At 66.1% G+C, this 56,601-nt stretch carries 56 protein-coding genes (2 of these 56 only partly in view); 13 read left to right on the forward strand and 43 right to left on the reverse strand.

Annotation, left to right across the window (positions count from 1 at the left end):
* From J2S45_RS06100 to hrcA, 30 genes are all read right to left on the reverse strand, one after another.
* Positions 1-362 carry the 5' portion of an SGNH/GDSL hydrolase family protein gene (locus J2S45_RS06100; RefSeq protein WP_307634834.1) on the reverse strand. It extends 484 nt beyond the left edge of the window, so the window shows 362 of its 846 coding nt (coding positions 1-362); it begins with the start codon at positions 360-362; its stop codon lies off the left edge, out of view.
* The gene (locus tag J2S45_RS06105) at positions 323-1,414 is read right to left on the reverse strand and encodes an NADH:flavin oxidoreductase/NADH oxidase (RefSeq protein WP_307634835.1); all 1,092 of its coding nucleotides are present in this window, start codon (positions 1,412-1,414) and stop codon (positions 323-325) included. The genes J2S45_RS06100 and J2S45_RS06105 overlap by 40 nt, the downstream gene beginning before the upstream one ends.
* Positions 1,414-3,072 carry an NAD(P)-binding protein gene (locus J2S45_RS06110; RefSeq protein WP_307634836.1) on the reverse strand — a complete coding sequence of 553 codons (1,659 nt, stop codon included), beginning with the start codon at positions 3,070-3,072 and terminating at the stop codon, positions 1,414-1,416. Before J2S45_RS06110 ends, J2S45_RS06105 begins: the two co-directional genes overlap by 1 nt.
* Positions 3,069-4,151 (reverse strand): thiamine pyrophosphate-dependent enzyme, encoded by a 1,083-nt coding sequence (locus tag J2S45_RS06115; protein WP_296930293.1) that lies wholly within the window; start codon positions 4,149-4,151, stop codon positions 3,069-3,071. Before J2S45_RS06115 ends, J2S45_RS06110 begins: the two co-directional genes overlap by 4 nt.
* Positions 4,138-5,406 (reverse strand): transketolase C-terminal domain-containing protein, encoded by a 1,269-nt coding sequence (locus tag J2S45_RS06120; protein WP_307634837.1) that lies wholly within the window; start codon positions 5,404-5,406, stop codon positions 4,138-4,140. Before J2S45_RS06120 ends, J2S45_RS06115 begins: the two co-directional genes overlap by 14 nt.
* Entirely contained in the window at positions 5,399-5,977 is a 579-nt protein-coding gene (locus J2S45_RS06125) for a 2-oxoacid:acceptor oxidoreductase family protein (protein ID WP_296930299.1), read from the reverse strand. The genes J2S45_RS06120 and J2S45_RS06125 overlap by 8 nt, the downstream gene beginning before the upstream one ends.
* 121 nt (positions 5,978-6,098) lie before the next feature.
* Entirely contained in the window at positions 6,099-6,968 is an 870-nt protein-coding gene (locus J2S45_RS06130) for a TrmH family RNA methyltransferase (RefSeq protein ID WP_307634838.1), read from the reverse strand.
* Positions 6,969-7,523: a dTDP-4-dehydrorhamnose 3,5-epimerase family protein gene (locus J2S45_RS06135; protein WP_296930304.1), complete on the reverse strand. Its 555-nt coding sequence runs from the start codon at positions 7,521-7,523 to the stop codon at positions 6,969-6,971. It abuts the gene before it with no gap.
* Between the two features lie 93 nt (positions 7,524-7,616).
* On the reverse strand, positions 7,617-8,000 hold the full coding sequence (gene rplT / locus J2S45_RS06140; protein WP_270975401.1) for a 50S ribosomal protein L20: 384 nt from the start codon (positions 7,998-8,000) through the stop codon (positions 7,617-7,619).
* A 10-nt stretch (positions 8,001-8,010) separates the two neighbouring features.
* Positions 8,011-8,205 (reverse strand): 50S ribosomal protein L35, encoded by a 195-nt coding sequence (gene rpmI, locus J2S45_RS06145; RefSeq protein WP_270975399.1) that lies wholly within the window; start codon positions 8,203-8,205, stop codon positions 8,011-8,013.
* Between the two features lie 19 nt (positions 8,206-8,224).
* Complete coding sequence (gene infC, locus J2S45_RS06150; protein WP_296930309.1) at positions 8,225-8,887, reverse strand: translation initiation factor IF-3; 663 nt, start codon at positions 8,885-8,887, stop codon at positions 8,225-8,227.
* Positions 8,888-9,083: 196 nt separating this feature from the next.
* Positions 9,084-9,809, reverse strand: coding sequence for an SseB family protein (locus J2S45_RS06155; protein ID WP_307634839.1), 726 nt, complete (start codon positions 9,807-9,809; stop codon positions 9,084-9,086).
* Entirely contained in the window at positions 9,810-10,541 is a 732-nt protein-coding gene (gene priA / locus J2S45_RS06160) for a bifunctional 1-(5-phosphoribosyl)-5-((5-phosphoribosylamino)methylideneamino)imidazole-4-carboxamide isomerase/phosphoribosylanthranilate isomerase PriA (protein WP_307634840.1), read from the reverse strand.
* A complete protein-coding gene (hisH, locus tag J2S45_RS06165) occupies positions 10,534-11,169 on the reverse strand; it encodes an imidazole glycerol phosphate synthase subunit HisH (RefSeq protein WP_270975392.1) in 636 nt (211 codons plus the stop codon). Before hisH ends, priA begins: the two co-directional genes overlap by 8 nt.
* A complete protein-coding gene (locus J2S45_RS06170; RefSeq protein ID WP_296930319.1) occupies positions 11,166-11,732 on the reverse strand; it encodes a hypothetical protein in 567 nt (188 codons plus the stop codon). The genes hisH and J2S45_RS06170 overlap by 4 nt, the downstream gene beginning before the upstream one ends.
* Positions 11,729-12,328, reverse strand: coding sequence for an imidazoleglycerol-phosphate dehydratase HisB (gene hisB, locus J2S45_RS06175; RefSeq protein ID WP_307634841.1), 600 nt, complete (start codon positions 12,326-12,328; stop codon positions 11,729-11,731). The genes J2S45_RS06170 and hisB overlap by 4 nt, the downstream gene beginning before the upstream one ends.
* Positions 12,325-13,422, reverse strand: a complete 1,098-nt coding sequence (locus J2S45_RS06180; RefSeq protein WP_307634842.1) for a histidinol-phosphate transaminase — start codon at positions 13,420-13,422, stop codon at positions 12,325-12,327. The genes hisB and J2S45_RS06180 overlap by 4 nt, the downstream gene beginning before the upstream one ends.
* Positions 13,419-14,744: a histidinol dehydrogenase gene (gene hisD / locus J2S45_RS06185; protein ID WP_270975385.1), complete on the reverse strand. Its 1,326-nt coding sequence runs from the start codon at positions 14,742-14,744 to the stop codon at positions 13,419-13,421. Before hisD ends, J2S45_RS06180 begins: the two co-directional genes overlap by 4 nt.
* 77 nt (positions 14,745-14,821) lie before the next feature.
* Positions 14,822-15,541, reverse strand: coding sequence for a polyprenyl diphosphate synthase (gene uppS / locus J2S45_RS06190; protein WP_307634843.1), 720 nt, complete (start codon positions 15,539-15,541; stop codon positions 14,822-14,824).
* Positions 15,534-16,274 (reverse strand): DNA repair protein RecO, encoded by a 741-nt coding sequence (gene recO, locus J2S45_RS06195; RefSeq protein WP_307634844.1) that lies wholly within the window; start codon positions 16,272-16,274, stop codon positions 15,534-15,536. Before recO ends, uppS begins: the two co-directional genes overlap by 8 nt.
* Before the next feature lie 31 nt (positions 16,275-16,305).
* Positions 16,306-18,075 (reverse strand): 2-isopropylmalate synthase, encoded by a 1,770-nt coding sequence (leuA, locus tag J2S45_RS06200; RefSeq protein ID WP_307634845.1) that lies wholly within the window; start codon positions 18,073-18,075, stop codon positions 16,306-16,308.
* A gap of 173 nt (positions 18,076-18,248) precedes the next feature.
* The gene (locus J2S45_RS06205) at positions 18,249-19,016 is read right to left on the reverse strand and encodes a PP2C family protein-serine/threonine phosphatase (protein WP_307634846.1); all 768 of its coding nucleotides are present in this window, start codon (positions 19,014-19,016) and stop codon (positions 18,249-18,251) included.
* A gap of 52 nt (positions 19,017-19,068) precedes the next feature.
* Entirely contained in the window at positions 19,069-20,559 is a 1,491-nt protein-coding gene (locus tag J2S45_RS06210) for a G protein-coupled receptor family protein (protein WP_307634847.1), read from the reverse strand.
* Complete coding sequence (gene era, locus J2S45_RS06215) at positions 20,556-21,464, reverse strand: GTPase Era (RefSeq protein ID WP_307634848.1); 909 nt, start codon at positions 21,462-21,464, stop codon at positions 20,556-20,558. Before era ends, J2S45_RS06210 begins: the two co-directional genes overlap by 4 nt.
* Positions 21,457-22,710: a hemolysin family protein gene (locus J2S45_RS06220; protein ID WP_296930348.1), complete on the reverse strand. Its 1,254-nt coding sequence runs from the start codon at positions 22,708-22,710 to the stop codon at positions 21,457-21,459. The genes era and J2S45_RS06220 overlap by 8 nt, the downstream gene beginning before the upstream one ends.
* Positions 22,703-23,215, reverse strand: a complete 513-nt coding sequence (gene ybeY / locus J2S45_RS06225) for an rRNA maturation RNase YbeY (RefSeq protein ID WP_270975375.1) — start codon at positions 23,213-23,215, stop codon at positions 22,703-22,705. Before ybeY ends, J2S45_RS06220 begins: the two co-directional genes overlap by 8 nt.
* 5 nt (positions 23,216-23,220) lie before the next feature.
* Positions 23,221-24,174: a PhoH family protein gene (locus J2S45_RS06230; RefSeq protein ID WP_296930353.1), complete on the reverse strand. Its 954-nt coding sequence runs from the start codon at positions 24,172-24,174 to the stop codon at positions 23,221-23,223.
* 10 nt (positions 24,175-24,184) lie between these two features.
* A complete protein-coding gene (locus J2S45_RS06235) occupies positions 24,185-24,904 on the reverse strand; it encodes a 16S rRNA (uracil(1498)-N(3))-methyltransferase (protein ID WP_307634849.1) in 720 nt (239 codons plus the stop codon).
* Positions 24,901-26,016, reverse strand: a complete 1,116-nt coding sequence (gene dnaJ, locus J2S45_RS06240; protein WP_307634850.1) for a molecular chaperone DnaJ — start codon at positions 26,014-26,016, stop codon at positions 24,901-24,903. The genes J2S45_RS06235 and dnaJ overlap by 4 nt, the downstream gene beginning before the upstream one ends.
* A gap of 10 nt (positions 26,017-26,026) precedes the next feature.
* Positions 26,027-27,058, reverse strand: coding sequence for a heat-inducible transcriptional repressor HrcA (gene hrcA / locus J2S45_RS06245; RefSeq protein WP_307634851.1), 1,032 nt, complete (start codon positions 27,056-27,058; stop codon positions 26,027-26,029).
* Positions 27,059-27,139: 81 nt separating this feature from the next.
* Between hrcA and J2S45_RS06250 the strand changes: the two genes are divergently transcribed.
* Entirely contained in the window at positions 27,140-27,994 is an 855-nt protein-coding gene (locus J2S45_RS06250) for a DUF3097 family protein (protein WP_307634852.1), read from the forward strand.
* Here the strand turns inward: J2S45_RS06250 and J2S45_RS06255 are convergent.
* The 4 genes from J2S45_RS06255 to lepA are packed head-to-tail and all read right to left on the reverse strand — an operon-like array spanning position 27,966 to position 32,385.
* Positions 27,966-28,577 (reverse strand): hypothetical protein, encoded by a 612-nt coding sequence (locus J2S45_RS06255; RefSeq protein ID WP_307634853.1) that lies wholly within the window; start codon positions 28,575-28,577, stop codon positions 27,966-27,968. The genes J2S45_RS06250 and J2S45_RS06255 overlap by 29 nt on opposite strands.
* Entirely contained in the window at positions 28,574-29,740 is a 1,167-nt protein-coding gene (gene hemW / locus J2S45_RS06260) for a radical SAM family heme chaperone HemW (protein WP_307634854.1), read from the reverse strand. Before hemW ends, J2S45_RS06255 begins: the two co-directional genes overlap by 4 nt.
* Complete coding sequence (trmB, locus tag J2S45_RS06265; protein ID WP_307634855.1) at positions 29,733-30,524, reverse strand: tRNA (guanosine(46)-N7)-methyltransferase TrmB; 792 nt, start codon at positions 30,522-30,524, stop codon at positions 29,733-29,735. The genes hemW and trmB overlap by 8 nt, the downstream gene beginning before the upstream one ends.
* 1 nt (position 30,525) lies before the next feature.
* Positions 30,526-32,385 (reverse strand): translation elongation factor 4, encoded by a 1,860-nt coding sequence (lepA, locus tag J2S45_RS06270; RefSeq protein ID WP_296930376.1) that lies wholly within the window; start codon positions 32,383-32,385, stop codon positions 30,526-30,528.
* Between the two features lie 102 nt (positions 32,386-32,487).
* Between lepA and J2S45_RS06275 the strand changes: the two genes are divergently transcribed.
* The 7 genes from J2S45_RS06275 (at position 32,488) to J2S45_RS06305 (ending at position 37,343) form a co-directional block, all read left to right on the forward strand.
* Positions 32,488-33,108 carry an HAD-IA family hydrolase gene (locus J2S45_RS06275; RefSeq protein ID WP_307634856.1) on the forward strand — a complete coding sequence of 207 codons (621 nt, stop codon included), beginning with the start codon at positions 32,488-32,490 and terminating at the stop codon, positions 33,106-33,108.
* Positions 33,109-33,121: 13 nt separating this feature from the next.
* Entirely contained in the window at positions 33,122-33,757 is a 636-nt protein-coding gene (locus tag J2S45_RS06280) for a hypothetical protein (RefSeq protein ID WP_296930382.1), read from the forward strand.
* Between the two features lie 95 nt (positions 33,758-33,852).
* Entirely contained in the window at positions 33,853-34,341 is a 489-nt protein-coding gene (locus J2S45_RS06285) for a PH domain-containing protein (protein ID WP_307634857.1), read from the forward strand.
* Between the two features lie 11 nt (positions 34,342-34,352).
* Positions 34,353-34,958, forward strand: coding sequence for a type II toxin-antitoxin system PemK/MazF family toxin (locus tag J2S45_RS06290; protein WP_307635433.1), 606 nt, complete (start codon positions 34,353-34,355; stop codon positions 34,956-34,958).
* Positions 34,959-35,040: 82 nt separating this feature from the next.
* The gene (locus J2S45_RS06295; protein WP_270975358.1) at positions 35,041-35,250 is read left to right on the forward strand and encodes a CsbD family protein; all 210 of its coding nucleotides are present in this window, start codon (positions 35,041-35,043) and stop codon (positions 35,248-35,250) included.
* Positions 35,251-35,506: 256 nt separating this feature from the next.
* On the forward strand, positions 35,507-35,773 hold the full coding sequence (gene rpsT, locus J2S45_RS06300) for a 30S ribosomal protein S20 (protein ID WP_270975357.1): 267 nt from the start codon (positions 35,507-35,509) through the stop codon (positions 35,771-35,773).
* Between the two features lie 463 nt (positions 35,774-36,236).
* Positions 36,237-37,343 (forward strand): IS1249 family transposase, encoded by a 1,107-nt coding sequence (locus J2S45_RS06305; protein ID WP_307634858.1) that lies wholly within the window; start codon positions 36,237-36,239, stop codon positions 37,341-37,343.
* Between the two features lie 496 nt (positions 37,344-37,839).
* On the opposite strand, the gene pntB is transcribed toward J2S45_RS06305, so the two are convergent.
* The 5 genes from pntB to J2S45_RS06330 all read right to left on the reverse strand — a co-directional run bounded on the left by pntB (position 37,840) and on the right by J2S45_RS06330 (position 44,898).
* On the reverse strand, positions 37,840-39,282 hold the full coding sequence (pntB, locus tag J2S45_RS06310) for a Re/Si-specific NAD(P)(+) transhydrogenase subunit beta (protein ID WP_300048100.1): 1,443 nt from the start codon (positions 39,280-39,282) through the stop codon (positions 37,840-37,842).
* A gap of 2 nt (positions 39,283-39,284) precedes the next feature.
* On the reverse strand, positions 39,285-40,820 hold the full coding sequence (locus J2S45_RS06315; RefSeq protein ID WP_307634859.1) for a Re/Si-specific NAD(P)(+) transhydrogenase subunit alpha: 1,536 nt from the start codon (positions 40,818-40,820) through the stop codon (positions 39,285-39,287).
* A gap of 99 nt (positions 40,821-40,919) precedes the next feature.
* A complete protein-coding gene (gene holA / locus J2S45_RS06320; RefSeq protein WP_307634860.1) occupies positions 40,920-41,864 on the reverse strand; it encodes a DNA polymerase III subunit delta in 945 nt (314 codons plus the stop codon).
* 8 nt (positions 41,865-41,872) lie between these two features.
* Positions 41,873-44,026: a ComEC/Rec2 family competence protein gene (locus J2S45_RS06325; protein ID WP_307634861.1), complete on the reverse strand. Its 2,154-nt coding sequence runs from the start codon at positions 44,024-44,026 to the stop codon at positions 41,873-41,875.
* Complete coding sequence (locus J2S45_RS06330) at positions 44,026-44,898, reverse strand: helix-hairpin-helix domain-containing protein (protein WP_307634862.1); 873 nt, start codon at positions 44,896-44,898, stop codon at positions 44,026-44,028. Before J2S45_RS06330 ends, J2S45_RS06325 begins: the two co-directional genes overlap by 1 nt.
* Positions 44,899-45,027: 129 nt before the next feature.
* Here J2S45_RS06330 and J2S45_RS06335 point away from each other — a divergent pair, with 129 nt between their 5' ends.
* Positions 45,028-46,905: a helicase HerA-like domain-containing protein gene (locus J2S45_RS06335; protein ID WP_307634863.1), complete on the forward strand. Its 1,878-nt coding sequence runs from the start codon at positions 45,028-45,030 to the stop codon at positions 46,903-46,905.
* Between the two features lie 39 nt (positions 46,906-46,944).
* Here the strand turns inward: J2S45_RS06335 and J2S45_RS06340 are convergent, their stop codons facing one another.
* Together J2S45_RS06340 and leuS are read right to left on the reverse strand one after the other, a co-directional pair.
* Positions 46,945-47,904 (reverse strand): aldose 1-epimerase, encoded by a 960-nt coding sequence (locus J2S45_RS06340; RefSeq protein WP_270975346.1) that lies wholly within the window; start codon positions 47,902-47,904, stop codon positions 46,945-46,947.
* Between the two features lie 86 nt (positions 47,905-47,990).
* Positions 47,991-50,858, reverse strand: a complete 2,868-nt coding sequence (leuS, locus tag J2S45_RS06345) for a leucine--tRNA ligase (protein WP_307634864.1) — start codon at positions 50,856-50,858, stop codon at positions 47,991-47,993.
* Positions 50,859-50,961: 103 nt separating this feature from the next.
* On the opposite strand from leuS, the gene J2S45_RS06350 reads away from it, so the two are divergent.
* Together J2S45_RS06350 and J2S45_RS06355 are read left to right on the forward strand one after the other, a co-directional pair.
* Positions 50,962-51,390 carry an HIT family protein gene (locus J2S45_RS06350; protein ID WP_307634865.1) on the forward strand — a complete coding sequence of 143 codons (429 nt, stop codon included), beginning with the start codon at positions 50,962-50,964 and terminating at the stop codon, positions 51,388-51,390.
* A gap of 307 nt (positions 51,391-51,697) precedes the next feature.
* Positions 51,698-53,401, forward strand: coding sequence for a gamma-glutamylcyclotransferase (locus J2S45_RS06355; protein WP_307634866.1), 1,704 nt, complete (start codon positions 51,698-51,700; stop codon positions 53,399-53,401).
* 114 nt (positions 53,402-53,515) lie between these two features.
* On the opposite strand, the gene J2S45_RS06360 is transcribed toward J2S45_RS06355, so the two are convergent.
* Positions 53,516-54,178, reverse strand: coding sequence for a vitamin K epoxide reductase family protein (locus J2S45_RS06360; RefSeq protein WP_307634867.1), 663 nt, complete (start codon positions 54,176-54,178; stop codon positions 53,516-53,518).
* Positions 54,171-54,932 (reverse strand): HAD-IIB family hydrolase, encoded by a 762-nt coding sequence (locus tag J2S45_RS06365; RefSeq protein WP_307634868.1) that lies wholly within the window; start codon positions 54,930-54,932, stop codon positions 54,171-54,173. The genes J2S45_RS06360 and J2S45_RS06365 overlap by 8 nt, the downstream gene beginning before the upstream one ends.
* 111 nt (positions 54,933-55,043) lie before the next feature.
* Here J2S45_RS06365 and J2S45_RS06370 point away from each other — a divergent pair, with 111 nt between their 5' ends.
* The gene (locus tag J2S45_RS06370) at positions 55,044-56,345 is read left to right on the forward strand and encodes an AI-2E family transporter (protein ID WP_307634869.1); all 1,302 of its coding nucleotides are present in this window, start codon (positions 55,044-55,046) and stop codon (positions 56,343-56,345) included.
* A gap of 70 nt (positions 56,346-56,415) precedes the next feature.
* On the forward strand, positions 56,416-56,601 hold the beginning of the coding sequence (locus J2S45_RS06375) for a purine-nucleoside phosphorylase (RefSeq protein ID WP_307634870.1). Its footprint extends 522 nt past the window's final position; 186 of the gene's 708 nt are visible here — the first part of the coding sequence; its start codon is at positions 56,416-56,418; the stop codon falls past the right edge of the window.

A 56,601-nucleotide genomic window follows, 5' to 3' on the forward strand; every position in this document is an offset into this window, starting at 1 on the left:
TGGATCGTGCCGCCGGAAAGGGACAGGTTCACCAGCGCGACCTCGCGTCCGCTCATCGCCTCGAGCGCCACGGCTAGCCGCGGCACGTACCCCTCCTGCACCCTCGTGGCGCCCAGGCCCTGCGCCGCCGAGTCTCCGAGCGCGACATAGATCAGCGGCATCTCCTCGCCGGCCGCAACACGACCGGCGAGGTCTGCCAGCTGGGCCTGGAGGTGGCGCTCCCAGTACCTGCGGAAGGGAGAGTTCTGCCTCGCCACACCCCGCCGGCGCACCATTCCTGCCGTGACACCCAGCGCGGCTAGACCCGCAAACGTCGAAGCCTTCAGCGCGTGGACCGTCCTCTCGCCAATTGATACGGCCATGGAATATCGACGTCCAGCATCTTGGCCCAATGCCGGGGCACGTAGGGATCGTGGAGCGCAACGCGGCCCACGTAGACCACGTCCGCCTCCTCCTCGTACACGACGACGTCGGCCTGTGTGGCGTTCGTGATCTGCCCGGCGGTTCCAACGGCGGCGCCCGTTTCCTCTCGTATCCTGCGCGCGAATGGGACCTGGTAGCCCGGGCCGGTAGGGATCCTCACCGGGAAGCATCCCCCGGTGCTCACCGACCAGAAGTCGACGTCGGGCAGCTCCTTGACCAGGCGGATCGATTCTTTGAGTGTCCAGCCGTAGCTGCCCTCGACCTTCTCGAAATTCTCCGAGAGCCAGTCGGTGGCTGAAATGCGCACGAAGAGCGGCGCATCCCCAATGACGGCGCGCACGGCCCGCACCACCTCGCGCAGGAGGCGCGTGCGGCCCTCGAAGTCCCCTCCCCACTCGTCCTCGCGCCGGTTCGAGACAGCCGAAAGGAACTGGTGGATGAGGTAGCCGTGTGCGGCGTGGATCTCCACCGCCTGGAACCCGGCCTCCATCGCCAGGTTGGCCGAGCAGGCGAACTGGGCAATGACAGCCTGGATCTCGGCCTCGCTCATCTCCCGCGGCGCAGGCATGCCGTCGAAGGCGATGGCGCTCGGGCCGAGCGTCTCCCAGCCGCCCTCCTCACGCGCCAGCGCGCCGCCGGCGAACTGCCCCCGCGTGGAGGCCTTGCGCCCGGCGTGGTTGAGCTGGATCGCCGCCACCGCGCCGTGCTGCGTGATCACACGAGCCATGTGACGGAAGGCGGGCACGTCCGATTCGTCATCGAGGCACAAGCACATGTCGGAGATGCGCCCCTCGGGCGTCACGGCGGTGGCTTCAACCGTAACGAGGCCGAAGCCACCCACGGAGCGGGAGGCGTAGTGCTGGTAGTGCCAGTCATTTGGCCGACCCAGCTGCTCCCCCGCCGCCTGCGCGCTGTACTGGCACATGGGTGGCAACCAGATCCTGTTGCGGATCTGGAGCCCGCGCAACTCGATGGGATCGAAGAGGTTCACTAGATGTCCTCGGGAACCATCGAGATCGCGCCACACGGGCACTCTTCAGCACACACACCGCAGCCCTTGCAGTAGTCGTACTTGAACTCGTAGACACCGGAGGCGATCTTCTTCACCGCGTTATCCGGGCACACGCCGAAGCAGTTGTCACATCCGAAGCAATTGCCGCAACTCATGCAACGCCGCGCCTCGTAGATCGCAGACTCCTCATCCAAGCCGATGACCACCTCGTCGAAGGTGGAGGAACGCCGAGCACCCTCGAGACGCTTGCGCATCTTGTGCGGGGCGTCCGAGTAATACCAGGTCTCCATGCGGTCAAGCGTGGCGTCCCCGTGCTTCTCGGCCGGGGTGTACGTGCCCCCACGCAACCAGGAATCGATGTATCGGGCAGCCTTCTTGCCGTGCCCGATCGCCACCGTCACGTTCTTCTCCGCCTTGATCATGTCGCCGCCGGCGAAGACACCAGGACGGCCCGTCATCATCTGGCCGGAAACCGTGACGACGCCGTTGTTGATCTCCACGCCATCGACGCCCTCGAGGAGGGACAGGTCCGACTGCTGGCCAAGCGCCATGATGAGCGAATCGGCGGCCAGCTCCTCGTACTCGCCGGTGGGCTGGGGGAAGCCGTTCTCGTCCAGCTCCATCTTCTCGATCTTAATCGAGTGCTCATCGACGTGGTCGATCGTGGACAGCCAACGCATCGTGATGCCCTCCTCCTCGGCCTCCTGGACCTCGGAGTCGTGGGCCGGCATGCGGTCACGCGTGCGGCGGTAGAGGATGACGGACTCGGTTGCGCCTAGGCGCTTGGCCGTGCGAGCGGCGTCGACGGCGGTGTTGCCTCCGCCGTAGACCACCACGACGCGGCCGAGTAGCGGCTGGCTGGCACTCGCCGCGACGCCGTCCTCTTCCACGTCGCGCAACACGTCCACGGCGTCCATGACGTGTGAGGCAGAGCCGGCAGGCACGTTGATGTTCTTGCCGATCTGTGCGCCGACCGCGGTGAAGACCGCGTCGAAATCCTTCAGCGCCGCCTCAACGTCGTCGACCCGCGTGTTCTGTTCGAAAATGACGCCCATGTCGGCAATGCGCTGGATCTCGGCGTCAAGGATATGACGCGGTAGTCGGTAGGACGGGATGCCGTAGCGCATCATGCCGCCCGGCTTTTCACCCAGGTCGCGGACCGTGACCTCGTGGCCGAGCAGGGCGAGGTGATAGGCGGCGGACAGGCCCGCCGGACCGGAGCCAACCACCAGCACCCTCTTGCCCGACGGCGTCGCGGTCACGTCAACCTTCCAGCCTTCCTCGATCGCCTTGTCGCCGAGGAAACGCTCCACCGAGTTGATTCCCACCGCCTCGTCGACCTTGGCGCGGTTACAGGCCACCTCGCAGGTGTGGTAGCACACGCGACCCATGCAGGCGGGCAACGGGTTGTTGACCATGATTTCGCGCCAGGCCGCCTCGTAGTCGCCCTCCTCGGTATGGTAGAGCCACTTTTGGATGTTCTCCCCCGCCGGGCACTGCTTGTTACAGGGAGGCAGGAGGTTGACGTAGATCGGCCGCTCGGAGCGCCACGTGCCCGTCCGGTTCGCGGCCGACGAACCCACCTCAAGAGTGATCGCAAAGGGCAGGTTCTCGTTCTCGTCTCGCACCGCTGTCATGATTCTTCTCCCTCGTACTTCACGAACTCATCCAAAGATTCCTCGTCGATCAGGTCGTAGCGCCTGATGTTGCGGTCCGCCATCTCCTGGATCCGATGGATGACCTCCGGATCAGCGCCCTTCTTGAACAGGTGTGCGAAGCGGCGCTGGAGGCGCAGGTAGTCCTCCACGGGTGCCGGGCGGCGAATCTTCGACACTGACGTGATTTCGCCGTACTCGGCCTCGTAGACCGGGAACAGGCCAGTCTGAGTGGCAAGGCGGGCCACCTTGACGGTCACCCCCGACGCCGTTCCCCACCCGAGCGGGCAGGGCACGAAGATGTGGATGTAGCGCGCCCCATGCATGCCCATGGCTTTCGTGACCTTGTATTCGAGGTCACGAAGGTCGGCGACGGTGGCCGTGGCCACATACGGAATCTCGTGTGCCATCGCGATGCGTGGCAGGTCTTTGCCCTGGCCCCATGCGTTGCCCGGTTCCGGGCCGACGGGCTGGGTGGTGGAGGTGCGCGCGGCAGGCGGGGTGGCGCCCGAACGCTGCACGCCCGTGTTCATGTAGGCCTCGTTGTCGTAGCAGATGTAGAGCACGTCGTCGTTGCGCTCGAACATGCCCGACAGGGGGCCGAAGCCGATGTCGACCGTGCCGCCGTCGCCGCCCTGGGCCACCACGCGCACGTCCGACTTGCCCATCGCTTTCAGCCCGGCAGCCGCGCCGGTGGCGACGGCCGCCGTGTTGCCAAACAGCGAATGCATCCACGGCAGGTTCCACGAGGTCTCCGGATAGGGGGTGGAGAACACCTCCAAGCAGCCCGTGGCGTTGATCGCCACGACGTGGTTGTCCGTGGCCGCCATCGCCGCATCGAGGGCGTAGCGGGCGCCGAGCGCTTCGCCGCACCCCTGGCAGGCGCGATGCCCCGACGTCAGCGAGTTAAAGCGGCTCGATCCTGACTGAACCGATTGGTAGTGCCCGTCAACGAGCCGGTTGCCCACTGCGAATGAGCCTACCTGGTAAAACTTGACCTCTTCCCGGGAGGGGATCGCCGTCTGGCGGTACTCCGGGGTTGGCAAATCAACGGATGTCATGGTGACCTTCTTCCTGAGCCCGCTCCGCGTAGTGGCGGATCATGTTTTCCGGGATCGCGCCGGACCTGCGCTGCTTGGCCTCCCGCTCGAGCTCGTGCTCGACGAGCTCCGTGTCGAGGTCGAGGAACGTCAAGGGCTCGACCTCGTCGCGCACGGCCTTGTCCAGATAGGCGTTGAGCGAGTCAATGGTGATGTCGCGCCCGCCAAGGCCCGCAATGAGCTCATGGCAGATGAAGTTGCGCCCACGCAACGCCGCGCGGCAGTGGGAAGAGACGATACCGCCGATGCCCACCGAGAACGCCTTCTCAAGCACCACGAAGCGCTTGGCCTTCTTCAAGACCTCGCGCACCGCCGTCGCGGGGAACGGCCGGAAGGACACGAGCGAGAGCACGCCGATCTTTTCGCCGGCCTCGCGGCGCATGTCGACGACGTCGCGCAGCGTGCCCGTGATGGAACCGAGGCAGACGACGATCGTTTCGGCGTCCTCGCACTTGTACTCGTGTAGCAGACCGCCCGAATCGCGCCCGAAGATCTCCTTGAACTCGGCCTGGACGCGCGGCATCAGCTCGAGGGCGTCGAGCTGCTTGTGGTGGGCGAGATAGCGCACCTCGGTGAAAGCCTCCGGCCCCACCATCGCGCCGATCGAGATCGGGTCGGCCGGGTCGAGCACCTGGCGCGGCTCGTAGGGCGGCAGGAAGCGGTCTACCTGGTCAGCCTCGGGGATGTCTACCTGCTCGACCGCGTGGGTAAGGATAAAGCCGTCCATGCACACCATGACCGGCAGGGAGAGCTCCTCGGCGATGCGGAAGGCTTGCACGTGCAGGTCGGCCGCCTCCTGGTTGTCCTTCGCGTACAGCTGCAACCACCCGGAGTCACGCTGGGACATGGCGTCCGAGTGGTCGTTCCAGATGTTGATCGGCGAGCCAATGGCGCGGTTGGCCACCGTCATGACAATGGGCAGGCCGAGGCCGGAGGCGTTGTAGACTGCCTCGACCATGTAGAGCAGACCTTGGGAGGCCGTGGCGGTGTAGGCGCGGGCTCCGACGGCGGACGCGCCGATGGAGGCCGACATGGCCGAGAACTCCGACTCGACGTTGATGTACTCGCAGTTCTTCAGTTCCCCCTTCTTCACCATCGCGGACAGACCCTCCACGATGTGGGTCTGGGGCGAGATGGGGTAGGCGGCGACGACGTTGGGTCGGCACGCGGCCACGGTCTGGGCGATCGCCTGCGATCCCTCAATTTGCTTAAGCATTTAAAGCCTCTTTCTTAGCCATGACCAGGTCATACGCTTCTTGCGCTGCGGCCACGTTCATTTCGCCGACACGCCCCGGGAAGCGCTGCGAGATCGCCTGCGCCACCGACTCCATCTTGTACAGCCCTGTCAGCGCCGCGGCGGCCCCGAGCAGGACGGCGTTGGGGACGGTGCGCCCGGTGTGCTTGCGCGCGATGTCTGCGGCCGGGATCGTCATGAAGTGCCCGGGCGGCATCGCGGCCTGGCGCTCGGCCAGGCCCAGCTCCGCGCTGCGCTTGGAGGAATTGATGAGGACGTAGCCCTGCGGGTTGAGCCCCGAGAAGACATCGATGATGCCCAGGAGCGTCGGGTCTTGCACGATAAGCAGATCCGGGTGAAGCACGGGTTCACGGGTGCGGATCTCCTCCTCACGGACCCGGCAATAGGAGACGACGGGTGCCCCGGTGCGCTCAGATCCGAAAGAAGGGAATGCCTGGGCGTGACGCCCTTCCGCGAACGCGGCCATTGCCACGAGGTCGGAGGCGGTGACAACGCCTTGGCCGCCTCGTCCATGGATGCGAATTTCTACCATGACATACATCATAGTTGCCCTCCGGTAAGGAGGGCCCCGGCATTAGGTAAGACTTGTGTTGGCTAATTTCTAGCGGCGCGGAAACGCCGGCCACGCTCACGTCAATAAGGACCTTCGTCCCCTATTGTGCGGATCCTGGGCCGGGTCGCCCCGCGCGCTGAACCAGTGCGCTCGCATACAGGCACAGAGAACTCGCCACCCCGGCGTTGAGCGACTCCGCCAATCCCCACATCGGTATGCCAACCCGGTGGTCGGCTAGCCGCAGCTGAGCGGGCGTAAAGCCGTGAGCCTCGTTGCCCACCAGCCACATCGTCGGCGCTGCGAGGTCTGGGACCTGTGACCCGGGCGTCACCGGCCGGGGATTATCCTCCGGGCGCGCCATGAGGTCCGCCAGATCCCACTGTCCCCTCCCGTCGGCGCACAGCACCTGGATACCGGCTGCTCGCACTATAGCAACGGCATCCTCCACACCCATCGATAGGATCGGCAGGTGGAAGACCGAACCGGCCGAGGACCGGATCACCTTCGGGTTATACACCTCCACCGAGCCCGGGCCAAGGAGCACGGCGTCGGCGCCCGCGGCGTCGGCACTTCGGATGATGGTGCCGAGATTGCCCGGGTCCGCGGACTCCACCAGGCACACCAGCAAGCGAGGTCCTCCCGCCAGCACCCGCTCAAGGGAGGGCTGGCGCGGCGCCTCGGCGACCGCCAGCCATCCCTGCGCCGCAGTCGACAGCCGCGCGAAGTCGGAATCGGAAAGGACGTGCGTGTAAGGATCCACCCGCCCGGCGAGCTCGTCGAGGTCGGGGTGGCGGCTAAGGCCCTCCTCGGTGACGTAGAGGTCGCGTACAAGCTCCGGGCGGGCGAGCAACTCCCGAACGGCCTGCGGGCCCTCCACGAGGATCTGCCCGTAACGCTCCCGGTTCCTGCGCGAGTGCAGGCCTGCCGCCTTCTTCGCCTGACCCGTCAGGCCCGCCTTCGCGCGCGGCACCTAGGAGTTCCTCACCGCTGCGTAGCGTGGGGCGTTGAGATCCTTCTCCGAGATCATCGCGCGATCGTCGACGTCCACGGGGATGGGCCAGTCGATGCCCAGCTCCGGATCGAGCGGGGCGAGCGCCGCGCCCGGCATCCCCGCCGTCCACTCTCGGTCAAAGAAGTACAGGTACTCCGTGGCGTCCTCGAGGGCCTGGAAGCCGTTGCACACGCCCTGCGGGACCAACACCATCGTGCCCGGCGTAATCTCCACCGTCACAACCTGCCCGCGCGTGGCCGAACCCTCGCGGATGTCGACGTAGGCGCCGAAGACGCGCCCGGAGACGACGGTGACGAGCTTCGTCATCGCCTCTGCGTGCAGGCCGCGCACGGCTCCGCGATGGGTGAGGGTGTTGTTTGCCTGTGCGAAAGAGCTGACAAGCCCGTGTTCCACCAGCCACGACCTGCGCACGAGCTCCCGGATGGTCCCGCGCTCGTCCGTGACCTGCTTCGGTGTGATGACGATCAGGCCCTCAATCGAGGTCGTTTGCATGCTAGGTTCAATAATCTCCACGATTCCTCCGTTTTTATCACCCATGTTACCAGCGCCGCTATAGCCAAAGCGTGGCGGGCCCCGAGGAACTCGGGGCCCGCCACAGTCGAAATACTACTTGTTCGCCGGAGCGTTCACGTCCGCCGGGAGGGCGGCCTTGGCGGCGTCGACGAGCGCCTTGAAGGCGGCCGGGTCGTTGACCGCGAGCTCGGCGAGCATGCGGCGATCAACCTCGATGCCCGCCAGCGACAGGCCCTGCATGAAGCGAGAGTAAACCATGCCCTCAGCGCGGCACGCAGCGTTGATACGCTGGATCCACAGCTTACGGAACTCGTTCTTGCGCACCTTGCGGTCACGGTAGTTGTATACGAACGAGTGAGTGACCTGCTCCTTGGCCTTGCGGTACAGGCGCGAGCGCTGGCCGCGGTAGCCCTTGGCACGATCGAGGGTGGTACGACGGGACTTCTTGGAGTTCAGTGCATTCTTTACGCGAGCCATCTTCTACTCCTTACATGCCAAGAAGGCGCTTGGTGGGCTTGACGTCGGCCTGAGCAACCGGCTGATCCGAGGACAGGCGGCGGGTGCGACGCGAGGACTTGTGCTCGAGGAGGTGGCGCTTGCCAGCCTGCTCGCGCATGAGCTTGCCGCTACCGCTGACGCGGAAGCGCTTCTTGGCACCCGAGTGGGTCTTCATCTTAGGCATTATTCGTGTTCTTTCTTAACTAGTTCGCTGCCGTCTCAGCTTGCTCGTCGGAGGCGGCATCCTGCTTGGCGCGGCGCGAATCGGCTCGACGAGCTGCGCGCTCCGCCTCACGCCTGCGGCGCTGGTCGGACTTTGCCTGCGACTTGCGGCGAATAGGAGCAAGCACCATCACCATGTTGCGACCGTCGACGCGAGGGGCAGACTCCACGGTGGAGTTTTCCTCAGTGTCGTTCGCAATTCGCTGCATGAGGCGCACACCCATTTCCGGACGTAACTGCTCGCGGCCCTTGAAACGAAGCTGGATCTTGACCTTGTCTCCTCCATCAAGGAATCTCTTGATGGCCGAGACCTTCGTGTCGTAATCGTGCGTATCGATCTTCAGGCTCAGGCGAATCTCCTTGAGTTGGGTATTGGCCTGATTACGGCGAGCTTCGCGCTTCTTCTGCGTAGCTTCGTACTTGAACTTGCCATAGTCCATCAGCTTGGCGACTGGCGGATTGGCATTGGGCGCCACCTCAACAAGATCGAGATTAGCTTCCTGGGCGAGGCGCAGGGCATCCTTGACGCGAACGACGCCGACCTGTTCACCGCCCGGCCCAACTAGGCGCACCTCGGAAACGGTAATTCGATCGTTGATTCTTGGCTCGTTGATGACGGTTCCTCTTCTTACTTCGACGTGCAATGCGCACGGAGCATCCCGAGGAAAGAGGGGCGCGAGCCCGCCTTCACCAAAACCCGGCTCCCTTCATTCGGGAACTCAAGGTGGGATTTCTCCGCTTGCATCCCGGCATTCGCCGGTGGTGGTCGCCTAGAAGTGTATCAGCCGAGCCGCAAGGTCACCATATTTGTTCCCGCCCAACGCCCGTGAGCTTGCCCACCTAGGCCCCGGCGTAGAACGGCCTGATCTCCACGACGTCCAGGCGCGACTTGACGTATTCGTCGCTAGCCATCGCCGCGGCGACTCTGTTGGCGATGGTGACCACCTTGTCTCGGTCCACGGGAGGGATGAGGTACAGCACGACGACGGCCGCCCCATTGGCTCCGGGCTGAATTCCGATCTTCTCCAGGCCGGGTAGATAGCCGTCAATGCCGAGCGTGATCCTCCGAACGATGAGCGGATCGTCCCACGGCGCCACCCACGGAGTGGACGTGGCAAGCGCGGCGGTTGCGCTGCGCCCGAGCCAGGTCTGCTTCTTACCGGGATCCAGCACGAGCACGCCGTCGGCCCGTTGCAGGGCCGCCGCGGCCACCTTCGACACCTCGACCGGGACGGGACGGGCCCGATCGTTCCACTCCCGCAGCGCGCCCGCCGAGGAGAAGATCGCTAGCGCCCGGCGTCCGCCGGGAAAGTCCACCCGCACAAGGTCCTCGTCGCGACACTCTAGCGGGTCGGTGGGAGCAGGCTCGTGCGGCGCGAGCCCGCCGCCTGTCATGCCGGGGTGGGCGTGCGGCAGGACGGGTACTATCACGCGGCCAAGCGCGGCAACGATCGCCTCCACGCGGGCGTGCTCGGGCTGGGCGTAGGCCGCGGCGAGCTCGGCGGTGATCGAGCCGTCGTCGTCGGCGAAGGGATTGGGCTTGAGAATCCGAGTAAGGTCGGCCATCTAGCGCTCGCCCGCGATCTGCAGGGCCTGGGGCAGGGTGAAGGCGCCGGCGTAGAGCGCCTTGCCAACGATCGCGCCCTCCACGCCAAGCTCGGTCAGCTCGCGTAGCGCCCCGATGTCCTCCAGGCTGGATACCCCGCCGGAGGCGACGACCGGGCGGTCCGTTGCCTGACACACCTTGCGTAGCAACTCGAGGTTTGGGCCCTCGAGCATGCCGTCACGGGTGACGTCGGTGACGACGTAGCGGGCGCAACCGTCGTCGTTGAGGCGGGCCAGGACTTCCCACAGGTTGCCGCCATCTCGGGTCCAGCCGCGCGCCGAGAGCACGTCACCGCGCACGTCCAGCCCCACCGCCACCCGGTCGCCGTACTCGGCGATCGCGCGCCGCGTCCACTGCGGATCCTCCAACGCTGCCGTACCGAGGTTGACGCGGGTGGCGCCCGCCTCGATGGCGCGAGCGAGCGAGACATCGTCACGGATGCCACCCGAGAGCTCGATCTTCACGTCCCGCTGCTCGGCCACGATCCGCGCCAGCAATTCGTGGTTCGAACCGCGCCCGAAGGCGGCGTCAAGGTCAACAAGATGAATCCACTGCGCGCCCTGCTCGACGAAGAGGGCCACGGCCTCGGCCGGGTCTCCGTATTCCTGCTCGGTTCCGGCCTTGCCCTGGTTGAGGCGGACGGCTCTGCCGTTGACGACGTCGACGGCGGGAAGAAGTTCAAGTTCAGACATGGCTGCCTTTCACGGTATCGAGCCAGTTGCGCAGGAGGCGCAACCCGGCGTCGGCGGACTTTTCGGGATGGAATTGGGTGGCTGTCAGCGGCCCGTTCTCGACTGCGGCGACGAAACGCGCGCCGTGCTCTGCGAACGTGACGAGCGGCGGGGCGAAGCGCCCGCCCGCGAGCTCTGCGGCCGGGTCCGACATGACCGCGTAGGAGTGGACAAAGTAGAAGCGCTCGTTCTCGATTCCCCGGAAGAGGGCCGAGCCTGCCGGCACGTCCACGGCCGACCAGCCCATGTGCGGGACGATTGGCGCCGGGAGCAGGTCGACGCTTCCGGGCCACTGCCCGAGTCCCGCGGCACCACCGTGTTCGGTGGAGCGGTCGAACATGATCTGCAGCCCCACGCAGATGCCGAGGACCGCACGCCCGCCGGCGAGCCTGCGACCGATGATACGATCGGCGCCCACCGCCCTGACCGTGTCCATGACGGCGGCCATCGCGCCGACGCCGGGCACCACGAGGCCGTCGGCGGCCTCGAGCCTCGCCGGATCGGTGGTTAGTTCCACCCGTGCACCGACCTTCTCCAGGGCTCGCACCACCGAACGCACGTTGCCGCCCGTGTCTAGAACCGCGATCATCGTGTGCCCTCGCCGTCGCTCGCCTCGCCACCCGAGGCCTCGTCCGCGGAGTTGTTACCGCCGCCGAGGATACGTTCGACGTCGGACAGGCTGAGATCCATCGAAGAGATCGCCTCCCCCACGGCTCCGTTGATCACGAGGTCTTCCACCTTCGGATCGAGGGTGTTAAGCAGGATCCCCGCTTGAACCTCCTCGCCGCGCAATCCGCCAAGGTAGCGAACGCCGGTCACCATGCCGGACAGGCCGGACTCGGAGCCGACGTCGTCGCCCAGCTCGGCCGTCAGTAGCACGACGCCGTAGGAAGACAGCGCCGACAGCGGGCCGGCGAGGTTGTCCGGGTCATCCGCAGGGTTTGCCGGCTCGTCCTGCGCCGGCTCGGGTTCACCGCCGAGTAGCTCGGCGATGTCCCAGTCGGTGAAGGTCGGCGCGGCGACGTCGTGGACCACGCACACGCCGGACTTCGTGGCGACCACCTTGGCTTCCAGGCCGCGCAGGCGTAGCACGCCGGCCACGAGCTCGGGCTGGCTAAATGGGGTCAGGACAACGAATCGACGCGAACTCACAGCGCCCCCTTGGTGGAGGGCACGCCGGTGACGCGCGAGTCAGGTTCGACGGCGGCGCGAAGCGCCCGGGCGAGCGCCTTAAACTGGGCCTCCACGATGTGGTGAGGATCGCGGCCGTAGAGTAGCTCGACATGCAGGCAGATGCCGGCATTCATCGCGAAGGACTCGAAGACGTGGCGGGTCATCGATCCGGTGAAGTGACCGCCAATGAGGTGATATTCCTGGCCGGCGGGCTCGCCGCGGTGGACAACGTAGGGCCGGCCCGACACGTCAACGACCGCGCGGGCGAGGGCCTCGTCGAGCGGGACCACGGCGTCGCCGAAGCGGGCGATCCCGCGTTTGTCCCCGAGCGCCTGGCGCAGCGCCTGGCCGAGGCAGATCGCGGTGTCCTCCACGGTGTGGTGCACGTCGACCTCGGTATCGCCGCGGGCTTCGACGGTGATGTCGATGAGTGAGTGCTTGGACAGTGCGGTGAGCATGTGGTCGTAGAACGGCACGCCCGTGTCGATGTGGGACGTGCCCGTCCCGTCCAGGTTGATCTCCACCCGGATCGACGATTCCGAGGTGGTGCGCTCCACCTTTGCTACGCGCATCATCGTGCCTCCTTCAGTGCGTTGATAAAAGCCGTGTTTTCCTCCGGGCGTCCGATCGTCACGCGCAGCCAGCCCTTGGGGCCAACCTCGCGGATGAGCACGCCCCGGTCCACGAGGCGTTGCCACACGGCGTGCCGGTCTTCGAAGGTACCAAACATGACGAAGTTCGCGTCCGAGTCCGCCACGCGCAGGCCCATGTCGCGAAGCTCACCGGCGAGCCGATCGCGATCTGCCCGGATCTGGCCCACCTGTTCCATGAGCGAGTCGCGGTGGGCCAGCGCCGCCCGCGCCGCTGCCTGGCTGACGGCCGACAGGTGGTAGGGCAGGCGAACGATCCGCACCATATCTACGACCTGCCTGCTGGCAGCCATGTAGCCCAAGCGCAGGCCGGCGGCCCCGAAGGCCTTCGACATTGTCCGGGTGACCACCAGGTTCGGGTACTGCTCCAGAAGCTCGAGGGCGCTGGCCACCCCGTCGCGCCGGAACTCCCCGTATGCCTCGTCCACGACGACGACGCTGGCCGCCCCGTCCGGGCCCGAGTCGGTGCTCGCATCGAGGATCGCGCGCAGGTCGGCTCGGTCTAGGGCCGTGCCCGTGGGGTTGTTGGGTGAGGCGAGGAGGATAACGGCGGGGCGGTGGGCAGCCAGCTCGGCGGGCACCGCGGCGATATCGATCTCGAAGTCTGGTCCGCGATCGACCGCGACGAAGCGGCCGTAGACGTTGCGGGTGTACTCGGGGTACATCGAGTAGGAGGGCGTGAAGGTCAGCACCGCCCGGCCCGGGCCGCCAAAGGCTGTCAGCAGCTGAGCCATGATTTCGTTCGATCCGTTCGCCGCCCACACCTGCGCCGGCGCCAGCCGCACGCCCGACTCGGCCGCCAGGTAGTCGGCCAGGTCCGCGCGAAGGGCAAGCGCTTCGCGGTCCGGGTAGCGGTTCAGGCCCGCGGCGGCCTCGGCCACGCGCGCGGCGATCTCCGCCACGACGTCGGGGGCCGGCGGGTAGGGGTTCTCGTTGGTGTTGAGCACCACCGGCAGGTCCATCTGTGGGGCGCCGTAGGGCTCCTCCCCCACGAACTCCGGACGAAGCGGGAGCCTCATGACAGCCTCGCCTTCAGGGCATCCGCGTGGGCGGGAAGGTCCTCATCGAGAGCGAGCACGGTCAGCGGTTCGGCCATGGACGCCATCGCCGCACGCTCGTACTCGATCTCCTGCACGGGTTTGATGTAGGCGAACACGTTGAGCCCCGCGGCGAAGCGGGCCGTGCCGCCGGTGGGCAACACGTGGTTGGAGCCCGCCATGTAATCCCCGAGCGGCACAGGCGAGTACGGGCCCACGAAGATCGCACCGGCGTTCCGGATCCGGGCCGCCACGTCGCGGGCGTGAGCGGTGTGAATCTCGAGGTGCTCTGCGCCGTAGGCGTTGGCCACACGCACGGCTCCTTCGATGTCGTCCACGAGCACAATCCCTGATTGGGGTCCGCGTAGCGCGATATCGACACGGCCGGCGTGCTTGGTTGCGGCGGCTAGACCCGCCAGTTCGGCCTCGCACGCATCGGCGAAGTCTTCGGAGTCGGTGATGAGCACGGAGGCGGCCGCCGGGTCGTGCTCAGCCTGGGAGAGGAGGTCGGCGGCGACGTAGCGCGGGTTCGCCTCGGCGTCGGCGATGACCGCAATCTCGGTGGTTCCGGCCTCGGCGTCGATGCCGACGACCCCGTGGACGGCGCGCTTAGCAGCGGCCACGAAGATGTTACCGGGCCCGGTGACGACGTCGACCGGCTCGCACAGCACCTCCCCGTCGGCCGGCTCGGAGCCTTTCGCGCCGTAGGCGAACATCGCAATCGCCTGGGCGCCGCCAACCGCGTATACCTCGGTGATCCCGAGCAACTTGCAAGCGGCAAGGATCGTGGGGTGGGGCAGGCCACCGAATTCCTTTTGCGGCGGCGAGGCAAGCGCGATGTGGGAGACGCCGGCCACCTGGGCGGCCACGGCGTTGTGGATGACGGAGGAGGGGTAGACGGCCAACCCGCCGGGCACGTACAGTCCCACGCGCTCAACGGGGATCCACCGTTGGCGCACGACCCCGCCGGGCACGATCGTGGTCTGTGCCGGGGTGGGCAGCTGGGCGCGGTGACCGGCGCGATTGTGCTCGATCGATAGCTCGAGGGCATGGCGCAACTCGGGGGCTAGGCCCGCCTCGGCGTCGTCGATCGCCTCCTGCGGCACGCGCAGGAACTGCGGGCGCACGCCGTCGAAACGCTCGGCAAGGTCGCGCAGGGCGGCCGCTCCCTCGCAGCGGACCCGCTCGATGATCGGGCGCACGGCCTCCAGTGCGGTGTCGATATCCACGCTCGCCCGCGGTAGGCTCGTCGCCAGCTCCGCCCGCGTGAGGCTGCGCCCACGAAAATCAAGTCGTTGTAGCATGCGGCCAGTGTACGCCGCGAGCGCGGCGAACGCCCGGGGCGCCCACCTAGCGGGAGCGCTTCACGCGCACGGTAACGTCAGTCCCCCGCCACGGCATCCTTCGCGGCGCCGAAACGGCGCTCGCGCCCGGCGAACACCTCCAGGCACCGGTGCAGCGATGCCCGATCGAAGTCCGGCCACGGCTCGTCCACGAACATCATCTCCGCATACGGGGACTCCCACATGAGGAAGTTGGAGGTGCGCTGCTCGCCGCCGGTGCGGATAAAAAGATCCACGTCGGGTAGGTCGGGTTGGTACATGTAACGCCCGAGTAGCTCCGTGGTGACCTGGTGGGGGTCGACAAGCCCGCGCCTCACGTCGTAGGCCAGATCCATTGCGGCGTCGGCGATCTCGTTACGCCCACCATAGTTGCAACAAAAGTTCAAGGTCATGGTCTCGCACTCGGCGGTGTAACGCTCGGCGGCCTGGAGCTCGTTAATGACCGAGCGCCACAGTCGCGGCTGGCGGCCCGACCACACCACTTTCACACCCCATGAGCGTAGCTCCTCGCGGCGGCGGCGGATCACGTCGCGCGAGTAGTTCATGAGGAAGGCGATCTCGCGTGGGGAGCGGCGCCAGTTTTCGGTGGAGAAGGCGTAGACGGAAAGCACCTTGACGCCCTCCTCGATCGCGCCGGAGATGACGTCCATGAGCGCGTCCTCGCCCGCACGGTGGCCCTCCGTGCGCGGTAGCCCGCGCGCGTTAGCCCAGCGTCCGTTGCCGTCCATGACGATCGCCACGTGGCGTGCCTCAGCCATGGCCTCCCCCTTCCGCGCTCACCAGCGCGAGCGACTTCACCTTCGATTCCAGCTGCCACTGTACGAACGCCCCGATGAGCGGCGCGGCTTGACGACGCGCGGCCGGGATTGACGCGTCCGCGATCGCCCAGTCCCCCACGCTCAGCGCGCCAATGAGCTGCCAGGCCTCCACCGACGGGATCGTGGAGCCGGCCGGTCGGCAGTCGTCGCACACCGCCCCGCCGCTCTGGACGTGGAAGGCCTCGTGCGGGCCGGGCGCTCCGCACTTGGCGCATTCGAAGACCGCCAGCTCCCAGCCCGACAGTGCCATGGCGCGCAACATGTAGGAGTTAAGCACCAACGAGGGGATGTGTGCGCGGGTCGCGAGCGCGTGTAGCGCCCCGTGGAGGAGGGCGAACTGCGCCGGATCCGGGTCCTCGCCGGTGAGCCGGTCGGCCAGCTCGAGCATGGCCGAGGCACACGTGTAGGAGTCGTAGTCCTCAACCAGCGTGCGCCCATACTGATTGCGGGATTCGACCTGGGTGATCGTGTCGAGGGTGCGGCCTCGGTAGAGTTGGACGTCGACCATAGAGAAGGGCTCCACGCGCGCGCCGAAGCGGGACTTGGTGCGTCGCACGCCCTTGGCTACCGCCCGCACTTTACCGTTGTGGCGCGAGAGCATCGTGATGATGCGATCGGCTTCGCCCAGATCGTGGCAGCGAAGCACGATCGCATCGTCACGGTAGGTCTTCATGAGCCCCATTATAGGGCCGCGGCGGGTGAAGCTAGCGCAGGGAGCGGTTGACGGCGGACACGATCGCCTTGAAGGCCGCGGTGACGGTGGACGGGTCGAGGCCCACACCCCACAACACTTGGCCGCCGACCTCGCATTCGACGTAGGAGGCCGCCGTGGCGTCCCCGCCCGAGGACAGGGCGTGTTCGGCGTAGTCGAGCACCCCGACCTCGATGCCGAGCTTGGCCAGCGCCGAGGTGAATGCATCGATGGGGCCGTTTCCGGTGGCCGCTACCGTGCGATCCGTCGTGTTTTCGCCGTCGCGCTCGGTGAGCGTGACGGTCAGGACTGTCTGGTGACCCTCGTCCGCCGTCGTGACCGTGGTCCCGCGCAGGGAGTAGCGACCCCACGGACGCAGGCCCTCAGCTGCGGTGTAGGGCAGGTACTCGTCGACGAAGATCTTCCACAGCTCGTCGGCCGTGACCTCCCCGCCGAACACGTCGGTGCGGTGCTGGACAAGGTTGGACACCTCCACCTGGAGGCGCCGCGGCAGGTCGAGATCGCGCGTGGAGGACAGCAGGTAGGCCACCCCGCCCTTGCCGGACTGGGAGTTGACGCGGACCACGGCCTCGTAGGAGCGGCCCACGTCCTTCGGGTCGATCGGCAGGTAGGGTATGTCCCACGGCACGGCGTTCTCGTCGCCGCCCGCGGCGACGACCTTGCGGGCGCGCGCCGCGAAGCCCTTCTTGATGGCGTCCTGGTGGGACCCGGAGAAGCTGGTGTAGACGAGGTCACCGCCATACGGCGCGCGCGCCGGGACCTCCATCTGGGTGCAGTGTTCAACAGTGCGGCGGATCTCGTCCAGGTTCGACAGGTCGAGCTGGGGGTCGATCCCGTTGGAGAAGAGGTTAAGGGCCACGGTCACCAGGTCCACGTTGCCGGTGCGCTCGCCCTGGCCGAACAGGCATCCCTCGACCCGGTCGACGCCGGCAAGCATCGCCAGCTCGGTGGTGGCGACCCCGGTGCCGCGGTCGTTGTGGTTGTGGGCGGACAGGGCGATGTACTCGCGCCTAGATAGGTTGCGGCTCATCCACTCGATCTGATCGGCGTACACGTTCGGGGTCGAGCGCTCGACCGTGGTGGGCAGGTTGAGGATGATCTCCCGGTCCGGGCCCGGCTGCCATACGTCCATGACGCCCTCGCACACCTCGAGGGCGAAGTCGAGTTCAGTGTCGACGAAGATCTCCGGGGAGTATTCGAAGCCGACGATCGTGTCATCGTCAAAGCTCTTCTCCATGTAGGAGACGAGGTCCTGGGCGCCGGAGACGGCGAGCTGCTTGATCTGCTCGCGATTCATGTTGAACACGACCTCCCGGAAGACCGGCGCGGTGGCGTTGTAGAGGTGGACGGTGGCGCGCGGAAGGCCCTGCAGGGCGTCGACCGTGCGGTGGATGATCTCCGGCCGGCTCTGGGTCAGCACCGAGATCGTCACGTCCTCGGGCACGGCGTCGTCGTCGACCAGCGAGCGCACGAAGTCGAAGTCCGCCTTCGAGGCCGCGGGAAAGCCCACTTCGATCTCCTTCAGGCCGATTGCCACGAGGAGGTCAAACATTTTGCGCTTCTTGGCCGGGTCCATCGGGTCGATGAGCGCCTGGTTGCCGTCGCGCAGGTCGGTGGACAGCCACCGCGGAGCCTTCGTGATGCGGTTGTTCGGCCACGTGCGGTCCGGAAGGCTGACCGGGTTCGTGTCGAGGAAATGACGATACTTTCCGATAGGCATCGCCGAGGGTTGCTGTTGCGTTCCAAAGCCTGCTGTCTTCATGGTTTCTCCCTTAAGTCTTGCGAGTGGTTAGCCAACACGAATACCCGCGGGGAGGTGTCAGCCGGTGACCTCCCCGCGGCAACTAAGCAGGAGCAAGAACATGGCACTACCCTACCCGCCGGGCGGTCGGGTGCAAGCCGCATCCCACGTTGTGGGCGGGGCCCGGTGGCGCGTTAGTGTTCGTAGCCCATATGCGCTAACACGATCGTCACGTTGTCGTGCCCACCTGCGGCCAGTGCCTCGTCGCGCAACAGGTGGACGGCCTCGTCCATGTTGACCGCCTTGAGCAGGATCATCGCGATCTCGTAGTCCGTCAGCTCATCGTGCAGGCCGTCGGTGCAACACAGCACGAAGTCTCCCTCGGCCAGCATCGCCGGGCTGAAGTCCACCTCTGGCGGACCGTAGGTACCCACCGCCCGGGTGATGATGTTCTTCTGGGGGTGGACGTGTGCCTCGGCGTCGGTGATCTGGCCGACGTCGACCATCTCCTGGACAAGCGAGTGGTCGCGCGTGAGTCGGCGCAGGTCGCCGTCCCGGTAACGGTAGACGCGCGAATCACCCACGTGGAAGATGAGTGGTGCCCGCCCGAGGTAAACACCGGCAACCGTGGTGCCCGCCGTCGGACCGATACCCGCCACCAAAGTCTGGGTGTTGAGGAACTCCCCGTCCACGTGCTCCGTGATGGACGTCGCGGCCCTCGCGAGCGCCGCCGAGATGACGGCTTCCTCCTCGGCCTCGCCGCTCGCCCTTTCAAGATCGCCCAGCGCGCCGCCCAGCATGTCAACCGCGTATTGGGCCGCCACGTCCCCCAGCGTGTGCCCGCCCATGCCGTCGGCCACACCGAAGAAGTGGGGACCGGCGAAGAAGCGGTCCTCGTTACGCGCGCGGACGGATCCGGTGTCGCTCACGCACACCGTGGTGGCGGTCAGTCTTGGCCTCACGATTCCCCTTCTCCATTCGTCCCTCTATCCTACGACGCCGGCAACGAGCGAGCTAGAAGAACGGCGAGGGGTAGATCCCCCAGTAGGCCAGCGCAAACAGTAGCAGGATCTGGCCGGTGAAGATCACCCGAAGGTCCCCGCCCGCTCGCCGGGTCTGCATGGGGTGGGCGTGCCAGGTCGCGAGCGCCCGCACGAGGAAGTAGACGGCGGACAGGCCCAGCAGTTCGACCGCGAGGATGCCGCCCTGGACCACCCAGCGATTCGTTTCGTAGCTCATTGCCAGCATCGCGACGGCCACGAGATAGGCCAGGAATGCCACCCAGGTCAGCGTCACGAGCAGGGCGCTGATGAGGATCGGGCGGCCCACGTTCCGATAGTCTTGCCGGGGCCCGACGCCGAAGCGGCCCGCCAGCACAGCCAGCGCGCCGATGAACGTCAGCATGAGGCCCGAGGCGAGGATCGCGACCATCGCGTCCCCCGAACCGAACCAGCGCGGCGTGTCGAGCGTCTGGGCGGTGAACGCCTGGCGGGGCTGAGCGCCGGCAACCTTGGGGCCCAGCCATGCGGAGGAGGGCAGGCCGTTGATGAAGTCCGAGATGTCCTGGAAGGGCTTTGACTGCAGTTCACCATCGATTCGCAGCCCGTGGTCGGCACCTTCGTAGTAGCGCACGATGAGGTCGTTGTTGCCCGCCTCGCGCAGGCTCTCCCCCACCTCGATCGGGCCCTGGACGATCGGCATCGACAGGTCGTTGGTTCCGTAGGCCATCATGACCGGCACGGTGATGCGCTTGTGGTAGGGGCGCGGGTCGAAGGTGGCGTACTGGAAGTCACCGGCGGCAAGCGCACCCCCGATGAGACGCGGAATTCCCTGGTAGATCACGCGCGGCACTCCCACGTTGCGCAGGTAGGCGTCTGCCGCGAGCGCCCCCTGGTCGCGGATCGGCATTGCCGGGTCGGAGACGAGGATGAGGAAGGCCGATTCGGCGTCGTCGACCACCGACACGGGTGCCACGAGAGCGCCCTCGGACTCTCCGTAGTAGCCCACGTCGCGAAAGTAGACCGAGTCCTGCTCGCGTAGCCACCTCGCCACCGTATCGTAGCCGCGGGCGAGCCCGATGTAGTCGCGATCTAAGGTGGTGTAGTGCTTGAGCAGCTTGTCCGGCACCGCCGTGACGATCCCGGTGGAGGCGAGCCAGGTCGCGTGCTGCTCGAAGGCCTTGTGGGTGGAGGTTCCCGTCCCGTGCATGAACACGACGCCGGGGCTCTGCCCCTCCACCCCCACCGGCTCGCGTAGGGTCACCTCGATCGTGGTTCCATCCTCCATGGCGACCTCGTGGACCGAGACGGCCACCTCGTAGGTTCCGAGCGGAGCGGTGCGAGCCGAGGACACAATCGACGTGTCGGGGGTTTCGGGGACGATGAGATTCGTCATCGGCTGCGGGTTCCAGTTGGGTCCCGCCCACGCCCCCCACGTGCCCAGGACGAGGACGGCAAGCACCCACAGCAAGACAAGCGGGGGTTTACGGCCGCGGAGCTTGATCAAAACCCGAGCCGCCCGAGCAGCTTCGGGTCGCGCTGCCAGTCCTTGGCCACCTTCACGTAGAGGTCGAGGTAGACGTGGCGGGCCACCATCGCCTCGATCGACTCGCGCGCCTGGCGCCCCACCTGCTTCAGGCGCGACCCGCCCCGGCCGATGATGATGCCCTTCTGCGACTCGCGCTCCACGTATAGGCTCGCGTGGATCGCCAGCACCGGCTCACCATCGCGCCGCGCGCGCTCCTCCATCTCGTCGACGACGACGGCGATCGAGTGCGGCAGCTCCTCGCGCACGCCCACCAGTGCGGCCTCGCGGATGAGTTCGGCGATGCGCTCCTCCTCCGTCTCGTCCGTCAGCGAGTCGCGCGGGTAAAGCGGGGGGCTGGGCGGCATGCGCTCGAGCAGCAGGTCGGCCAGCAATCCCACCTGCTCGCCGGCCACGGCGCTGACGGGGACGATCTCGGCGAACTCGTGCATCTGGGAGACCTCCATGATGCGCTCGGCGAGCGCATCCTTGGTCACCTTGTCCGTCTTGGTGATGACGGCGAGGATCGGGGCGCCCGTCTTCTTCACCAGGTCGAGCAGGAAGCGGTCGCCCGGGCCGGTCGGTTCGTCGGCCGGCATGCACAGCGCCACGGCGTCCACGTCGGCTAGTGCCTCGCCCACCATGTCGTTGAGACGTTCGCCAAGCAGGGTGCGGGGGCGATGCAAGCCGGGGGTGTCGACGACGATGAGCTGGCCGGCATCCAGCTGGACGATGCCTCGGATGACCCGGCGGGTGGTCTCGGGCTGGTCGGCGGTGATGGCGATCTTCGTGCCCACCATCGCGTTCAGCAACGTCGATTTGCCCGCATTCGGACGGCCAACCACCGAGACGAAACCGGCCTTGAAATTCTCGGGAAAGTCACTCATCTTCTTCCTGCGCTCTCTTCACAATGACGCTCACCAGGCGCTTGCGCCGCCCCTCGAAGCGGTCCGCCTTCAGCACCAGGCCCGCGATCGTCGTCTGCGATCCTGAGATCGGTATCTTACCCAAGCCCTTCGTCAAAAGCCCGCCAATTGACTCCACGTCGTCATCATCGAAGTCGATTCCGAACACGTGGGCCACCTCGTCGATGGGCATGCGGGCGGGGACCCGGTAGACCCCGTCGTCGATCTGCTCGATCTCGGGCAGCGCCTTGTCGTGCTCGTCGACCATCTCGCCCACCAGCTCCTCGAGCAGGTCCTCGATGGTGACGAGGCCGGCGATGCCGCCCCACTCGTCAACCGCGAAGGCGATGTGATTCTGGGTGGCCTGCATGTGGGCCAGGAGGTCGTCGGCGAGCATGAACTCCGGCACGAACTGGGCCTCGCGCATGACGTCCGTGACCAGCAGGCCCTCGGTGTCGGTGCGGCGGTGAATGCGGCGCACCACATCCTTCAGATACAGCACACCCAGCAGGTCGTCGGAGGACTCGCCGATCACCGGAACCCGGGAGAAGCCCGAACGGGTAAAGAGCGATAGGGCGTGGTCAAGGTCCTCGCTGGAATCGATGGAGATCATATCGGTGCGCGGGACCATCACCTCGCGCACGATCGTGTGGGACAGCTCGAAGACGGAGTGCAGCATCGATCGTTCGTCATCCTCGAGCACCTCCGACTCCGAGACCCGCTCGACCATCACCTGAAGCTCGTCCTCGTAACGGGTCTCGCGATCCTCCTCCGCCGTCTCACGGCGGGTCACGAAGAGGGACCCGAGGCGGGCCAGCGGCCAGAGCAGAGCGTCGCCCACGCGCAGGACCTGGACGGGATACTTCGCCCCAAGCTGGGCGGGCAGAAGGAGGCCCATCCCTATGAGGGCGACAATCGCGAGGGCAAGGGTGGCGATCCACACGAGCCAGGCGGCGTGCAGATAGTCCGTGATGAGCGTGAACATGCCCAGGCCGAGCAATATGAGGAAGACGTTGTGGAGCGCCGTCACCGCCGCGAGCGTGGCCGGGCGACGGTCGTAGATCCGGGCCAGGTGAACGCCGGCGTTACCCTCCTCCTGCGCCTGGCGCACGCGCGGGTGCGTGATCGTGTGCAGGGCCTGCAGCGTGATATTCGTCAGAACCGTGCCGAGTAGGGCCACGATGGCGACCACGCTAGCCAGGGCGAGCGAAACCTCGGACTCAATCATCGTCGACCGTCGGGGCGATGTCGTCGATGTCGCCCGAGCCGTAGTCGTGGGGCTTGCGGGCGAGGAATGTCAGTAGCAGGCGGCGTTGGAGGTCGAACATTTCCTTCTTCTCCGCGGGCTCGGCGTGGTCGTAACCGAGCAGGTGCAAGATACCGTGGGTGACAAGAAGGAGGATCTCCTCCATGGTGGCGTGCCCGGAACGCAGGGCCTGCTTCTTCGCCACATACGGACACACCACGATGTCGCCCAGCATCCCGGGCTTGGGCTCCGTGCCGAGCGGGGCGGGGCGGATCTCGTCCATCGGGAAGGACAGTACGTCCGTGGGCCCGGGCAGATCCATCCACTCCATGTGCAGGCGCTCCATCGCCTCCTCGTCCACGAAGATCACCGACAGGTCGGCGTGTGGGTGGACCCGCATCTGCTCCAACACGTAGGCGGCGAGCTCGCTGACCTCCGTCACCCCCACGGCAGGCTCGAAGCCTGATTCGTCGTTTACCTCAATCATTTTCCTCACTCGGCGTCGTATCGTGCGTAAGCGTCAATAATGTCAGCCACCAGCCGGTGGCGCACCACGTCGGCCGAACCCAACTCGATGAACGCGATCTTATCCACATCCCGCAGGATCCTATGGGCCAGCATCAGGCCGGAGGTCTTTTTCGACGGCAGGTCCACCTGGGTCAGGTCTCCCGTGACCACCATCTTCGAGTGGAAACCTAGGCGGGTGAGGAACATTTTCATCTGCTCCGGCGTGGTGTTTTGCGCCTCGTCGAGGATGACGAACGCGTTAGACAACGTGCGCCCGCGCATGTAGGCCAGCGGCGCCACCTCGATCGTGCCCGCCGCGAGCAGCTTCGGGATCGCGTCAAGGTCGATCATGTCGTAAAGCGCGTCGTAAAGCGGGCGCATGTATGGGTCGACCTTGTCGTTAAGCGAGCCGGGCAAGAACCCGAGCGACTCCCCCGCCTCCACCACCGGGCGGGTCAGGATGATGCGTGAGACTTCCTTGCGCTGGAGGGCCACCACGGCCTTCGCCATCGCCAGGTACGTCTTGCCCGTACCGGCCGGGCCGATGCCGAAGACGATCGTGTTGTCGTCGATCGCGTCGACGTAGGCCTTCTGCCCGAGCGTCTTGGGGCGGATCGTCTTGCCGTGATTGGTGAGGATGTCGGAGTTGAGCAGGTCGGTGGGCTTGGCCAGCCCCGAGCGCATGATGGCCAGTGCCCGATCGACGGCGTCGACTGTCAAGTGCTCCCCCATCGCTGCCACGGAGATCAGTTCGCCGATCAGGTCGACTGCCAGGTCGACGTCGGCCTCGGGCCCGCGGATCGTGATCTTTTGCCCGAGGACGTGCAAACCGGCCGGCGCCAGCCCCTTTTCGAGGGCGCGCAACACCTCATCGCGGTGACCTAGGATGTTGATCATCGGCACCCGGTCGGGGACGGTGACAGTCTTTGTAGCTTCCATCGCGTTCATTCTACCGGTAAGCCCGCACGACGGCGCTCGCCCACGCCCCCGCCGTCGCCGAGCGCATGACGTGCCTGCCCAGCGCCACCGCCGTCGCACCCGCCTCCTGGAAAGCCGCGAGCTCCGCGGGCGTGATCCCGCCCTCAGGCCCGACGACGATCATGACGTCACGTTCGATGGGCAGCAGGTCCACAAGCGGCGTCGTCGCCTCCTCGTGGCAGACGAGAGCGAGCCCGTCAAAGCGCGCAATCGCCTCGGCCAGCTGATCGCTCGTGTGGAGGGGGTGGACCCGGGGAAGGTAGGCGCGCCGGGACTGCTTTGTGGCCGCCCACACAGCCTCCGCCAGCCGAGCCTGCCCCTTGCGCGCCTTCTCCCCGCTCCAGCGCACGATGGATCGCTCGGCCATCCACGGGACGAAGGCGTCGGCGCCGTATTCGGTGCACGTCTCGAGCGCTTGCTCGTCGTGGCCGCGCTTGGCGAGGGCCTGGACGAGCGTGAGGCGGGGGCGTGCCGGCTCCTCCTGGACGGAGGCCACCCGCCGGCCGCGGACCTCGCCCTTGGTCACCGAATCAACCTCGATCGTGACGCGCAACCCCGCGCCATTGACGACGTCGATCCGCTCGCCCACGTTCGTGCGCCGCACGACGGCGGCGTGGTGGGCCTCGGGGCCCGCGAGCCTGACCTGCTCGGCGTCGACGAGGTCGGGGTCGATGTAGACCGGGAGCGTCATCGACCCGAGAGCCGATCCCAGATGCGCCCGAACACGGACTGGCTGGAGTTGACGAGCTCGCCCGCCTCCTCCCCGCGCTCGTGGGCGAACTGCTCGAGCAGTTCGCGCTGGCGGGCGTCAAGCTTGGTGGGGGTGAGTACCTGGACCTGAACCTTGAGGTCGCCGCGCCCGCCTCGGTGGAGGCGCCCCACTCCCAGGCCCGGAAGGGTCGTGACGTAGCCCGCCTGCGTGCCCGGATCGAGCGAGATCGTCTGCTCGCCGTCGAAGGTGTCGATCTCCAGCTTCGTGCCGAGCGCGGCCGCCGTCATCGGCACCTGGAGCGTGCAGAGTAGGTCGTCCCCGGAGCGGGTGAAGACCGGGTCGGATTCGATCTGAACCTGGGCGAAGAGGTCACCGGCAGGGCCGCCCGCCAGCCCGGCATCCCCGCGCCCCTGGAGGCGGATACGCATCCCCTCCTCGACGCCGGCCGGGACCTTGATGGTGACCGGCTGGTTGGCGCGGATGCGCCCCTCACCGGAGCACTCCCCGCACGGGGTGACGATGATCGTGCCGTATCCCTGGCAGCGCCCGCACACCGTCTGCGACATGACCTGCCCAAACAGCGACTGCGTGACCTGCTGAACGGAGCCGGTGCCGTCGCAGTTCGTGCACGGCACGGGCTCGGTACCCGGCTCGGCCATGTTCCCGTGGCAGTGTGGACACTCGACCACGGCTTCGTGCTTGATCGTCTTCTCGGCGCCGAACACGACCTCTTCGAGGGTCAGGGTCACCACCACGAGCGTGTCCTGGCCGCGCCGGGCGCGCGAGGCCGGGCCGCGGCGGGTATTGGCACCGCCGAAGAACGTGTTGAAGATATCTTGGAAGCCCTCGAAGCCGGGGCTGTAGCCTGCCCCGCCGCCGCGCAGTGCGTCCTCCCCGCCAAGGTCGTACATCTGGCGCTTGTCCGGGTTGGAGAGCACCTCGTAGGCGTTGTTGACCTCTTGATACTTCTCGGTTGAGCCGCCGTTGGGGTTGTCGGGGTGAAGCTCGCGCGACTTCTTTCGGTAGGCCTTCTTGATCTCAGCCTGGGTCGCGTTCCGGGCGACCCCCAAGACCTCGTAATAATCTGCCACAATTTCCCTTTTAGTTAGCTGCCAAAATGTCAGATAGGTATTTCGCCACCGCATAGACGGAGGACATGTTCGCCGTGTAGTCCATGCGCGTCGGTCCAATAATGCCAAGCCGGGCCAAAGTTTGCTGGTCCGCGCCCACATAGTTGGTGGACACCACAGAGGTTTCGCTCAGGGCATCACTCGAGTTCTCCCTGCCGATCCCCACGTGAAGGCCGTCCTCCTGGTGGGCGAGGATGCGTAGCAGCACCACCTGCTCTTCGATCGCATCGAGGAGCGGGAAGACGGATGATCCGAAGTCGATGGCGTACCGGGTCAGGTTCGCGGTCCCGGCGACGACGACCCGCTCCTCGGCTTCGTTGCGTAGCGTCTCCTCCACCACCTGCACGACGAGGCGGGCGGCCGGCTTGAGCGCCTCGGCCAGGCCGTCCTCCACCCGGCCCAACGCCGCAGCCAGGCCCGCCACGTGGAGGTCTTCCAGCTCGGCGTTCAGCACCCGGCGCAGGGTCACCAGGTCCTCCTCGCTGAGCGCGGCCGGGAAGCCAACCATGCGCTGCTCCACGCGGCCCGCGTCGGTGATGATGACCACCAGCGCGCGGGTGTCGGTGAGGGGGACCAGCTCAATGTGGCGGAGGGCTGTGAGCCGCAACGAGGGGTACTGCACCATCGCCAGCTGGTTGGTCAGCGAGGACAGGAGAGCGGCGGCGCGGGTGATCACCTCATCTAAGTCCACCGCCTCGAACAGCATCCGCTTGATCGCGTTGCGCTCGGCACGCGAGAGCGGCTTGAGGGACGCGATCTGATCCACGAACTGCCGGTATCCGGCGTCGGTGGGAACCCGCCCGGCGGAGGTGTGGGGCTGGTGGATGAGGCCGGCCTCCTCCAGCGAGACCATGTCGTTGCGGACGGTGGCGGGCGAGACCCCCAGATTGTGCCGCTCGACGACGGCGCGCGAGCCAACCGGTTCGCCCGTCTTGACGTAATCTTGCACGATGGCGTTCAAAACTCTCGCCTGTCGATCAGTCGCCATCACGCCTCCCCACATAGCACTCTCATAACTCGAGTGCCAATTCTACGCCTCCCGCGCCAAATATCCCAGTCCCCTCCCACGCGCTACCCTAGGCCCATGAGCTATTTCGACCGCTACGGCGAGGACGTCCTGTCCGCCCCCGCCTCCCGCATCCGCGACGTCACCGTGGAGGTGGGCATGGTTCTCGAAGACGTCGCCTCCGGCTACGTGGGCGAGGTGATCAAGGTGGGCAAGGTGGCCGGCCAATGGCAAATGGAGCTCGAGGACGCCAAGATGCGACGGCGCGGCTTCCCGCTCGGGCGCGGATTCTGGCTCGAGGGAGAGGCCGTCAACCTTATCCCGCCCCTTCCCAAAGCGATCCGCCGCGCACCGAAGATCACCGCCTCCGGATCCTTCCACGTCAAGCACGAGGCGCGCGTGGCCAAAGCCTCCCGAATCTGGGTGGAGGGCAAGCACGACGCCGAGCTCATCTCCAAAATCTGGGGCTCCGACCTTGCCTACGAGGGCATCATGATCGAGGAGCTCTTCGGCGCGGATAACCTCCCCCAGATCCTGTCCGTCTTCGGCCCCTCGGAATCCAAGCGCGCCGGCATCATGCTCGACCACCTCATCCCGGGTTCCAAGGAGGCCCGCATCGCCGCCAAGGTCACCGCGATGGAGGGCGTGCTCGTGCTCGGTCACCCCTACGTGGACGTCTGGCAGGCGATCAAGCCCGGCGTCGTCGGACTCAAGGCCTGGCCGCAGGTTCCACGCGGGGAGGACATCAAGAAGGGCACCCTCGCCCGTATGGGCTGGCCGCACGCGACAGTCGAGGACGTCGGGCTGGGCTGGGCGAAAATCCTGGCGGCGGTGCGCGACTACCGCGACCTCGAGCCGGCCTTCCTCGGTCGGATGGAAGAACTCATCGACTTCGTGACGGCCGCTAGACCCACACCTCATCCGGAAGGCTAGGCACGATCCCTTCGGCGTAAGCCGCGACCTCCTTGAGCCGCTCGACCTTCTCCCCGCCCTCGTCGAACATGAAGGTCACCGTTTTGCCGATCATGTGCGCCGCGCGCAAGCCGGGCCACGATAGCAGGAAGGCGGCGACGGCGTCGTTAGCCCAGGCGGACTCGCCCTCCCACTCCAAGCCGCCCCGGACGCGAACGAGCGCCTCGGCGAACTCGACCTCGGTGCCGTCGCTTCGCTGCGGGATTTCGAGGGCGAAAAACAGGAAGCTGCCCACCGACGGGGCCACGAACGTCCCCGCCCGCCACGTCATTGCGTGTCGGCCGGAGCTGACGGCCTCCACGCCCGGCGCGCCCACGGGCAGCGGCCAGTGGGCAGGCGGCGTCGTGGTGTCGAGAAGGAAAAGCGCAAGATTGTCTACGGTGTCCTTCACCCGCCAGCCCTCAGCGCGCATGGCCCCCTTACGCCGGGAGTTTTCATCCCACGTCCCGGCGGACTTCTTGGAGATCAGGGCGATGGCCGTGTAGATCAGCGGGATGCCGATCAGCAGGGCGAGGATAAGGTAGACGATGTAGTCGCGGTTCATGATGCCTCCTCGGCGTCCCACAGGGTTCGGGTCACGACGTCGGCCAGCAGCCGGCCCTTTCTTGTCAGGCGCAGGCGGCCCGCCAAGGCGGCGGCCGGGTCGATCAGTTCGTCATTGATCAGCGAGGCGACGACGGCTCGCGGGGTGGCGCCCACCTCGATGCCCTCGCGCAGGCGGATGCCCAGCATGATGTCCTCCTCGCGCCGCTCAGCCGCGCTCAGGATTTCTCCCCCGGCGATCGCCAGCTCGCCCGCCTCCAGCTTGCCGGCATACGCGATGGGGTGTTTAACATTCCAAAACCGCCGGCCATCAAGGTGGGAGTGCGCGCCGGGGCCGAATCCCCACCAGTTGGCGTTCGTCCAGTAGGCACGGTTGTGCTCAGAGCGCCTGCCGGGCTTGGCCCAATTGGACACCTCATACCACTGGTAGCCCGCTAGGCTCAGCGCCTCGTCGGCCATCTCGTACTTGGTGGCCTGCACATCCGGGTCCGGCGCGGGGATCTCCCCACGCCGGAGCTGGGCTCCCATCTTCGTGCCTTCCTCGATGGTCAGGCCGTAGGCGGAGATGTGGCCGGGCTCGAGCGCAATGGCGGCGTCGAGGGAGGCGCGCCAGTCGTCAAGGGTTTCCCCCGGTGCGCCGTAGATGAGGTCGAGGGAAAACTCCAGGCCCATCTCGCGCGCCCAACGGGCCACCTGCTCGACCTGGCCGGGGGTGTGGCGGCGGTCGAGTACGGCGAGAACGTGACTCACGGCGGACTGCATGCCGAAGGAAAACCGGGTAAAGCCGGCGCGGGCGAGGGACTCGAGCACCTGCGGCGTGACTGTCTCTGGGTTGGCCTCCGTGGTCACCTCCCCCTCGGGTGCGCCGAAGGCGTCGCGGAGCGCCGCGAGCACAGCCGCCAGATCCGACGCGGGCAACATTGTCGGGGTGCCGCCGCCGAAGAAGACCGTGCGTAGCGGGCCGGCCGAGCCGAGCAGATCGCGGGCGAGTTCAATCTCGCGCACGATCGTGTCCGCAAAACGCGCAGCGCTCGCGCCCCCGCCGAAGTCGAGGTTGGTATAGGTGTTGAAGTCGCAGTACCCGCAACGCACCGAGCAAAAAGGCACGTGGACGTAGGCGGACAGGCCCTCCACCCGCACAGTTTCAAGGCCGAGCTCAGTCACGCTCGCGGATCGCCTCGATGTCGTAAATCTTGCGCCCGGCCTCGATTCCGCGCGACTCGAAGCGAGTCATAACCCGGCCCGGCCAACGCTTGGCGAAGCCGCCCCGGTACTGGCCCTGATCGGCGGCGTCAGGGTTCTTCTCCGAGTACGGGTTGGAAAAATGGGGGCTGTTGGCCACGACGTCGCGCATCTGCCAGGCGTAGTCCGCCCAGTCCGTCGCCATGCGCCACACCCCGCCCTGCTCGAGGACGAGGGCAACCGTCTCGGCGAAGTCGTCGCTGACCAGGCGGCGCTTGTGGTGGCGCTTCTTACGCCAGGGGTCAGGGAAGAAGGTCCACACCTCCCGCGCGCGCGGGTTCTCCACCTCGCCACGCCTAAAGAGGATGGGCAGGGCCTGGGCGGCGTCGACCTCCATGATCCGCACGTTCTGCACGCCCTCGCGCACGGCCGCGTTCACGCAGCGCGCCACCCCGGGTGACCAGGCTTCGATCGCGAGGAAGTTCCATTCCGGACGGGACAGTGCCGCCGACATCGTCTGCTCCCCGCTGCCGGGCCCAATCTCGACCACGAGGGGGGCCGAACGCCCGAAGGCGGCGCGCAGGTCGACGAAGACGTCCTGCGCCATGGTGGTCTGGGCCGGGCCGCTTGGAAAGTCGATGACGTAGGCCGGTCCATACTGCTCCATGACCTTCTCGTACTTGTCCCCCAGGCGCGAGCCGCGCCGGGTGAAGGACATGATCCGGCCGTAGTTCGGGTTCTGCTCGGGAGTCGGCGGCTGGGACATGCTACTTCTTCTTCGACTCGGGCATCTCGGAGGAGAGCGCGGCGACGAAAGCCTCCTGCGGCACGTCCACGCGGCCGATCGACTTCATGCGCTTCTTTCCTTCCTTCTGCTTTTCCAACAGTTTGCGCTTGCGGGAAATATCGCCACCGTAGCACTTGGCGAGCATGTCCTTGCGCAGGGCGCGAATCGTCTCGCGGGCGATGATGCGCGAGCCGATGGCGGCCTGGACGGGGATCTCGAACTGTTGACGCGGGATGAGGCTCTTGAGCTTGCCCGTCATCTCCACGCCGTAGTGGTAGGCGTTGTCGCGGTGGACGATGGCAGAGAAGGCGTCGACCTTCTCCCCGTTGAGCAAGATGTCAACCTTGACGAGGTCCGCCTGCTGCTCGCCCTCCTCCTTGTAGTCGAGGGAGGCGTAGCCCTTGGTGCGCGACTTGAGCTGGTCGAAGAAGTCGGTGACGATCTCGGCAAGCGGCAGCTTGTAGCGCAGTTCCACACGGTCCTCCGACAGGTAGTCCATCCCCTGCAGGCTGCCGCGGCGCTGCTGGCACAGCTCCATCGTGGTGCCCACATAGTCGGAGGGGGTGAGAATCGTGGCGTTGACGAGTGGCTCGTAGATCGCGGCGATCTTCCCATCAGGAAACTCGGAGGGGTTTTGCACGACGTGCTCCACCCCGCCCTCAGCGACAACCCGGTAGATGACCGAGGGCGCGGTGGCGATCAGGTCAAGGTCGAACTCGCGCTCGAGGCGCTCCGTGACAATCTCGAGGTGGAGCAGGCCGAGGAATCCGCACCTAAACCCGAAGCCGAGCGCCACCGAGTTCTCCGGCTCGTAGACGAGGGCGGCGTCGTTAAGCTTGAGCTTGTCTAGCGCGTCGCGCAGTGCCGGGTAGTCCGAGCCGTCGATGGGATAGATACCCGAGTAGACCATGGGCTTGGGATCGCGGTAGCCAGAAAGCGGGCTCCTAGCCGGCTTGCGCGCATCGGTGACCGTGTCACCGACTCGCGACTGACGCACCTCCTTCACACCCGTGATGAGGTAGCCCACCTCCCCCACGCCCAGCCCGGCGGCCGGCTTGGGTTCGGGCGAGATGACGCCGATCTCGAGCAGCTCGTGGTTAGCGTGGGTGGACATCATCTGCACCCGCTGGCGCGGGGTGAGGCTCCCGTCCACCACGCGCACGTAGGTGACAACCCCGCGGTAGGAATCGTAGACGGAGTCGAAGATCATGGCGCGCGCCTCGGCATCCGGGTCGCCCGTGGGGGAAGGTATCTCTGCGACGATCCGGTCGAGCAGCTCATCCACGCCCTGCCCCGTCTTGCCCGAGACCCGTATGACATCATCGGCGTCACAGCCGATAAGGGAGGCGAGCTCGGCGGCGTACTTGTCCGGGTTCGCGGCGGGTAGGTCGATCTTGTTGAGAACCGGGATGATCGTGAGGTCGTTCTCGATGGCCATGTAGAGGTTAGCCAAGGTCTGGGCTTCGATGCCCTGCGCCGAATCCACCAGCAGGATCGCCCCCTCGCAGGCGGCGAGCGAGCGGGAAACCTCGTAAGCGAAGTCAACGTGGCCGGGGGTGTCAATCATGTTCAGGGCGTAGGCCTGCCCGTCCACCGTCCACGGCATCCGCACCGCCTGGGACTTGATGGTGATTCCGCGTTCGCGCTCGATGTCCATCCGGTCGAGGTACTGGGCGCGCATCTCACGCTCGGCGACGACGTCGGTCAGCTGCAGCATCCGGTCGGCAAGCGTCGACTTGCCGTGATCGATGTGGGCGATGATGCAGAAATTTCGAATCTGCGCGGCCGGTGTGGACGCGGGCTGGATCTTGGCCAGCTCAGCAGAGGTAGAAACGGGCACGAGTCTCCTTCAAGTAACAGTCCTCATCCACGATACCAGCGTGCTCGCGGCGATCGCCGAATGGGCCGTGTGAAATTGGGCGGCACGTGTCAGACTTGTCCCATGTATTCCTCCATCTTATGGGACATGGGCGGCACGCTGATCGACACCTACCCCGCCGTCGACAACCTGCTCGCGCGGATCGGGTACCGCACGAGTGCGCCCAGCGACGCCCAGCTGTCCGAGGTGGCTGCCCTGCGCTCGGTATCGATCGAGCACGCGATGAACAAGCTCCACCAGCTCTACGGCGCTGACCTAGACGCCCTCCACGCCGGCTATGCGGAGCTCAAGGAAACGTGGAGAACCCGTCCGGCTCCGCTGATGAGCGGGGCGCGCCGCGTGCTTGGCGCCGTTCACGACGCCGGAGGGCTCAACCTCGTGGCCACCCATCGCGACCGCCGCTCGGCCGAGAACCTGCTGGCCGCCCACGGGATCGAGGTGGACGACATGGTGTGTGCCCCCGACGGCTACGAGCGCAAGCCCTCCCCGCAGATGTACCAGGTTCTCATCGAGCGCCACCACCTCGACCCGGCCACCGTCATCGCGCTCGGCGATCGGCCGATCGACGTCGAGGCCGCCACCGCCGCCGGAATCCGCGGCTATCTGCTCGATCACCGCGGCGAAGAGGCAGGCACCCTTGCCTCTCTCAGCGACGTGCTGGCGCTGATCGGTGAGCGCGTGTGAGATAATTTCTGCCATGAGCCTTGGACCCGGATCCCTCAACGTTTTCCTGCCCCTCATCGAGCGGCTGACCCGGCTACCCGGCCGCGCACTTGTCTCCACCGCGGCCGTAGCAAACGTGCTGCTGGCGTTCGTCGGTGTGGGTGCCGGCAGGAACGGTTCCTCTACCGCCGCCTGGATCCCGTTCGCCGCGTGCGTGGTATTCAGCGCAGTCCTGGTTTTTTTCGCTGTCCGACGCTCCCGGCTCGAACGCCTCATGGAGGCGTACACCGAGAAACTGAGGGCGCGCTACGGGCGTCGACCCCAGGCCGAGTCTGCCGGCCAGATCGCGAGCACGGCGGGTGAGGGCATCGTCATCGACGAATACGGCAACCCGCTCGGCCGCGAGGAGGGCATGGAGCAGGAGATCGAGCGGATGCGCGCCAAGGAGCGCCAGGCCGACGCCGAGCGGGAGGCCGCCCAGCGTAAAAACACGTTCCTTTCTCGGCTGGAGGCAGCACAGCGGGCCGCGATCGCCCAGGCCGGTGGCGTGGAGAACGTCCCGCACCTGAAGGACGACCTGCGCTGGACGATTCTCTCCGCCGGCCTCACCCTCGCATCGCTGCCCATCATCGCCGTGCTCATTATCGTCGGCCTCGCCATCTGGCTGTAGCGGCCAACGTGCACCACGGGCGTCGGGGACACCTCTGGCGACGGCGTCGTGACCACGGCACGAGGTCGAGCCCGGGCGTGTGGCAAAATGGAGGTATGGGATTTAACAAGAAGCTCCTGGCCGCCGACGAGTACGTCATCCGCCACATGCGTGAGCACGTCAAGGCCATTTTCCCGAACATCCTCGCCCTCGTGGTCGTGGTGGTGGCGCTCGTCCTCGCCCTCGTCTTCCTGCCGGACTCCGTGAGCCCGTGGGCGCACTGGGCCGCCGGCGCCACCGCGGCGCTCCTGGCGCTCTTCCTGTTCGTAATCCCCTGGCTGCAGTGGATGACGAGCACGTTCACTGTCACCAATCGCCGGATCATCACCCGCACTGGCATCCTCAACAAGACCGGCCATGACATCCCGCTCTCCCGGATTTCGAGCGCCTCCTACGAGCGCGACATGATTGACCGCGTCTTCGGTTGCGGCACCTTGATCCTCGAAACCTCCGCCGGAAACCCGGTCACGCTCCACGATGTGCCCGACGTCGAGCGTCTGCACGTGACCCTCATCGAGCTCCTCGACGAGGGCGAGGACGAGTAGCCGTGGCATTCATGGACTCGCTGCGCCGGGCCGTCGCCTCCGCCGGCCGCACGCTCGGGCGGGAACTGGCGCGCAAGGCGGGAGACGAAATCGTCCGCGCTCTTGGCGGGACGGGAAGATCTGGAGGCGGTTCGGCGCAACGCCGACCGCCGGCTGTCCCGCGGACGCGGCCGCGAGGCGCAACCCTGCCCGGGCCCACCGAGCACGCCATCGAGTGGCCCGTATCGCGCATCGGGCTACCCGAGTTCGACTACTCCCCACTCCCCGACGGCTTTCCCGACCCGGGCGAAGTGGTATGGGCGTGGGTGCCCTTCGACGAAAACGACGGGCGCGGCAAGGATCGGCCCGTGCTCGTGCTCGCCGGATACGAGGAGCACGTCGTCTTCGTACAAATGTCGAGCAAGGACCACGACAGCTATGCGCGCTACGAGGCCAGCCAGGGCCGGACGTGGATGGACATCGGGCGTGGCGCATGGGATCCGCGCGGGCGCGAATCGGAGGTCCGCCTCGACCGGCTGCTCGTGGCCCATGTCGCCCAGGTTCGCCGCGAGGGAGCCACGCTGGATCGGGAGCGCTACGACGCCGTCGTGAGCGCGCTCACGGAACTCCACGGCTAATGCCAGGCTTTTCCAAGGTAGGCCCACTACACTGTTAAGGGTAAGGAAGCCACCGGCTTCGACCCACGTAGAAGGAGCAACCATGAGCTTTGAGGACATCAAGAACGAAGCCAAGGATCTCGGCGGCAAGGCCAAGGAGACGGCCGGCAAGGCAACCGAGAACGAAAACCTCGAGTTCGAGGGCAAGAAGGATCAGATCCTGGCCGACGTGAAGAAGACCGCCAGCGAGGCCGGCGAGAAGGCCAAGGGCCTCGTCAACGAGGCGATCGACAAGATCAAGGGCGACAAGTAGCACTGTTATCAGCGCCCCACGCATAGTTGCCACGGCGCCGCAAACGTGAGCAGATGCACCACAACCCGCATCTGGCCTCACTTTTGCGGTGCCGTTTGCTTTGCTAAAGTAGTCAATTGGACTTTGAACCTGGTCGGGTGAAAGGTCCGGCCAATCTTCTTTCCACGGGCTCCCCACGCCTCAGTCCGAAGATGGTATGCCCTCACCGACCCGCGGCCCATCACGGGGCCATCATTCACAACGAAAGAGTTCATCAGTGGCAAACATCAAGTCCCAGATCAAGCGAAACAAGACTAACGAGAAGCGCCGTCTTCGGAACAAGGCCGTCAAGACCGAGGTTCGTACCCTCGTTCGAAAGACGCGCGAGGCCGCCGCTGCTGGCAACGCCGAGGAGGCCCAGGAGGCACTCCGCGTCGCCTCCCGCAAGCTCGACAAGGCTGTTTCCAAGGGTGTTATCCACCGCAACCAGGCGGCGAACCGCAAGTCGAAGCTCGCCAAGCTTGTTGCGAAGATCGACGGCTAAGCTTTAGCCTCGAAAGGCGGCGGACTCATGTCCGCCGCCTTTTTCATGCCCGCGCACCGGCCGGAGCAGTCTGCCATCACGGCTTATAGGTCAGGTTGTGGGTTAATAGACAAAAAATGTGTCTTATCCGGGCGTGTCGTTAGTGTCCTGCCCAGCCTTGGTGGATGGTCAGGCCGTCGTCCCAGGGGGCTTGGGTGTTGATGGCGTTGTCGATGTAGGCTGGCCCGTCGGGCTCAGGTTCGGGTTTGGGCTTGGTGGTGGCGGGGGTGTTGTTGATGAACGTGGGCTTATAGGTCAGGTTGTGTTGGTTTTTGGGCTGTCTTTCGTTGCTATAAAGCCGAAAGGTGGGGGTTGGACTGGTTGTGACTTGAGTTCTTGGTTGGCCAGGTCGTGTTGGTTTTATCCCGGTTTTTGATTGATATTCCGTGGCAAGGTCGGGGTTTGAATCGGCTTGAATGTGGGGATGGGAAATCCTCGATGCAAAATCTGTGGTGGCACGACGCAAAAATGGGGCTCAACTCGAGCAGGTAGGCCAAGGTTGCGCTGTCCAACATGTGGGGCAAGCCAGTCTCGGCGTAACGATACCCGCGCCCGGCATTTCAGTGCGTTTTTAGACTTCGTCACCGGCAAACACACCCTGGCCGATTACGGGCCCAAGGCACGCACCATACGACGGCGTAACGAACCATTTTGGCATCTATGGCCAGTTTCCCCACTGGTCGACGAAGTCAGCCACGTGGTCTTTGTTGACGGGATCTACCTGTCCCACAAGCTGGTCGTCCTGATCGCGTGTACCAAGACTCACGTGCTTGGCTGGTACGTGGCCAAGGGCGAGACCACCCGCGCCTGGCAAGCGCTGATGTCGAGGATCGCGCCCCCAGATGTTGTCGTGTGTGATGGTGGGCAAGGCATCGCCAGCGCGGTGAAGACTACCTGGCCTGGAACCCGGATCCAACGCTGCGTCTTTCACGCCTATAGCGCGGTCAAGCGTAAGACCACCACCCGGCCACGCACTCAGGCAGGTGTTGATCTCTACGGTCTTGCTCAAGCCCTGCTCGAGGTCGCCACCTATGAGCAGGCAGTGGCATGGATGAGCAAACTCGCCGCCTGGAACACCACCTACAAACAGTTCCTCGCCCAGCGCACCCGGCTACCAGACGGACGCCTCGTTCCCACCCATGCCCGGCTGATCCAGGCCAAGAACTGCCTCAACACGCTGGTCAAACAAGGCACGCTGTTCACCTTCCTTGATCCCGCCCTTGACCTTGAAGGTGACCCCATTCCCAGGACGTCGAACCTGATCGAGGGCGGGATTAATACCCAACTACGCTGCGTGCTACGAGCCCACCGGGGCATGAGTCTTGATCACCAGGTCAAGACCGTGTTGTGGTGGTGCTACCAGCACACCGAGACCCCTGCCACCCCAGCACACATCCTCAAGACCACGATCACCGACCAGCAGATCATTGACCAATTCGACAAGGCCAGCCACCGCGCCCAAGCACAAGCCGAGATCGACAGGTGGGGAACCGCAGTTAACTGGACCGACTTCCACCACAACGGAACCTGACACGAAACCTACTAAACCGAAACCAACACATTTTGGCCTATAAGCCGCCATCACATCGAAGGCTTGCGGTCGAAGGCTTCCGGTTCAGCTGAGTGCGCAGCTCGTCGACAACCACGCCAGAAACGATTTAGCCATGCTTGGAGCACTCCTTTGCGGAGAGAACCTGGAACCGTCATCGGCGATGCCTGCTGTGAGGACCGCGTCGGTATGAGTGCAAATTCTGGGGTGTACTGGCTACTCGTTATGACGGGGTTCTTTGCCTACAGTTTCATCACAGAGGATTGGGGTCAATCCTGGATTATCTGGCCCGTGGCAGGCGTGCTGTTCGCCGCCCTGATGGTGGGATTGTCCTACTGGGTAGGATCGCGGCAAGAGAACCGACAAGATGCGTGACACAGGGCGGCAGGCCCAACCGAATGGTTCGTGAAGTGCGTGCCCCCGCATTATCTCTGCGCTGTGATACGACTGAGATAATGCGGGGGCATTGCAGGTGGTCCTAGGCGTTGACCTTGAGGGCCGCGTTGATCTGATCCACCGAATCCTTCGCGTCCCCGAGCAGCATCGCGGTGTTCTCGTTGAAGAACAGCGGGTTCTGCACGCCGGCGTATCCGGCGTTGCCCATCGAGCGTTTGAATACGATGACGTTCTTCGCCTCCCAGACCTTGATGACCGGCATGCCGGCGATCGGCGAGCCCGGCTCCTCGGCCGCCGGGTTGACCGTGTCGTTGGCACCGATCACAAGCACCACGTCGGCCTCGGACAGCGAGTCGTTGACCTCGTCCATCTCGTAGACGATGTCGTAGGGGACATTCGCCTCCGCCAGGAGGACGTTCATATGTCCGGGTAGGCGACCGGCAACCGGGTGGATCGCAAAGGAGACGTCGACGCCCGCCTCGCGCAGACGCCGGGTGAGTTCGGCGACCGGGTACTGGGCCTGCGCCACCGCCATGCCATAGCCGGGGGTGATGACCACCTTGTGGGCGGTGGCCAGCATCTCGGCTACCTCGGGTGCGGTGATCTCACGGTGGGTGCCGTAGTCGCGCTCCTCGGCCACCGCACCATCGGAGCCGAAGCCGCCGAGGATGACGGAGATGAAGGAGCGGTTCATCGCCTGGCACATGATGTAGGACAGGTAGGCGCCGGAGGATCCCACGAGCGCGCCCACAATGATGAGCAGATCGTTACCAAGCGTGAAGCCGGCCATGGCGGCGGCCCAGCCCGAGTAAGAGTTCAGCATCGACACGACCACCGGCATGTCGCCGCCACCGATCGCCGCCACGAGGTGCAGGCCGAGCAGGAGTGCGACAACTGTGAGCAGGGCCAGTGGGATCATCCCGGAACCGATGCTGCGGGTGTGGGCGAACCAGATGATAAACGCCAGCGAGGCGAGGATGGCGCCGAGGTTGAGCCAGTTGCGCCCTGGAAGGGTGAGCGGTTTGCCGGACATGCGACCCGAGAGCTTGAGGAACGCGATGATCGAGCCGGTGAACGTGACCGCGCCGATGAACACCGCCAGGCCCACCTCCCCCATGTGAAAGGCGTTCTCAGGTGTGTCCGCGCCCGGTGTGAGGATGAAGGAGTTATAGCCCACGAGCACCGCGGCCAGACCCACGAACGAGTGCAGCATGGCAATGAGTTCGGGCATGCCGGTCATCTCCACCTTGCGAGCGAGTGGGATGCCGACGGCCGCACCGATTCCAAGGGCCACGATGATGAGGGCTGCCACCACGCCCTGCTGATCGGAGAAGGAGATGAGGATGGTGATGGTCGCCACCAGGACGAGGAACATGCCGAGCATGCCAAGCCGGTTTCCGCGTTGCGCCGTGGCCTGCTTCGACAATCCCGCGAGCGCGAGGATGAAGAGCAGGGCGGCTGCGATGTAGGCAAGCGACTGGAAGCTCAGCTGCCAGAAACCCACGAAAGTGTAGATATCGCTCATGATCAACTCCTATGGAACATCTTGAGCATGCGCTCTGTGACGAGGAATCCACCAAAGATGTTGATGGAGGCCACAGCGGTGGCGATGAAGGCCAGGATCTGCACGGCGACGTTGCTCGATCCGACCTGGAGCAGCGCGCCGACCACGATGATGCCCGAGATCGCGTTTGTCACGGACATGAGCGGGGTGTGGAGCGCATGGGTGACCGCGGTGATGACGTAGAAGCCGATCACGACGGCGAGGGCAAAGACCATGAAGTGGGTGGTTGAGCCGGGAGGCGCGGATGCGATGAGCCATATGAATAGCGCGCCGGCGGCTAACTTCCACCAGTGCTTGGCGATCCAGGATTTCTCCTTCGCTGGCTCGACCGGTTCGGGCTGCGCCTTGGCGGGCGCGGGCGCCGGCGCCGGGGAGGCCGAAACCTTGACGGGCGGCGGCGGGAACATGACCTGGTCATCGAGAGTGACGAGCATCTGGCGAACGATCTCGTCGTCGAGATCGAGGTGGAGCAGGCCATCCTTCTCCGGCGTCGTGAGCTTGAAGAAGTTGAAGATGTTCTGCCCGTACAGCTGCGAGGACTGGCCCGGCAGGCGGGCGGCGAGCTCGGTGTAGCCGATGATGGTCACGCCGTTGTCTGTAACCACCACCTCGTCCGGGGCCGAGCCGACCACGTTGCCTCCATTTGCGGCGCCCATGTCGACGACGACGGAGCCCGGCTTCATACCTGCGACCGCCTCCTCCGTGAGTAGCACGGGTGAGCGACGCCCAGGGATCGCGGCGGTGGTGATGACGATGTCGGCAGCGGCGGCCTGTTCGGCGTACAGCCTTTCGGCTGCGAGGGCCTGCTCCTGCCCCATCTCCTTTGCATACCCGTCGGTGGATTCCTGGGCGGCGACGGGGATGGCGACGAAGCTGGCGCCCATGGATTCAACCTGTTCGGCAGTCTCGGGACGGACGTCGGTGGCCTTGACGATCGCGCCCATCGAGTTCGCGGTGCCGATCGCGGCTAGGCCGGCAACTCCCGCGCCGATGACGTAAACGTTCGCGGGGGCCACTTTGCCGGCGGCTGTCACCTGGCCGGAAAAGAGTCGGCCGAAGTGGTGGGCCGCCTCGATCACCGCGCGGTAACCGGCCACGTTGGCCAGCGAGGACAGCACGTCCATGGATTGGGCGCGTGAGATACGCGGAACCATGTCCATTGCCAGGCCGGTGATCCCCCGGCTGGAGAGGGCGTCCAGAATCTCGGGGTGGCGCCCAGGCGCCATGCGCGCGATGAGGGTCGCGCCGCGTCTCATGAGGTCGAGTCTGTCGGGGCCGGGCGCGTCGAGAGCGGTGACGATGTCGGCCGCCCACGCCTCCTGTGTGCTGACAATCCGCGCCCCCGCGCTCTCATACAGCGAATCGGGCAAGCTCGCTTGAGCTCCGGCGCCGTGCTCGACGAGCACCTCATAGCCCAGCTTGATCAGCTTTCCCACTGTATCGGGAGTCGCGGCGACCAGAGTCTGATCCCCAGGCTCCCGTGGTACACCAATGCGCAACTTCACTCCTTTGTTCGTTTTGCATCAAACTCTCTCAGCATATCCCGCGAGAGGACCGCCCGCGCCGAATTCTTTCCATTGGCGAAGGGCCCAGCCGCCTCAGCTGCGCAGGGCGCAGATGGTGACGATGGCCCGCTCGAGAGCATACTCCGGATCCCGTGAGAGCCCCTTGACCTCGGCATCCGCCGTGGCGATCGCCTGGATTGCCTCCGCTAGACGCTGGCCGGACCATCCGCGCAGATCCTGTTTGGCGCGGCTGGCCTGCCAGTTGTTCATCTTGGGTGTGGGCCGGCCTTTGGCCGAGCGCACCCCAAGCACCTGCGCCATCGCTCGTAGCTTCGTCGCGATCGCGCCGACGATGGCGACGGGCGAGTTACCGGTGGCGATCGCGTGCCGGGAGAGCTCCACGGCCTTGCCAGCGCGGCCAGCCACGACGGCGTCGGCGACGTTGAAGGCCGTGGCCTCCACCCGGCCAGCGAAGTAGGTGTGGACGTCGTCTTCGGTGATTGTGCCTTCGACGTCGCTCATGAGCTGGCTGACGGCGGACAGTAGTTCACGCAGGTCGGAGCCGAGTGCGGCGACGATGGCGTCCACCGCGTCGGCAGTCATCTTTCGGCCTGCCTCCCGCACGTCCTGGACCACGATCTTCGCCTTGTCGTTGGGGTATTTGACCTTGTCGAAGGAGTAGGTGGGAACCTTTCCCTTGAGCGCGTCAAGCACCTTCTTGCCGCGCTGGCCGCCGTTGTGACGCAGTACGAGCACCGAGTCCGGCTCAGGTGCCCGGGCGTAGGCAATAAGCTCCTCTTGGAAGGGCGCATTGACCTGTTCGAGGTTCGCCACGAAAATCGCGCGCGGTTCCCCAAACAGCGAGGGTGTGAGCATCGCCTCGAGCTGGCCGCTGACGTACTGCGAGGCGTCGATCTCCACGATATCCGTGTTCGGGTCCGCCGCCCGTAGCTGGCGGCGAAGGGAGGCGACTGCGCGGTCGCCGAGCACGGGCTCGCCGGAGGTGATGAGCACGATGGGTGCGAGTGTGACTGCCATGCGTGCCATTATTCCACGTCCATCCGACATCCTGAGGCGACCTCCGCGGCACGCAATACGATCGGCCCGCACAGGTCGGTGCGCACCTGGATTGGGGCGTGCCAAATCTGGAGGGCCTCGCGCGTGGGGTGGCCGTACGTGTTGTCCTTGCCCACCGAGAAGATCGTCACCGCCGCTCTCACCTGTTCGGCCAGCTCTCGGCTTTGGTCGCGCGCCCCGTGATGGCCGGCGACGACGACGTCGATATCTTCCACCTCTGAGCGTAGGGCCAGCTGGCGTTCACCTGGTGCGTCAGCGAGGATGAGGATGCGGTGGGATGGCGTTGTCATCTCCACCACCAGGGAGTCCGCGTTCGTCGAATCGTCGGTGCCGATAACCGAGCGCGGGCCGACCACCCTGATCCCACCCGCGCTCTGGCCGTAGCCGACCGGCCGGTGCTCGATCCCCCGCCGATCCAGCAAATCGAGCGCCCAGGAAGAGTTGTAAACGTGGTACAGGTTGGACGAGTACCACACCTCGCCCACCTCCGCCGCGTCGAGCACGTCCTTGAGCCCGCGCACGTGGTCGGCGTCGAAGTGGCTGATGATGAGCAGATCGATGCGGGTTACCCCGGCGAGCTGGAGGCAAGCAGGGATGTTCGCGCCCTCGGGCCCGACGTCGACCAGCACCACCCCGGCCTGCGTACGACCGAGAAAGGCCGAGCCCTGCCCCACGTCGCACTGGATTGCTTCCCAGTCCCCCGCCCCGCGCTGCGGGACCAGCCCGGAGACGATGGCGGCGAAGGCGAGGACGGCAGCCGCACCAAGGATGACCCGCACTCCCCCGAATGCCAGGCCCAACAGCAGCGCGATGAGGAAGACGAGGTTGGCGGCGAGCACCGCGAAGGTGGGCAGGCTTGAGCCGGGCAGAGCGATGAGCAGGGAGGTCACCTTCGCCATCCACCACGTGCACGCCTCGCATGCGCGCAGGATCGGCGCGGCCAGCCACGGAGCCACGGGCAGAAGGAGCGCGCCCACCATGCCGCCGATCGTCAACGGCGCGACAACTGGCGCGACCAGGGCGTTGGCAAGGATCCCCCACATCGAGGCGCGCTCCTGGATGGCCAGCAGCGGTGGGGCTGTGGCGATGGCGGCGATGAGAGAGATGGAGACGACGTCGGCGATGGGTCCGGGCAGGTGCTCGGCGAGGCGGCGTTGCAACGGGTAGGAGAAAACGATGATCGCAAGCGTGGCGAGCGCAGAAAGCTGGAAGCCGAGGCTGCGCGCAAGCTCGAGGTCAAGCAGGCTGACGCCGATGATGGTCGCGCTGAGCAGCGGCAGCGCGTTGCTTCGGCGACGTAGCGCTATCGCGACGCACATGAGCACGCCCATGTATCCCGCCCGCAGCACGGAAGCCTCCGGGCCAACCAGCTCCACCAGCCCCGCCAGGCTCACCAGAGCAAGCATGCCGGCCATAAGAGGACGACGCCGCCCGACCGCGCCAAGCACCACCGCGATCGCCAGGGAGACGTGGGCGCCAGAAACCGCCGTCAGGTGGGAAAGGCTGAGCACCCGCATCTGCTCGCTCACGTGCTGAGGCAGGCCGGTGTCGTCCCCGACCACGACGCCGGGGATCAGCTGGGCGTGCCAGGGCCGATCCGCGACGGCCTCACGGAGGAGGGATCGCAAGCGCCCGGTGGCGGGCGTGGAGAGGACCTCGATGGAGGCGGCCTCGAGCCCGTCTGCCGACATCCTGCCACGCGCCACAAAACGGGTACCGCGCTCAAGGCGCTCGCCCTCCCAACGCAGGTAGAGGATGGCCTGCGAGCTCATTGTAGGCCCGCTCGGCTTCCCCGGTTCCCACCTCGCGACCGTCTCGATCCGCGCCATGACGCCGTAACGCCCGCCGGAGGCCTTCGGATGACGCTCGATCGTTCCGCTGACCTGAACATCCTCGCCTATCACGCGCCTGACGGCGTCGGACTCGCGCACCAGCGCGTCCGCTGTGCCACACATCGAGGCGGCGATCAGCGCTACCCCGACGATTGTGGCGAACCAGTTCCTGCGCAGCGTGCCGGCCAGCGTGACGAGGAGGGCGGCAAGTCCGAGGACAAGGTAGTCGGGCGCGAGGATCGCCATCGCCCACACCACCCCCGCGGGCACGAGCAAGCGGAAGTCTTGCATCAGACGCGCACGTGCTCGCGAAGCCGCTCGAAGGTCTTCGGGCCGATGCCGCGGACCTCGACCAGCTGGTCGATGGAGGTGAAAGCGCCGTTTTCCGTGCGCCAGTCGATGATGGCCTGCGCGGTGACCGGCCCCACCCCCGGAATTGCCTCCAGCCCCGCCTGGTCGGCGGTGTTGATATTGACCTTCCCATCGTCCCCGCCCGTCGTGGCTCCTGCACCGGCTCCTGCACCGGCTCCCGCATCGGTGACGTCGAAGGCTTCCCCGAGCGCTGGCACATGGATATGTACGCCGTCACTGATCGGCTCGGCAAGGTTGATGCGTGCCAGGTCCGCCTCATCGGTGGGTCCGCCGGCGGCCTGGACCGCGTCCGTCACGCGCGCGGGGGCGGGCAAGGTGACGACCCCAGGCGCGCTGACCTGCCCCGACACGTGTACGACGATCGCCTCCGGGTTCGCGCCCGGCGAGTCGGAAGGCCCGGAGGGCGTGGCGGCGCTCGCGGAATCGGCGCCGGGCTGACCGCCCGCGCCGTCTCCATTGCCCGACTCCGCTTCCCCGTCCGTGGAACGCCCGCCTGCCTCGAGGCGAGGGGCGCTCGTCTCGCTTACCGGCGCAATCGCGGCCACCTCGGTCGAGCGTCCGCTAAGCGCGCCGATCACCCCCGACAGCGCGAGGACAAGCAATAAGACCGCGGCGAGTCGTAGCGAGTTCCCGTCAAGGACAAAGCGGCGCTTCTTGGCGTGGCTGGTCAGTGCCCCGACGTCGTCGCCGGCGCCGACGCGCATCGCGGTGCGGGCAAAGCCTTCCACCCTCCCCCAGTCGGTTTCGCGCGACTGGCGGGAGGTGGGGCGGCGGGGAGGCAGTGTGGTCATGGAGCCATTATGTGTGCTCGGCCCGGGCAGCCTCGTCGTCTGGAAGGCAAAACCGGGCTCTGCCTCCCGCGAGCCTGATTGTGGAAAATGATTCACCCGAACGGCTCGACCTGCCCGTAGACTAGCCTCATGAACGATGAGATCCTCCGTTTGCAGGCCGAGGCGCTCGAGGCCGAGGCGCAGGCCGCCGCGGCAAAAGCGGCCGCGGCCAAGGCCCGTCTCGAGGCGGCCCTCGCCGCCCAGACCACCGACCACTCCACGACGACGCCACCCGAGGCCACCACCGCCGCCCAGCCCGCCGAGGGCGGTCAAGGCGCCGCGGCTCCCACCGCCAAAACCGAGCCCGCCACCGCGCAGACCGAACCCGCGGCCTCCGACTACGAGCAGACCGTCAGGGCAGGCTACGCCTTCGAGGGCCCGACGATGACGGTGGGCACCTACATGGAAGATGGCGAGCCGCGCCCCGCAACCCGGGTCAGCTTGCCGCTGGGGATGCTCAACCGCCACGGCCTCATCGCGGGCGCCACCGGCACCGGCAAGACCCGCACGCTCCAGCTTTTTGCCGAGGGCCTGTCGGCCAACGGCGTTCCCTGCTTCGTCACCGACATCAAGGGCGACCTCACCGGCCTACTCCAGCCCGGCCCGGCGTCTGAGAAGCTGAGCGCACGCACGGCCGAGCAGGGCCAGGACTGGGCGGCGGCCTCGTTCCCCACCGAGCTGTACACGCTGGGCGGAGAGGGGAACGGCACCCCCATCCGCACCACCATCTCCGACTTCGGCCCGATCCTACTGGCGAGGGTTCTGGGCCTAAACGAAACCCAGGAATCGGCGCTCTCCCTCATCTTCCACTGGGCGGACACGAACCAGCTCGCCCTCATCGACATCAGTGACCTTCGTGCCGTCATCTCCTACCTCACCTCGGAGTCTGGTAAAGAGGAGCTTAAGTCAATCGGAGGCCTTGCGCCGGCCACCGCGGGCGTCATCTTGCGTAACGTGGCCGAGCTGGAGGCCCAGGGAGGGGCCATGTTCTTCGGCGAGCCGGCCTTCAGCGTCGCCGAGTTCATGAAAACCGACGACGGCCGCGGCGTCATCTCAGCCCTCGAGTTGCCCGACGTCCAGTCCCGGCCCGAATTGTTCTCCACCTTCCTCATGTGGCTCCTCGCCGAGCTCTTCCAGGAGTTGCCCGAGGTGGGCGACCCGGACAAGCCCAAGCTCGTCTTCTTCTTCGACGAGGCTCACCTCCTCTTTGACGGCGCGTCGAAGGAGTTCTCGCGTCAGGTGGTTCAGACGGTGCGCCTCATCCGCTCCAAGGGCGTGGGCGTCATCTTCATCACCCAGACTCCGAAGGACATCCCGGCCGACGTGCTCGCCCAGCTCGGCTCGAAGGTCCAGCACGCCCTGCGCGCCCACACGCCCGCCGAAGCGAAGAAGCTACGCGAGACGGTGGCGACCTTCCCCACCTCCCCGCTCGACCTAGAGCAGATCCTGCCCAGCCTCGGCACGGGCGAGGCGATCGTGACCATCCTCGACAAGAAGGGCCGCCCCAGCCCCGTCGCCCCGGTGCGGATTTGGGCGCCGGCCGCCGTCATGGGTCCTGCCTCCGCGCAGGCTATCGACGACGCGCTGCGCAACTCTCCCACGCTCGCCCGGTACAAGGACCCCATCGACCCCGAGTCGGCCTTCGAGCTGCTGGAGAAGCGGATGGCCGCGGAAGCCGCCGCCCGCGACGAGGCCGAGCGTCAGGCCAAGGCCGCCCAGGAGGCGGCCAAACTGGAGGCCGAGCGCAAGAAGGAGCTCGACCGCCAGGCACGTGAACTGGAAAAACAGGTGGAGCGCGAGCGCCGGGAGGCGCAGAAGGAAGCCGAGCGCCGCCGCCGGGATGCCGAGGCGGAAGAACAGCGGCGCGTCAGGCGCCGGGAGGCCACCGTCGATCAGGTGGTGCGCGCCGCCGGCCGCACGCTGACCCGCGAGATCACGCGCGCGATCTTCGGCACCCGGCGGCGCTAGGACGCCGCCCGGCGCCGGGGTTTCCGCGTCGGGCGCGGGCTAACGGCGGAAGGTCAGAGTCGCCGTCATCTGCCGCGACTGGCCCGGCTCGACGCGGACGGAGCCGACGGCGTCGGGCCGGTTGAACGAATCGGCGACGGCCGACATGGGAGCCAGGGCGATGGCCTTGCGAGGGTCACGCTCCAGGCCGTCGCCCGTGTCGATATGAACGACAGCGGCCTCGCCGGGCTCCTGCGTCAGCTCCACCGAGGCGTTGGTCGACGGGGAAACCACCCGGGTGCATACCACGCCGTAGTTATCGGGGACGAGGCCACGGTAGTAGTCATCAAGGGAGCGAGATCCTAGGTAGCCGATGGCCACCGGCGTGTTGACACCGCCATAGGCGGACTCGCCGGGAAGCGGAACGCCACGGCGGTCGGTGAGGATCTTCGTTCGCGCCGGGATAGACAGACCCAGGTTCGATACGCTCTCCATGCCCGGCAAGACGAAGTAGGGGTGCCAGCCCACCGTGATCGGCGCCGGCGCGGCGGAGAGGTTCTTTGCCTCCAGCGTGATCGAAAGGTGCTCCGCGCCGTCGGCGCCCGAGTCAAGCGAGAAGTGGACGCTGACCTGGCACTTCCACGGGTAGGAATCGCACGGCTCAATCACCGTCTCCATCGAGAGGGTGGTGCCGGCGGAAACCACGTGGAAGTCTTGCAGGTAGGCGAGCGAGTAGGCCCGCACGGCGTCGTCGACCGTGATGTCACGCCCGTCGAAGGTGTAGGTGGCGTCGGCGATCGGGCCCGCCCACGGTGCAAGGATCATGGCCCGCGCGCCGGCGCCGGCCTCCAGCTCTTGGCGCGTTTCGTGGGCGGCAAGCAACTCGAGGCCAGGTTCCGGCTGCCACGACAACAGGGTCGCGCCCCGCTCCGAGACGACGGCGCGCGCGCCGGTGGGCGAGACGATCTCCCACGCAGGATGCCCCAACCTGTCGACCTTCACGATGTCAGTAGCTGCCATCACACACCTTTCTTCCCCGCTCACTGTAACGGGTCGACGTCGGCTTTGCAGGCCGGATTCCAGCAGCTGGACTCGCCAACCGACAATTACGGGACGATGTTGACAAGGTTCGGTTCGCGCACAATCACCTTGCGCGGCTCCCCGTCCAGGAACTTCGCCACCTTCTGCGATGCCAACGCCCGCGCCTGAAGGTCCGCGGCGGAGATGTCGGCGGGTACCTCGAGGCGGTCACGTACCTTGCCGCGCACCTGCACCACCGCCGTGACCGTGTCCTCAGCCAGCAAGGACTCGTCCGTCACCTGCGGGAACGCCTCGAAAGCGAGGGACTCGGAGTGCCCCAGGCGCGACCACAGTTCCTCGGCCACGTGCGGGGCAACCGGGGAGACCATGAGAACCAGCGCCTCGGCCACAGACCGCGGCACCTCGCGACTCGTGAGGTGGTTGTTAAGCACGATGAGCTTTGCGATCGCGGTGTTGATCCGCATGTTCGCGTAGTCCCCGCGCACACCTACGATCGTGCGGGCCGCCAGCTTGGCCGTCTCCAGGTCCGGTTTGGCGTCGGTCACCACCAGCTCGCCGGTCTCCTCGTCGACGATGTTGCGCCACAGTCGCTGCAGGAAGCGCTGGGAGCCGACGACGGCGCGGGTCTCCCACGGGCGATCCACATCGAGGGGTCCCATCGACATCTCATAGAGGCGGAAGGTGTCCGCTCCGTACTGTTCGGCCATCTCATCGGGCGTGACGATGTTCTTCAGGGACTTGCCCATCTTGCCGTACTCGCGGTTGACCTTCTGCCCCTGGTACAGGTAGGTCACCTCGCCCGTGGCGTCGCCGGCCACTTCCTCCACCTCGTCGGCCGGCACGTACTGTCCGCGCGAATCGGTGTAGGCATACGCCTGAACGTAGCCCTGGTTGAACAGCTTGTAGAAGGGCTCGAAGGAGGACAGGTAACCCAGGTCAAAAAGGACCTTGTGCCAAAAGCGTGCGTAGAGCAGGTGGAGCACGGCGTGTTCGACGCCGCCCACATACAGGTCCGCGCCGCCCGCGACTTTACCCTCGCGTGGGCCCATCCAGTACTCCTCGACCGCCGGGTCGACGAAACGTTCATCGTTGTGGGGATCGAGGTAGCGCAGCTCGTACCAGCACGAGCCAGCCCAGTTCGGCATGGTGTTCGTGTCGCGCGTGTACATCTGCGGGCCGTCGCCCAGGTCCAGCTCAACGTTCACCCAGTCCTGCAGACGCCCGAGCGGCGGCTCGGGGTTGGAGGTGGCGTCGTCGGGGTCGAAGGAGCGCGGCGAGTAGTCCGGGGTATCCGGAAGATCAACCGGCAACATCGACTCGGGCAGAGCGTGGGCGTTGCCGTCGGCGTCGTAGACCACCGGGAAGGGCTCACCCCAGTAACGCTGGCGGGAGAAGAGCCAGTCCCGCAACCGATAAGTGACGGTGGCCTTGCCGAGGCCCTTCTTCTGAAGCCACTCGCTCATCGCGGCCACCGCCTCGCCCTTGTGCATCCCGTTGAGCGAAATCTCCTCGTTAGCCGAGTCGATGATCTCGCCGTCCTCCACCCAGGCGCTCTCCCAGTCGAAGCCGTCTTCGGGCTTCATCGTGGGGATGATGTCCAGCTCGTAGGCCTTGGCGAAGTCGAAGTCGCGCTGATCGTGGGCGGGCACGGCCATGATCGCACCGGTGCCATACCCCATCATGACGTAGTCGGCCGTGAAGATCGGGATCTTCTTGCCGTTGACCGGGTTGGTGGCGTAGATGCCGGTGAAGACGCCGGTCTTCTCCCGGGCGTCGTCGGCCCGATCCATGTCCGACTTCATGGAGGCCTGACGCTGATAGTCCATCACCGCACCCATCGGCGTACCGGCCCCGCCGGTCCACGCCTGCTTCGTACCCTCCGGCCACTCGCCGGGCACGCCCGAGCCTGCCAGCATCGGGTGCTCGGGCGAGACCACCATGAACGTGGCACCGAACAGGGTGTCGGGGCGGGTGGTGAAGACCTCGAGGGGGAGGTCGCCGTCGGCGGTGTGCGCCTGGAAGGTGACCTTCGCGCCGCGGGACTTGCCGATCCAGTTGCGCTGCATCAGGCGCACCTTCTCCGGCCAATCCACGTAGTCCAGGTCCTGTGCAAGGCGGTCGGCGTAGTCGGTGATGCGCATCATCCACTGGCGCAGCTCGCGCTTGAACACGGGGAAGTTTCCGCGCTCGGAGCGGCCCTCGGCTGTGACCTCCTCGTTGGCGAGCACCGTGCCCAGGCCCGGGCACCAGTTCACGGGCGCGTAGTCGATATAGGCAAGCCGGCGCGAATCCAGTGCGCGACGCCGCTCGCTTTCGTCCAGCTCGGACCACGGGCGACCGTCCGGGGTGGCGCGCGTGCCACGCTCGTATTCCTCCACGAGCTCGGAGATCGGGCGGGCGCGACCGACCGTGCCCGCGAGGCGGCCCGGCGCCTCGGCGTCGTACCAGGAGTTGTAGATCTGCAAGAAGATCCACTGGGTCCAACCGACGAAGTCCGTGTCGGTGGTGGCAACAGAGCGGCGCGCCTCGTGTGACATGCCAAGCCGGCGCAGCTGGCGGCGCATGTTGGCGATGTTCGCCTCGGTGGTCACGCGCGGGTGCTGGCCTGTCTGGACGGCGTACTGCTCAGCGGGCAGGCCGAACGCGTCGTAGCCCATGGTGTAGAGGACGTTCTTGCCCTGCATGCGGGCGAAGCGCGCGAGCGTATCGGTGGCGATGTAACCCAGCGGATGGCCCACGTGTAGGCCCTTGCCCGACGGGTAGGGGAACATGTCCAGAAGGTAGAAGGGCTCCTTGAGCGCAGATCCGTCCTGCGGGGCAAGCGGGCCAACCGGGTTGGGCGCGGTGAACGTCTCCTCGCGCTCCCAGCGATCCTGCCACTTCTTCTCGATCTCGCCGGCGAGCTCGGCGGTGTACCGATACGGGGTGCTCATGAGTCTCCTTTACTTAAAGATACCGGCCATTCTAGCTCAGCTACTTCGCGCTCCCCTTCGAGGGCCACTGTGAGAGACGTGACGCGCGCCGTAGAATAAGGCCATGAGCACCATCTTTTCCAAGATCATCGCCGGGGACATCCCCGGTCAGTTCGTCTGGGCCGACGACGTCTGCGTCGTCATGGCCACCATCGAGCCGGTGCGTCCCGGCCACGTCATGGTTGTCCCGCGTGCGGAGGTGGCCAAGTTTAACGACGTCGATCCGGCCGACTTCGCCCACATGATGCAGGTGGCACAGATCGTGGCGAGCGCCCAGGAGAAGGCCTTCGGTGTGCCGCGAGCCGTGGTGGCGATCCTCGGCTTCGAGGTGCCCCACACGCACGTGCACGTCATCCCCGCCGAGTCGGAAGATGCCGCGCGTTTCTCTGACGCCGTCGCGGCGCCGGCCGAGGAGATCGCCTCCGCGATGGACAAGCTTCGCGCAGCGCTGGCCGAGGCCGGCTACGCGGAGCAGGTGGAGGCAGCCCGGTAAGGCGGACCGCATTGTGAGGATGCGCCGACCACACGAATACCCCTGACAAATACCGCATGTGGGATCAGCCACACGTATCCACAATCCTGGGATAGACTGCTTGTGCACATACTCACAAGGAGACTATCTTGCGATCACTTATCTCACGGTTGGCTACCGTCGCGTTGACGGCGTTGCTCATGGTTGTCGTGGTGGCGCCCACCGAGGCGAGCACGATCCGCTCTGGCTACCATGACACGCTGCTTGCGCGTCACACCAACAGCAATCTTTACGCTTACGGGGGGGCGCAACCTACCTCTCACCCGGCATGTACGTCGGTCACGGATGGGGCGGCTTCGACTACGGCATCCAAATTGCCTCACTTAACGGCGCCGACTACGGGGACGTCATCGTCCGCTCCCCCGACGGGTTGCTACGCATCTACCACTCGGACGGCACGTCGCTCAGCGGCGGGTACCAGATTGGGAACGGATGGGCCGTCATGGCTGACATCGTCCCGGCCGACGACTGGGACGGCGACGGTCGCCCCGATCTGCTCGCCCGCCACAAGGACGGCCGGCTCCTCCTCTACCCCACCGAGGGCGCCGGCGATTGGGGGCGCGTAAGGCAGATTGGGCAGGGCTGGAGCCAGATCGACATGATGGCCGTGCCGGGCGATCTGACGGGCGACGGCGTGCCGGACCTCATCGGGCGCCACGTGCCCACGGGTCGCCTCCTTCTTTATCCGGGCGACGGCGAGGGCGGTTTCGACGCGATGCGCGTGATCGGCCACGGCTGGGAAAACTTCAAGAACATCACCTCGATAGGCGACTTCAACCGCGACGGCCGGCCGGACATCATCGCTCAGCGCGCGGATGGACGACTCTTTCGCTACTCGAGCCTCGGCGGTGGCTGGTGGTCCAAAGCCGTCCAGATCGGCCACGGCTGGCAGAACATGACGCTACCGGGCAGGTGGAAGACGACCACCGTCGCGGGCCCGCCGGCACCTAGGCCGAGCATGCTTCGCCAGCCCTTCGTTTACGGCACGCTACGCACGGGCGACCGCGGCTACCACATGGTTCGTGGCCGCGTGCTTTCCGAGAGGAGGGCCACCGTGGCGCACTACGCACTGTGGGTCACTCACAACGGCACGTGGCCGTGGGCGATCCCGAGTCCCACGAGCCGTCCGATCGTGGGCCAGATCATGGAGTTCCCGGCTTCGACCCTGTCGGCGAATCTCACGCGTTTGGACATCTACGAGGGTTACTACCCCGGTCGCGACATCAACACGATGCGCTACTTCCGTAACGCCGCCACGACGACGGACGGCGAACCGGTCTGGATTTACGAGACCTCCCCGCGCCAGGCGCAGTGGGTGGTTCGAAACGGTTACCGCGTGACCAACGGCGACTGGTTTAACCAGGTTCGGGCGTACGCCGCGCGCAGCGCGATGGGTGGCGGCGGCATGTGGGACTCACCCGGCGCGGAGTCGAATGTGTTGGTCAACGCCGCGACCGAGTTGACCACGTGTCACTCTGAGCTCGGTAGCCTTGAGGGCCAGTTCCTCCACCTTGATCTGAGCGCCACAGCCCCGGAGTCAACCGAGCAGGGCTACATTTCCGTCCCGGCAGAGAGCTTCATGGCCGTGGATTCGCAGGGCAACTGGTTCGCGCCCTTCGACGAGTCGGCGCAGTTCTGCTCCGCCACGAACGACCAGCTCATCGCATTCGTGGACGACGGCGTGAGCGCCACCGGCACGCTTACCCTCTCGGGTGACATCGCCGAGCTGTACTGGGTCAACGACGACGGCGACCCCATCCTCATCTGGTCGAAGAACCCCGTTGCAAGCAGTCAGACGAGTGAAACGACCCCCGCGGAGGAGTCGACGGTCGAGGGCGAGCCGACCCTCGGGGCACCGACGTCCGAAGGCGAGGAGCAGGGCCGCGCGGGATCCTCCGGCTCCGAGACCAGCGCGCCTGCTGACGACGCCGACCTCGACGCTGAGCCGACCGCCACGTCGGCCACCGGCTAAGCGCCACAGCGCCGCCTAGCTGGCAACGCGTGAGGGCCTCCGGGAAGCATCCCGGAGGCCCTCACGCGTTGCCCTACCGCCTACCCGATCGTCGCAAGCCAGGAGCCCGGTCTTTTAGAAGACAAGCGCCCAGGAATCCCAGAACCAGACGACGGTGAACACCACGAGGAGAAGGTAGATCACGCCGACAACGATCCAGCGGTTGCGCACCAACGCCGAGCCGAAGGCCTCGGCCCCCTCCCCCAGGTGTCCGGCTTGAGCTGTGCGCGCCAGCAGGGTCACGAAGAGCGGGATCGTGGCAATCCAAGCCCCCAGGCAGAATGGGCACAGCGAGCGGTTGACCACGTAGGATTGGTAGCCGAACCAGACCACCCACGCCATGCCGGCGCCGGCGCCGGCGAGCGTGGCAACCCACAGCCAGCGGTGCAGCGTGCCGCCGGAGACGAGCACGAGCCCGAGAGCAAGGATGCCCGCAAAAAACATCGCGCCGAACATGGCATTGGGCATCCCGAAGAAGAGGTGGCCCTGCCAGGCGTCGAAATATTTCGAGCAGCCGATGAGCGGATTGACGTCACAGATCAGGCTGGCATTCGGGTTTTGGAAGTAGGTCAGCTCTGACAGGATGAGCATGACCGAGGAGAGCAGGCCGAGCGCGCCGGTGATCAGGATGGTCAGCGCGGTCTCGAATGAGGCGCCGCCGGCGCGCTCGTGCTCGCTGGCCCTCGCCTCAAACCTGGCGATTCGGCGATCAATGTCGTCAATGTCGAGTTCACTCATGATTACCCTCAGCTAAAGAAACAAACGATTCAACAAATGTGGCGGTGTCCTGCCAATCGGCCACGGCGTGCGTGTCGATACCGAGGCGGATGACGGGGTAGTCGTTGCCGCCCTCGTCGAGGCGATCGCCCACGAACAGCATCTGCGAAATCGGGATCCCCGTCTCCTTTTCAAGCTCGGCAATCCCGTAAGCCTTGTCCACGCCTTTGCGGGTGATGTCCACCGACGTCGACCCGCCCGATCGCACCTCGAGCCCGGGTAGGCGCGGCGCGACGGCGGCGCGCAGGGCCTCCTTCTTTTCCCCGGTGGGGTCCCATGCCTTCTTCGCCTCGAGGGGCGCCTCTTGACCGAGCGCCGAGAACGTGATCTGCGATCCGCGGTCTTCGAGGATGTCTCCCCACGCCTGGCTTTCCCACAGGCCGAGCCGCTTAGCCTCCTCCTCGAGTACGGCCATCGCGCGGTCGCGCTCCTCGACCGTCAGGTCGCGCACGTAGACGGGATGCCACTGCCCGGCGTCGTAACGCATGTAGCGCGTGCCGCACGTGGGCATGAGGTGAAGGCGGGCGAGCTGGGCGTCGCTGGCATCGAGGTTGGCAAGTAGCTGACCACGAAACTGGTCGAAGGTGCCGCCGGAGATGACGCACACGTCGTGAATGTCAAGCAGGCTCCGCAAAGCGCGGGCCATGCGCCCCGGAAGGGGCGATTTTGACGGCGCGAGGGTGTCATCGAGGTCGAAGGCCAGAAGTGAGTACATGGGTTCCCTTCTTGTCGGTCCGGCGTTCATTCTCTCACGGCGGGGAGATGAAACAAATTTCAACTATTTCGCGTTGGAAGAAATGAACCTCCACCCTATATTGTGTAGCCTATGAAAGATCTCAAGCCAACTCCCACCACCGGATCCGAACCCGATGTATCGACGGCCGAGGTTCGCGGATACCGCTCCTCGGTATCTCCCGCACTTGAAACCGCCGCGGGTTGGGCATGGCGTATCATCGTCGTCGCGATCGTGCTGATTGGCGTTGGGTGGGTGGCCTACAAGCTCTCCCTGCTTTTCATCGCCGTCATGGTGGCACTCCTCATCGCCGTGGTCCTCGAACCGGTCACCTCCTGGCTGTGCAAGCGTTGGAATTGGCCTCCCGCGGCCGCAGCCGCCGCCGGCGTGTTGGGCTTGGTCGTCGTCATCCTTGGGCTGCTTGTCGGCGCGGGAACCGGAATCGTCGCGGGCGTGTCGGACCTGACCGACCAGGTGCTGGTGGGCGTGTCCACCATCATCGACCTGCTCGTCGAGAAATTCCCCAACCTCCAGGAAACCCTCAACGACAGCTGGTCGAAGGCGCAGAGTCTTCTGCAGAACAACGCCGGCGCATTGCTGGGCGGGGTGGCATCCATCGGCTCGAGCGTAACCGGCTTTCTCACCGGCGCGATTCTGTCGCTCTTCTCCCTGTTCTTCTTCCTCAAGGACGGCCGGCGCCTATGGCACTGGATCGTGCGCGCCACCCCGCGCTCTCAGCACGACCGCGTCAACGAGGCCGGCATCCGCGCCTGGGTGACAGTGGGCAATTACACCCGCACGCAGGCGATCGTTGCCGCCGTCGACGCCGTGGGAATCGGCATCGTGGCGATGATCCTCAAGACGCCGATCTCCCTGGCCTTCCCCATCGCGGTTGTCGTCTTCCTCTTCTCCTTCATCCCGATCGTCGGCGCTTTCCTTTCCGGCTTCCTGGCCGTGGTGATCGTGCTGGTCAACACCCAGTCTGTCGGGTTCGCGTTGCTCATGCTCGCAGGCGTGATCCTCGTCCAGCAGATCGAGGGCAACGTGCTCCAGCCGGTGCTTCAGGGCAATGCACTCAACATGCACGCCCTAGCGGTGGTGTTAATCGTGGCGGGCGGATCGGCGATCGCGGGCATCATCGGCGCACTCTTCGCCGTGCCGATGGCGGCGGCGATCAACACCGCCGTCCTCTATCTGGCCGGCCACGACACCTACCCCTACCTCGACCGGATGCAGGATCGTCCCGGCGGCCCGCCGCGGAGTTTTGCGGAGGTTTCCGCCGAGCACTGGGCGCGCTTCGACGAGAAGGTGGCCCAGCACCTCTCGCCGAAGGAACGCAAGATTGCGGCAAAGAAGGCGCGCGCGCAGCGGCGCGCCGCGCGGCGCGCGCGATAGACTCAGTGCCAAGACCGGCCGGATCGGCCATAATGGTTCAGGTAAGCTTCCGCCAAAGTTAAGGAACAACATGGCTACACCACACATCAACGCAGAAAAGGGAGACTTCGCTCCCGCCGTCCTCATGCCGGGCGATCCTAAGCGCGCCGAGCGCATGGCTCAGATGCTCATGCCGGATGCCAGGGTTGTCTCGGATGTGCGCGGCATCAAGGGCTACACGGGCGAGGTCGACGGCAAGCCGCTGTCCATCATGGCC

Source organism: Trueperella abortisuis (assembly GCF_030811095.1).
Taxonomy (GTDB): domain Bacteria; phylum Actinomycetota; class Actinomycetes; order Actinomycetales; family Actinomycetaceae; genus Trueperella; species Trueperella abortisuis.

Bases quoted from the DNA above. Each gene is read 5' to 3' on its own strand.
- J2S45_RS06110 (WP_307634836.1), bottom strand. From the start codon at position 3,072: ATGACAGCGGTGCGAGACGAGAACGAGAACCTGCCCTTTGCGATCACT.
- J2S45_RS06115 (WP_296930293.1), bottom strand. From the start codon at position 4,151: ATGACATCCGTTGATTTGCCAACCCCGGAGTACCGCCAGACGGCGATC.
- J2S45_RS06120 (WP_307634837.1), bottom strand. From the start codon at position 5,406: ATGCTTAAGCAAATTGAGGGATCGCAGGCGATCGCCCAGACCGTGGCC.
- J2S45_RS06125 (WP_296930299.1), bottom strand. From the start codon at position 5,977: ATGGTAGAAATTCGCATCCATGGACGAGGCGGCCAAGGCGTTGTCACC.
- rplT (WP_270975401.1), bottom strand. From the start codon at position 8,000: ATGGCTCGCGTAAAGAATGCACTGAACTCCAAGAAGTCCCGTCGTACC.
- rpmI (WP_270975399.1), bottom strand. From the start codon at position 8,205: ATGCCTAAGATGAAGACCCACTCGGGTGCCAAGAAGCGCTTCCGCGTC.
- J2S45_RS06155 (WP_307634839.1), bottom strand. From the start codon at position 9,809: ATGGCCGACCTTACTCGGATTCTCAAGCCCAATCCCTTCGCCGACGAC.
- priA (WP_307634840.1), bottom strand. From the start codon at position 10,541: ATGTCTGAACTTGAACTTCTTCCCGCCGTCGACGTCGTCAACGGCAGA.
- hisH (WP_270975392.1), bottom strand. From the start codon at position 11,169: ATGATCGCGGTTCTAGACACGGGCGGCAACGTGCGTTCGGTGGTGCGA.
- hisB (WP_307634841.1), bottom strand. From the start codon at position 12,328: ATGATGCGCGTAGCAAAGGTGGAGCGCACCACCTCGGAATCGTCGATC.
- J2S45_RS06180 (WP_307634842.1), bottom strand. From the start codon at position 13,422: ATGAGGCTCCCGCTTCGTCCGGAGTTCGTGGGGGAGGAGCCCTACGGC.
- hisD (WP_270975385.1), bottom strand. From the start codon at position 14,744: ATGCTACAACGACTTGATTTTCGTGGGCGCAGCCTCACGCGGGCGGAG.
- uppS (WP_307634843.1), bottom strand. From the start codon at position 15,541: ATGGCTGAGGCACGCCACGTGGCGATCGTCATGGACGGCAACGGACGC.
- recO (WP_307634844.1), bottom strand. From the start codon at position 16,274: ATGAAGACCTACCGTGACGATGCGATCGTGCTTCGCTGCCACGATCTG.
- leuA (WP_307634845.1), bottom strand. From the start codon at position 18,075: ATGAAGACAGCAGGCTTTGGAACGCAACAGCAACCCTCGGCGATGCCT.
- era (WP_307634848.1), bottom strand. From the start codon at position 21,464: ATGAGTGACTTTCCCGAGAATTTCAAGGCCGGTTTCGTCTCGGTGGTT.
- J2S45_RS06220 (WP_296930348.1), bottom strand. From the start codon at position 22,710: ATGATTGAGTCCGAGGTTTCGCTCGCCCTGGCTAGCGTGGTCGCCATC.
- ybeY (WP_270975375.1), bottom strand. From the start codon at position 23,215: ATGATTGAGGTAAACGACGAATCAGGCTTCGAGCCTGCCGTGGGGGTG.
- J2S45_RS06230 (WP_296930353.1), bottom strand. From the start codon at position 24,174: ATGGAAGCTACAAAGACTGTCACCGTCCCCGACCGGGTGCCGATGATC.
- J2S45_RS06235 (WP_307634849.1), bottom strand. From the start codon at position 24,904: ATGACGCTCCCGGTCTACATCGACCCCGACCTCGTCGACGCCGAGCAG.
- hrcA (WP_307634851.1), bottom strand. From the start codon at position 27,058: ATGTGGGGAGGCGTGATGGCGACTGATCGACAGGCGAGAGTTTTGAAC.
- J2S45_RS06250 (WP_307634852.1), top strand. From the start codon at position 27,140: ATGAGCTATTTCGACCGCTACGGCGAGGACGTCCTGTCCGCCCCCGCC.
- J2S45_RS06255 (WP_307634853.1), bottom strand. From the start codon at position 28,577: ATGAACCGCGACTACATCGTCTACCTTATCCTCGCCCTGCTGATCGGC.
- trmB (WP_307634855.1), bottom strand. From the start codon at position 30,524: ATGTCCCAGCCGCCGACTCCCGAGCAGAACCCGAACTACGGCCGGATC.
- J2S45_RS06275 (WP_307634856.1), top strand. From the start codon at position 32,488: ATGTATTCCTCCATCTTATGGGACATGGGCGGCACGCTGATCGACACC.
- J2S45_RS06280 (WP_296930382.1), top strand. From the start codon at position 33,122: ATGAGCCTTGGACCCGGATCCCTCAACGTTTTCCTGCCCCTCATCGAG.
- J2S45_RS06285 (WP_307634857.1), top strand. From the start codon at position 33,853: ATGGGATTTAACAAGAAGCTCCTGGCCGCCGACGAGTACGTCATCCGC.
- J2S45_RS06290 (WP_307635433.1), top strand. From the start codon at position 34,353: ATGGACTCGCTGCGCCGGGCCGTCGCCTCCGCCGGCCGCACGCTCGGG.
- J2S45_RS06295 (WP_270975358.1), top strand. From the start codon at position 35,041: ATGAGCTTTGAGGACATCAAGAACGAAGCCAAGGATCTCGGCGGCAAG.
- J2S45_RS06305 (WP_307634858.1), top strand. From the start codon at position 36,237: ATGGGAAATCCTCGATGCAAAATCTGTGGTGGCACGACGCAAAAATGG.
- pntB (WP_300048100.1), bottom strand. From the start codon at position 39,282: ATGAGCGATATCTACACTTTCGTGGGTTTCTGGCAGCTGAGCTTCCAG.
- holA (WP_307634860.1), bottom strand. From the start codon at position 41,864: ATGGCAGTCACACTCGCACCCATCGTGCTCATCACCTCCGGCGAGCCC.
- J2S45_RS06325 (WP_307634861.1), bottom strand. From the start codon at position 44,026: ATGCAAGACTTCCGCTTGCTCGTGCCCGCGGGGGTGGTGTGGGCGATG.
- J2S45_RS06330 (WP_307634862.1), bottom strand. From the start codon at position 44,898: ATGACCACACTGCCTCCCCGCCGCCCCACCTCCCGCCAGTCGCGCGAA.
- J2S45_RS06335 (WP_307634863.1), top strand. From the start codon at position 45,028: ATGAACGATGAGATCCTCCGTTTGCAGGCCGAGGCGCTCGAGGCCGAG.
- J2S45_RS06340 (WP_270975346.1), bottom strand. From the start codon at position 47,904: ATGGCAGCTACTGACATCGTGAAGGTCGACAGGTTGGGGCATCCTGCG.
- leuS (WP_307634864.1), bottom strand. From the start codon at position 50,858: ATGAGCACCCCGTATCGGTACACCGCCGAGCTCGCCGGCGAGATCGAG.
- J2S45_RS06350 (WP_307634865.1), top strand. From the start codon at position 50,962: ATGAGCACCATCTTTTCCAAGATCATCGCCGGGGACATCCCCGGTCAG.
- J2S45_RS06355 (WP_307634866.1), top strand. From the start codon at position 51,698: ATGTACGTCGGTCACGGATGGGGCGGCTTCGACTACGGCATCCAAATT.
- J2S45_RS06360 (WP_307634867.1), bottom strand. From the start codon at position 54,178: ATGAGTGAACTCGACATTGACGACATTGATCGCCGAATCGCCAGGTTT.
- J2S45_RS06365 (WP_307634868.1), bottom strand. From the start codon at position 54,932: ATGTACTCACTTCTGGCCTTCGACCTCGATGACACCCTCGCGCCGTCA.
- J2S45_RS06370 (WP_307634869.1), top strand. From the start codon at position 55,044: ATGAAAGATCTCAAGCCAACTCCCACCACCGGATCCGAACCCGATGTA.